The organism is Photobacterium sanguinicancri (assembly GCF_002265265.1).
GTDB classification, from domain to species: domain Bacteria; phylum Pseudomonadota; class Gammaproteobacteria; order Enterobacterales; family Vibrionaceae; genus Photobacterium; species Photobacterium sanguinicancri.
Genome location: NZ_NOIF01000001.1, coordinates 1 through 57,671 on the forward strand (window position 1 = coordinate 1; position 57,671 = coordinate 57,671).

The following is a 57,671-nucleotide window of genomic DNA, read 5'->3' on the forward strand; positions in this document are numbered from 1 at the left end:
TTAATAGTAAAGCTGAACATTATGAATGACTTGATGATATTGAAACAATATCTTCTTGATGACTAAAAGCTTTAGCCGTAATCCAGTAAGTTGAGCATGCTAATACCGATGAATAAAGAGGAGCTTCAACCCAGCCAAAATCAAAATACAAGAAGAATATGAGCCCTGTAAGAAAACCTACAACTATTGATGACAGTGCTGCGTAGATATTCGCCGGAATGAAATGCGCTAATAGAGTTGGGGCAACAAGGGCGGCCATTAGGGTACCTGATCCTAAAATAGCCAGCATAGATAGCATAAAAGGTGGTGCATAAATCATGGCGAAAAAGCCTGTAGCACCGAGTAACCACACAGAAGAACGGTTGAGTATGAGTAAGGCTTTATCTGATAAGCGGCAATTAGGCCAAATGGCTTGGCGTAAATCATGTGAAACCGAACCTGCGATGGCATGCAGGACAGAGTTTGCTGTAGATTTCATAGCAAACAAAATAAAGAGTGTGACAACGGCTGAAACTGATGGTGAAAGGAATTGAGCAAGAAAAACAGGCATTGCTTGATCAGGGTTTTCAAGACCAGGCACTTTTAAGCGAGTGTATAAACCTGCGAGTGGTACAAGGCTGAGTAAACACGCAATCGGTGTCATGTAAGCGGCGACATGGTGTAGCTTAGTGGTCTTGGCGAGTGCCATAAAACGAACTGACATATAAGGTAGAGTGGCGCTGTAGATAAAGGCGTAAGGTAAAACCATAAATACGTGCCAAGGGGTTGAGCCGTAAGGCCCTGAGTTGTCGGGCGCTAACAGGTGCGGGTCTATGGCATTTAACCCTGTGATCAATTCACTGGGTGATAAGTCCGCGAAAATAGTCACCACAATAATCAAAGCCGATACACACATCCCTATCACCATAAAGGCATCGGTAAATGCAACGGCCGCTAATCCACCAATTGAGGTATAAAGAATGATGATACCGACCATAAGCAGTGAAGCACTCTGATCATCAATCCCTAACCATTGGCCAGCCAATAAACCAAGCGCTTTTATCTGACCAACTAAAAATACCATTAAGAGTAAAATTGTAATAACAGCCGCAAAAGCCTGTGTGAAGCGTTTTGCAGATTCAGGTCCTTGATGACTACGTGCAATATATTCTGGAATGGTTAGGCTGCCCACAGATTGTGCTTTCTGGTGAAGAAAGCGTGCGCAGAACAGTACAGCAAACACCATGGCTGGCGCGAAAAAAAAGTTACCGAGTAATTCGATTGCACCATATTTGTAGGCAACACCGGGCGAGCCCATAAAGCCCCACCCAGAAAATCCTGTTGCGACAATGGTGGCCGCACCAATGAAAGGGCCTAGGCAGTTGGCGGCTAGTAAAAAGCCGCCCTCACCTTTACGCGTTTTCATGATGCGGTTACTAAACAGTGCGAGTCCAACCATGATGATCACCGTCACCAAGAGCAGTACCCAATTCAATGAGGTGATCATAGTCGTTATCCTTAACCGTTAACTGATGCGTTTTTCATGGAAGCACGTTTTTTTGCCATGCTTATGACGATTTCGCCCATACCACCACCGATGACTAAGATGCCACCGACTGTTTGCAACATGGTGAGTGACTCACCAAACATGGCGATACCAATACCTGCGCCCACGACGGTTTCAAGGTAAGAGACACAGGCTAGTTCAGCGGCTTTCAAGTGCTTGGCTGCAATGGTGAGTAGCGTAAGGGCACCAAAGCCAATGAAGAAGCCCATTGCGAGTAGCCATACCCAAGAAGAGGCATCCATTTCTGCCAGTGATGGCGGATTAACCATGAAGCAAATTGCGATAGCAAGTGCGCCAGAGGTAAAGTTGAAGAAAGAGCGAGAATCAGAACTTACATCGGTGCGGTAGCGGCTAAAGAATAGGTATAAACCGTAACCAAAACCAGACGCTAACCCGAGCATATCGCCAATGAAGGTCTCTTTAGAGAAAGACAAAGACATGGTTAAACCGCTGGTTGCATCGTAACTGATGATCCCTATGATAAATAAACACCCAATGAAGACGGCGGTCAGTAAGCCGCCAGTGAGCGCCGATATTTTTTCTTTGAGGAACACAGCCGCTAGGATGGTGGAAAAGACTGGACCTGTGTAGATGAGGAAAACTGCGTTAGCGAGTGTAGTGTATTGGGTTGATGATACATACGCCGCTAAACATAGCCCCAAGCATGCGCCACTTAAAACAACAGTGGGTGAAAGTTTGGTGGCTTTAATCAGGTGTATTTTGCCTTGATGGTACATGAGGGCAAAAATACAGATTGCTCCAACTGTCATTCGCGTAAAAGCGATAACATCGCCGCTGGTGTTGATATTCCTTGCAAAAAGTCCCACACAGCCCATGAGTGCCGCTGAGACGATCATGGTTGTGTAGCCCAATGTTTTGGTGTTCATGACTTGCTCCTTTGATTAATATCATTAGGCTGGTCGCAAAGCATTCCACCACCGGTGATCTGGTAATAGCCATAAATACCAGCTACCACCACACATAGTACAAGATTTGCCACTATAAACGCATCGACTGACCAATATCCTGTTAGCATTTTCGTTCCCTATTTCAAGGTCTTATAGCAACACCCACCTGTATACGGGTTTACGTGTTGTGATTGCATTTAATACTGATTGATAGGAGGGGGGATAACTAGCCGAAACCTGCCGTTAACTTGCTAATTGCTGCTCGACAGAATAAAAGTGTGAACAAGCAGAGATACGAATTGAGATATGCCTATATGCAATTGTTTTACAGTGGTGATGGTAGTCATTATGTAGGAACCATGTTGATGGGGTGTGTCATAAAGGAGTGATAGGGGATCTTTTGCGTAGACTTACATTGCAATAAATGGCATTTATAACAATAACTGTTCTCATTACTATTCGTGAATAAAATTCCCTCGAAGGATATTCACTTTGCTCAACATAACTAAAACAATACTTACTATCGCCGTTGGCTCGCTGTTTTCTGCTTCAACTTTCGCTGCTGATTACCCTATAACCGTTACCGATGTTGCAGGTAGAACCGTCACTTTTGAGCATCAGCCTGAACATATCGCGCTATCCTCTGCTCGTGTCTTCCCGTTATTAGAAATTATTTACCAGCAAGATGCAGCGAAGCATCTTGTCGCAGCACGTGATGACATGCGCATGTCTGCCCCGAGCATGTATGCAAACTATCTTGAGCAGTATCCATCACTGGATACTGTGCCTGTTATTGGCAAAATTAAATCAGGGGAGTTTGATACCGAGCGCTTCATTAATCTGAAACCCAAACCGGACCTTTTTATCGTTGATGTTTCTAATATCAAGCTGGCACAAGAGAAAGGCTTACTAGAAAAACTCGAGCACGCTGGTATCAAAACCCTCGCGATTGATTTTCGTGAAAACCCACTAGAAAATACGGTTAAATCGGTTGAAGTAGTTGCGAATGCGGTTAATCGTGCAGAAAAAGGTCACGATTTTGCCAATTATTACAACCAGCATGTTGCCGCAATAAAGCACACATTGACTCAACACCCTGAAGCAACAACCAAGCGTGTTTTCATCGAACGTGCTGCGGGTTATGAAGCATCGTGTTGCCGTACATTTGCCACAGGCAACATGGGCGCATACATTCCTTTCTTAAAAGCTACCAACATTGCGATCAAGCCGTTGAAAGGCGCGAATACTGGGCAAATGTCACCAGAAACCGTGATTACGGCACAGCCTGATGTCTATATCATGCAGACAACAGGCTGGATCAATAAAGATGGTCAACCTACACATGGGATTCCACTGGGTTATCAGCCAAATGAAAAAGCGATTCAGAAAGCGACACAAGGTTTAATGGATCGCAGTTGGTTGAAAGCGTTAACGGCCTATCAAAATAACAATGTGTATTCTATTTACATGCCGTTTTATAACTCGCCATACAACCTGGTTGCCATGGAGTATTTTGCTAAATGGCTGCACCCTGACGTTTTCACGGCATTAGATCCAGAAAAAACATTTGAAGAGATGAACCTAAAGTTTGGTGACCGCCACGTTAGTGGTCTGTTTGGTCAAAATAACGCAGAGGCAATGACGAAGTGAATGCCTTGCAACTTGAGTTAAATGCTCACCTTGCGCGCAATAATAAAAAGAAGGTTGCGTTAGCAGCCTTTTTTATTCTGAGCATAGTGTGCGTGATTGCTGATGTATTCATTGGCTCACAGGGACTGGCCTTCACCGAAGTCATTCAAGCTATTTTCGATCCAAGTCATAGTGCGATAGCCAGCAAAATCATTGTTTGGGATATTCGAATGCCAATGTCGCTGATGGCACCGTTTGTCGGTGGTGCGCTCGCCTTGGCTGGTGCCCAAATGCAGACCACATTGAATAACCCTTTAGCTGACCCCTATACTTTCGGTGTCTCTGCAGCTGCTGGGTTTGGTGCATCTTTAGTGATCACCAATGTTGTGGCGATTCCTTTTATCCCCGAGCAATACCAAATCGCTGTCATGGCATTTGTGATGTGCCTTCTGACAACCTTGCTTATCGCTGGCATATCCTCAGCGAAAAGAGTCTCGATTGAAGGCGTGATGCTATTTGGTGTTGCCGTCATGTTTGCTTACGATAGCCTGTTGACCATGATGCAGTACATTGCCAGTGAGACACAGTTGCAAACCTTAGTCTTTTGGCAAATGGGCTCGTTAGACCGTGGTAGCTGGGAGAAAATAGGCATATTGGCAATTGTGCTACCGATTGTCTTGGTCATCATGATGAAAGATGCATGGCGTTTATCGAGCCTAAAAATAGGTACTGAACGTGCAGAAGCCATGGGAATTAATGTTAAGGCGCTACGGATGAAAACCTTATTCTTAGTGTCTGTGATCACGTCGCTCTCTGTGTCTTTCGTCGGTGCGGTTGGTTTTGTTGGTTTAGTGGCACCGCATATTGCACGGATGGTATTGGGCGAAGATCAGCGCTTCTTCTTACCGGCATCTTTTCTGGTCGGTGCGGTTTTGTTGGAACTGGCCTCTATTGCCAGTAAATCGATCATGCCGGGGATTATTTTGCCACTGACAGTTGTGATGTCGATTGTGGGTATTCCTTTCTTCATCTTTCTGATTATCAAGAAGGGAGGGCGTTTCGGATGAGCCTAACGATCAGCCAAGTATCAGTGTCCTTTGGTAGACAAAGTGTCTTAAATAACCTCACTATCCCGACGATATTAGATGGTGAAATGGTGGCATTAATTGGTAAAAATGGGGCAGGGAAATCGACCCTATTACGTCAAATGACCACCTTGCTACGTCAGCAGTTACCGCATCAGTCTCAGCAAATTCAGTATTGTGATCGGCCTTTAACCTTGGATGATATTGGCTACTTACCGCAGGATCATCGTATCAGTGCCAGTATTACTGTGATTGAGCTATTGATCACCACGCTCAATCTTGACTCGACGTCGTTAATGGCGAAAAAAGACAGTGCACGAAAGGGATTAATTCTTTTAGAAGAGATGGGGATCCTGCATTTAGCGAATAAAAACTGTGTTGATTTATCGGGTGGTGAAAGCCAAATGGTGGGACTGGCACAAGCGATCATAAATCGGCCTAAAGTCTTGTTGCTTGACGAACCGACATCGGCGCTGGATATGCAAAACCAGTTACGCTTGCTTAACTATGTCCAGCACTATGCTAAAACCAGCAATGCCTGCGTATTAATGGTGATCCACGATTTGAACCTCGCAATTCAATATGCCGATAAAATTGCGGCCTTGCATCGGGGCGAGTTGTTCGCGTTTGATAACCCAAGTAACGCTATTACCTCGCAATTGATTTGGGATCTTTTTGATGTTGATTCCCACATCATCACGGTGGATCAGCGACCCGTGGTTGTCATGAAGAGCCATTAATCTAGCTTATCCTCAAATGCCATATGCAAAGCCCAGCCAACGCTGGGCTTTATTACTTGTAGTTATGTTGTTCGCGATGACTGAGATTTAGAAAACAAAATTCAGCATTAGCGTATAGGCTTGTACATCTTTATCTTCTTGTAAGGCTATTGGTGGAATCACAAATTGCCCATCTTTGCCTTGGTCGTAGCGATCTTGCGGTAAGTAGACACCTTGCCATTCCGCATTCAGTGATATTTGTGGTGTGACATCGTAACGCACCCCAGCCGTTACACTTTTAGAGTATCGACGGTCATGGCTTTGGCCGTATGTTATATAAGGCGTAAAGGCGTCATAAGAATAACCTGCAGACACATACCAGTTAGTTTGTAATTTATCGTGTTCGACCTCAGCCATGAATAGCCACTGATCGAGAGAATATTCCCCACCCAAAGTAAAGATATTCATCTTCTCAGAAGCTGCACCGTTTTGTTCAAACTTGGTGTGCATATATGCCGAGTGAATACGGTAATTAAAGCCTGTGAGCTCAGCTGATAGCCCTGCCATATAATCCGTTTCAAATATAAGCTCGAACGTGCCTAGTTTGGTCTTATTTTCACGACCAAAGCCATAAAATGGCATTACCGACGCGGTTAGTTCATCGGAGATTGATGTTTCCCAGCGTAAAGAGAAACCATCGTAGAAGGTAAATCCAAGAATACTGTCATACACCTCCTGCGGTGGACGTGCCCACGTATAGGCTTGGCCGACATAGTAATACTCAGAGGCTAAAAATAGCGGCAAGCGTAACCGACCACCGTTGAAGGTGAGGTCATTTATCTCATAGCTTAAATAGGCCCACTCAATTTCAGGGTCTGACCATTTATCTTGTGGGCGCTTTACAACTTGTAAAGATGCATTGAGTGCTTCCGTTATTGTGTAATCTGCTTGGATACCAAAAATGGTGTCGCAGTCGTAACAAGTATCGTCCGTAATTTCACGGTGAATAAACAAAGGCGTTGTGTTATTTGACTTGGCAATGGAAGTTGAACCGAAGCCACTAATTGAAAAGTCATCGGTAATATCTATAGCAGCAAATAAAGGTAAGGGTATGGCTGCTGCGACAAGAAGGGTATATTTTATGTTCATGCTTACTCTCCTTGTAAGACAGTGATCAGAATGTTGGCATTCTCAGGGACAGCCGTAATTGGCGCGTAGGCAATCCCATTAGGGTTTTGATTGAGCCACTCAAGAATGTCCTTAATATCATCGTTATTGAGTTCTGCTGGTGGTTTCCCTTTGCCAGAGAAAGACAGTGATGCCCAGTATCCATTCATTTGTGATACTGACTTGCCTAAAAGCATGTCGTAAAACTCTTCTCTATGTATGGAGTTCTCTGGTAGATCAACCAGAACGATTTTGATGCTGCCGTTTAGTTTTTTTGTTCTGCCTTTATATAGCATTCTTGCCTTGCTTTTACTGAGCTGAGGAATGTCTTTGTTCATTGAAAAAACAGCAAACTCGACATCTTCGCTTGTCTTATTATTGGCAAATGCAGAAAGGGATAACCCAATGGAAAAGCTAGCAATTACGAGCTTCATCACAATAGGTTTTAGGTTGAGTCCGTTATTCATTAATTATTTACCATTCATCCTGAATTAGTCCTAATATTGATAATAGTTGACGCTTGTGTAACTACAAATAGACATTTTAAAAAGGTGTTCAGGTTCACGTTCAAGGAGAAGATATGAGCCTTTTGAATCGGGTTTCGATTAAATCGAGATTGCTCGTTTTAGTCATTTTACCACTTGGTTTTATGACGATTTTTGCAGGATTAGAGATTCAAAGTCTCTATAAAAACGTTAATACGTTAAACATGCTTAATACGCGTGTCATGTTATTGAGTGAGGCTTCTTCCTTTTTGTCTGAAGCACATTTGGCAAAAATAAGTATGCAAAATGAGACATTGAGCCCAAATGACAATTCTATGTCGAACATCCTTAATGAAAAGGTCCAAAAAATACGCTTACTCATTCCAGATGCATTTACAGCACCAGAAGCAAAAAAAGCCAATGTGTTAATGGATGATTTAGCTGATGCTGTTTCGGAGTTTTCTGAGACGCAACAAGATGATTTACTCGATTGGTCGGCATGGATTGATGAGACCCTTAATGGCGTATTCACCAGTTTAGAAAAGTCACCACTGACAATTAATAATAAAAAAGTGGAACAAAACCTTGGTGTTTTATACCAGCTCAACTGGTTATCTTTGTGGTCTCAACAAGAAAATTGGTTTATCCGCCAGTTGCTGCTAATGCCTGATATAGCCGAAGATATTAAACCTGAGCTCGTTAGTGTTATTCAAAATCAGCAACTTTATATTGATCGTTTTATCTCTATTAATGCCGACCCACAGCAAATCGAATTGCTTAAAAAAACATTTTCAGATCCTGCTTTTGCTAATAGCTATATTTTACGGGAAGGCTTACTCGGTGGCGGCGTCTCTCAAGATGCGATTAGTGTCGGGCTGAAAGCTTTGGATGAACGCTATAACTTGATTCAATTCGTTGTTGGCGAAGTGAGTCAGCAGTTAGTGTCTGAAATTCATACAACGATAGCCAGTGCTAAAGTGAAAACGGGTATTTTTACCAGCGCGATTTTACTGACTCTGCTTGTACTAAGTATTCTTGGGGTGAACCTAGCTAAGCGTATTATTCAGTATTTAGGGCGCGTGATTAACACGATGTCGAGAATTGAAGAATCGACTGATGTCATGGTGAAGGTCGAAGAAGATGGGCGTGATGAATTCACTGTTTTTACCAAAAAACTGAATATTCTGATTGATGAGCGATACCATAACCAAGCTAAAATAGTGTTAGCAAAAGAGGAAGCTGAAAATGCCAATGTGGCGAAAAGTGCTTTTCTTGCCAATATGTCGCATGAAATTCGAACGCCGCTCAACGGCATCATTGGTATGTCATCAATACTGTCAGATACCGACCTTAATCCTTCCCAGTCTGAATACCTGCAAATTGTAGAAACCTCTTCACAAACCTTACTGTTGTTGATTAACGACATCTTGGATCTGTCTAAAATCGAATCGGGTAATCTGGTTATCGCACCGACGGAATGTAACGTGCGTGAGGTGGCTTACGATACTATGTCGATTGTGATGGCAAAAGCTTCTGAGCAGAATCTAGCATTGAAAGTCGATATTGCCCCTGACGTTGCGGCATTAACCATGATAGATGAACACCGTTTACGTCAAATACTGATGAACTTAATGTCGAATGCCGTGAAGTTTACCTTATCGGGCTCGGTGACGTTATCGGTCACCCAGCAGATGAAAGACAACGGTCAAGCTGCTATTCGTTTTGCAATTATCGATACAGGCATTGGTATTGCGAAAGACAAGCAGGACCAAGTTTTTGCACCGTTTACGCAAGAAGATGGTTCGATCACTCGTCAGTTTGGCGGTACGGGCTTAGGGCTGGCGATCTGTCGTCAGCTTGTAGAGTTAATGGATGGCGACTTAGCGCTAGATTCTGAAAAAGGAAAAGGTAGTACTTTCTACTTCACTATTGATGTCGATATTGTAAAGGCACAAGCGCCGAAAGTAGCGAGTTTACAAAATGTGAAGACACTGTTAGTGACAAACGAAGTCGGTTACGCTGACGCATTGAAAAAGCAGTGTATAGAGCATGGCTTTTCCGTGGATGTTGAAACGGTCATGAGCAATGTAGATCGTTCTTCAAATTACTATGATTTGATCCTGTTCTGTCAGGGTTCTCTGATCCGCACTATAGATACCATAGCTGAAATTAAAGCGGTGAAATCACCTGCCGCAGTCGTAGTATGTACCAGCCATAGCGACGAGCAGTATGATTTTGGTACTCACATTGATGGTGTGATTAGTGCGCCATTGTTTGGTCGCCGTTTAGTGAAAGCGACCAGTCAAGCATTGAAAAGAGTGCAAGAGCATCATAAGAAAATTCAAGCTTCACTTGGCGTTGTTCTTGATGAGGCCGTTAGCGTGAAAGATGTGGTGCTGGTGGTTGAAGATAACCTTGTTAATCAGAAAGTCGCATCACTCTTCTTGAAAAAGGCGGGCTACGATTTTGAGTTAGCAAATAATGGTCAAGAGGCCGTCGATGCGATAACGCAAGGTAAGCAGTTTAAGGCCATTTTGATGGACTGCATGATGCCAGTAATGGATGGTTTCTCCGCAACAGAAGCCATTCGTGCTTGGGAAGGGCAAAACGAAAAATCTCGTTTGCCAATTATTGCGTTAACTGCGAGTGTACTCGACCAAGATATTGATAAGTGTTTTGAAGCGGGCATGGATGATTATGTGGCTAAGCCATTCAAGAAAGAAGTCTTGTTAGATAAGCTCGATAAGCTTAACGAAGTAGCCTAGTTTGAAGCCACCGCAGAGACTATAACTCTGCGGTGTTTTTGTTTGTAAGTTGTGAGCACATGCTTGTAGTTGCCGTATCTCGGGTGTGAAGTGTGGCTCAGTTAGTTAATCCCCTCAAGGCTTATCGCTGCTTTACTTGAAAGCTGCGATGGGCCTTTGTATATGGCCTACTATTGTTGCGGTGAATTGACACTCTTATTGTCTTATGTCGGTTGTCTTTCTTTACTGCTGATTAACCGAGAAGCTTGATGGATATTCACTTCGAATAAATTAATCAAACGCGGTATGGAATAGTTACGAGGCATTTTTGTTGGATTCGTGACTTATCACCATTAAAGGTTGTGCTAGGGCTCTGTTCATTTTCAATGACTAACTCTAGTCCATTTATAATGGTTCGTTTCTATTAGATAACTGTGAAAATGAAAGCATCGCTTTACACCGTTATGTGTAAAGCGGTGTTTGTATTTATCCCTGCATTTTATATGCACTGTTATAAAGACAGTTACTGATATACCTCTTAGCTATTGGTTAACAAGCAAAATACCGTTACAGTGCTTTTAATTAGTCACTCGCAGGAGCATAAGAGTGGAATACGGTGTGTTGTTGGTGTTTATTCCAACTTTCTTTTTTGTGTCGATAACCCCGGGTATGTGCATGACGTTGGCTTTAGGGCTGGGGATGAGCATTGGTTTTCGTCGAACGCTGTGGATGATGCTAGGTGAAGTGGTGGGTGTGGCATTAGTCGCAATCAGTGCGGTATTGGGCATAGCTGCAATTATGATCAAAATGCCTTGGCTGTTCGTGGTGTTCAAAACCATAGGTGCGATGTATCTGGCTTATCTTGGCCTGCAAATGTGGCAGTCTAAGGGCAAGATGGCACTGAGTGATGACAAGTTGCAGACATCTCAAGCATCGAATTTAGGCTTAGTCGCACAGGGGTTCATTACCGCGATTGCTAATCCGAAAGGGTGGGCATTTATGATCTCATTACTACCTCCTTTCATTCAGTCAGATCTGGATTTTGCTCCACAGCTTGCGTTGTTGGTGAGCATTATTATGATTTCTGAGTTTGTTTGTATGTCGATTTATGCCAGTGGTGGCAAGGCATTACGCCGATTGTTGATGAATCAACAAAACGTGAAAACCATGAATCGAATAGCGGGTAGCATGATGTTTGGTGTCGCGATTTGGTTACTGATGAGCTAAGCTCATGAAAAAATTAATAAATAAATATAAAGATCACAAGGAGAGTTGCTATGTTCAGTCATGTGATGGTAGGTACCAATGATATGGAGAAGTCGAAAGCATTCTATGATGCGACTTTTGCCGAGTTGGGTTACGCACCAGGGATGATGGATGAGAAAGGTCGTTGTTTCTATGTCACTAAGACCGGTGTTTTTTCAATAACGAAGCCGATTAATGGCGAGTCGGCGACTCACGGCAACGGCAGCACTATTGGCTTTTCAGTGGAAAATGCCGATATGGCTAATGCGTGGCATGCGGCAGGTATCGCTAACGGTGGCGTGACATGTGAAGAGCCCCCTGGCGAGCGTGAAGGCAGTCTGATGAAGCTGTACATTGCCTACTTACGCGATCCTGCGGGTAACAAGATTTGTGCGGTTCATCGTATGTAATGTATCTGTCATCCATAATATGGCAAAGTAACCTTATTGCGTATGAGCAAAGCTAAAAATGAAAAGACCGCTGAACTTGCGGTCTTTTTTGTTACAGTGATTTAGTTAGGTATTAAAGAAATTAGCTCTTAATGGTTTGGATTACCTTGTCTGGGAAACCAAAGTATTTTTGTGAACCATCATTATCGAGTAGCAAGCAGTTACTCGATGCTGCGATGTAAGACTTGTCGTTGGTCGTGAATATGACGGTCGCCTGCGCTAACTTTTCCGTAAACAGTTTATTAATGTATTTTACGTACTCTTTTTCGCAACCGACAAACGGTTCATCGATGATGATCACCCCTTGATCACAACAACCCAGCCCCAGTGCTATCCGCAATAACTGTTGCACACCATTGGGTAGCTGCTCAACATATTCTGAGGTCATGTTGGTCTCAAGCCCTTGCGGTAACCAAGGGTGTAAATCGAAGAAATCGATAATTTCTTCCATCTGATGCCGCGCGATCACTCCATCATGAATAATGAAGTTAGATTCCAGCGTACCTTCAAAGATATGCAGTTTAAAAGGAATATAGTTAATTGCTTTACGATAGCGAAAGTTATTGAATTGCTTGATGTTATATCCATCAATTAACACATTTCCTTGATAACGTTCTTCAAGCCCAGCCAAGATACTCAGTAAGGTTGTTTTCCCTGAACCAGACATGCCAGATATCGATATTTTGTCGCCAGCAGGAATGGATAAAGCAAGGTTAGTGAGCCCTGTCGGTGAACCTTGATAGCGATGCGTCAGGCCGCTAACCGTAATATTGCCTTTAAATTGACGAATCGGTGGGCTATTTTCAAGCTGAGTACGATCATCATTTAATGACATTAACGCATTGATTTGGGCGCTGGCAGCTTTAATCGTTTTGAATTTAGTAATGGCATTGTATATCCCCATAATTGGCCCAAGGGCTTTCCACACCAAAATAATGATTGCCAGCATCGCACCGGCGTCGGTTTTACCTGCCATCACACCGAGTACCGCGGTCACAATACTGGCGGTGCCTATGGCTTGAATGAGTCCTTGTCCCATAGATTGAATTCTACCATTGGTGATCGATACACCTTTGGCATCTTCAAGGCTCTGATTGTGTGCCGCATGAAAGCGAGAGCGGATCACCCGCAATAACGGTAAGCCTTGAATGGTACTGATACTACGCAGTAGCTCATTCCATTGGTAAGACACCATCGCATTCGCGCGCGAGCTTTTTGATGTGGCTTGGTTGTAGATATAGCGTGAGTACACACAAAATAGCAGCATGAGTACGATCCCCGCGAGTACTGTTAGCGCCGCAGATCCTGAGATAATCGTGATAGCTAAAATGAAGATAATCACAAAAGGCAAATCAAAGTAGCTAAGGGTTGATTCCGCGGTGACTAGCTTACGGAGTTGGTCGATATCTTTTAATCGAGCAAGCTGGGAAGAGACTCCGGCCGAAGAGGTCATAGAGTAGGGCAGCCAAAGCAACTTGCTGATGACATGTTTTGAGATGTGAGTGGCCAGATCTTTACCTGATGTCGCCAATATATTCATCCGAAGTCGTTTAAAACCATACTCGGAAGCGGCTAAGAAAATCGCAAGAGCAGCAAGCCAAAATAACGTGGTTTCAGAGCCAGATGTAAGCGCGAAACTGTATACGCCCATAATGAAAAAAGGCTGCATTGCACCAAGAATATTGATGATCAAGCTAAGGAGCATCAAGCTTTTCATTTCATTGTTATAGCGATAGAAAGCGTACTTAATCCAATTAGATTTATCTTGTGACTCTGGTGGCGGTTCGCGAAAAATCTTTGAATATTCGGAAATTTCGCACACGGCGCAGGTATCGTCTGTAAGAGTATGTTCAATTAAGACGTTGTTACGATAATCGAACAGCTTAGCTAATCCATTTTCGATGCCAAGGAAGATAGTACAGACGTTATTGAACTCGACAAAAGCGGGCACGGAAATACGGCTCAATTCTGTCATCGATGTAAGCTGGCGTGTTTTACACTCGTAATCCAGCCGCGTTAAAGTACTCGAAAAACTGTCTATGTCTTTGGCTTGGGGCACAAAGGCATCGGTTAGAATATCTGGTGTACCTTCCCACTGTAGCGTTATTAAGGTGTAGGCGATCCCTAAAATGGAGGGTGAGTTGTTATAACGTTTTTTAAATTTGGCAGAACCAAAATCGCTCAGCCGTTCTTCGGTATTGCTAAAATCAATCAATACACTCATGCGGCGACCTTCTTATCAAATTTATGTTTAACCAAACGAGTGTCGAGTTGACCGAGCTTGTTGCTGACAATTATACAAATAAAGTTGTTTGATTTTGGGGCGATACAGGCCAGTAACAATCGGCCAAATTTTTCGTCATACACCATGTCGATATCATCGATCATTAAGACTGACTTATTACTTAGTAGTGCTCGCACGATCAGTAGCGCGAATAAAACCTGCCGCGAAAAAGGCAACTGTGATTGGCTAGATATTTGAGTATAAAAGCCATTTTTGAGGCCATTAATTTTGTCTTTAATGGCGAGGTTTTCACACAATGCAAAAGCCGCGTTATTGAGGTGAGATTGAAAACACGTCAGGTTGTCGATGATGGAGCCTTCCACCAGTGAGGTATTCTTATCGACTTTAATAATGTGATTACGCCATGTGGTGTACTCAATACTTTCAAATGCTTGCTGATTAACCTCAATCTGAAAACAATCGTCGTGTGTGTCACGGGTTAAACAGCGCAGCAAGTGACTCTTACCACTGCCGCTGGGCCCTGTTAGCAAATGAATGTATCCAGTTGCCAGTGTTAGCTGATTGGGTACATACGCTGTGTTATTAACTGTGATAGCTGCAATGGGCTGTTTACCCGCAAAAAGCGTATCAGTGTTTGAAGGTGTGAGTGTTTGCTCACGGTTCTGGTTTTGTGCTGAGCAAGACACTTGTGATGAAATTGGTGCTTGTGGTGAAAGGTGGCTTTGAGGGAGAGTGCGCGCAGATTCTAACGCTAACAATTCCGCAATACGCGTAATGTTGAGTTGATTAACACGCCAGCGGCTTAGGGTACGCATGACTTGTTGGTAAGGGGCAAAATAACGGTTGGTCAGCAAGATAACTGCCGCCATTACCCCTTGGCTAATTTCTAGGTTGATAACTGCACGGGCGCACAATACAACCACGATAGCCACGGAGAGCTGCTGAATAAGGTTGAGAGTCAGATTAAAAGACGATTCGAGGCGTTCATACGCAATACTTTGGGTTTCGCGTTCGCTAATCATCTCGACCATCACACTTTCGACACGATACTCCATAGTACGGCTTTTGATATCGAGCGGATTAGAGACAATTTCGATGATTTTTGAATTGGTCAGTCCTTCTATATCTGAACGCTGAGATAAGATCTCGACCCTTCTTTTCGCTAAATAACGTGCAGCAATCAATAAAATGGTCGATGCCAGTATTAAGGCAATCCCTGCCCACATATTGATGAGGAAAATGATCAAGATAGTTATGGCACTGGTACCACCGTTGATCATTGCTTTAATCGATTCACCACCAAAGAATTGTTTAATGTCTGGGATCGTAGCGATCCGCTCTAAGTATTCCCCCATTTCCAAGCGATTAAAACGCTCGATATTGGCGGAACAAATAGCCATGAAAACGCGGTTGGTTAACTGGCTTTCAAAGCGTTTCATTATCACTGATACCAAATGTTCTTCTTGGCGTTTTAATTGGTAGTCCAGGAAAATAGCGGTGAGAATAATCCCAAACAACAGCATAAGCGAATGGGTGGATTGATTCGGTAAAATACGGTCAAAAATGATCAGAATAGAGAACGGCAACACCAGCCCAAGCAGGGTTGTCATTATGGTAGAGAAAACCAAATACAGCTTATCTAGCGGGCTGATTTTTCGTGTAAATAAAGGATTTTTCATGCGTTATTCCTTTATTGAGCCAAGAGGTGAAGAGGAATTGGCGAATCGGTTTTGCTGTCACTCGCAGGAGACATTTGTGCTGCAATCTTGCCTATGGTGTTCATGTTTAAATTGCCAATTAATTCGTTAAGTTGCACTAAGCTGATGATGTAATCGTAACGAGCGTTTTCGTAATCTCTAATGCTACTGAAAAGCTTACTCTCGGCGGATAGCAAGTCAGTTATGGTGCGAGTCCCGAGTTTATGTGCTTTCTGAATACCTTTATATGAGGCGTAATTGGCTTGAATGATGGTTGTGAGGCTGCGTAGCGAAGCTGAGTAATCATTAATGTCGTAAATAAAGGTATCAAATGATTGTTGGCTTTGTTGCTTACTGTCTTGTAGGTCAATTTCAGCGCGTTCGATATTGACCTTATTTTGTTCATAACGGTAATAGTCTTTGCCACCATTAAAAATGGGCACGTCCAAGGTTAGGGTGTAAACCGCTTCTTCAGTGGTGCCGTTATTGGGAAACACATTGGCTGACGCATCGTTGGTGTTGTCGTAGGTATAACCCACGCTGCCTTTTAATGACGGTGCAAAGGTTGCCCCTGTTTCCTTTAATGACTGGCGATTTCTTTTTACCTCTTGTTGGGCAATCAGTAAGTTGTAGCCCGAGGTGTACATGATCTCGTTAAGCTGACGTTGGCGAGTGAGCGATATTTCATTGAATTGAATCGTCGACTGTAAATCGTGGTCAGGGTTTAGCGGTTGTTGAACAATATTTTCAAGCTTAGTTAAGATGACACGCTGTTCTTTTTTTAAGCTGCGCAGGGTATTTGCATTTTTTTCTTTTTGCGCCATGACTTCATATTTTTCGGTTCCTGCTACATTGCCTAGCTCGACATTACGGGTAATAAACGTGAGCCGAGCAGCTGAAGAATCAAATTCAGCTTGGGTGGCACGGATTTGCGCATTGTTCTTCAGATACTCAAAGTAGGTGGTTGAGGCATCACGAATAATGGATTGACGGGTTTGTTCTGTACGTAGTGTTTCGGTATCCACACTCACCTGAGTACTGGCTTGCGAATAAAGATCACCAAGGTCAAAAATGGTTTGCGATAGCGTCACATTGACGCCGTGATTATTGTAGCGGTTATTGGCATCGCTGCCTGTTTCTTGGTGGGTCGAACTATCGTTCCATCGTGTATTGGCAGACAAGCCGAGCGACGGTAAAAACTTCCCTCGGTTAATGTCGAGGTTATATTCAGATGATTTAAGGCGTGTTTCAGCACTGCTTAGTGACAGGTTCTGTTTTAATGCTGTATCTACGACTTCAAGCAAATTGGCGGCTTGTACGTACGAAGATAGTCCTCCTCCGAATAATGAGAGGCTAACAATGGCGCAGGAAACGGCTGTTGAGACGCTAACAGATTTTCTTAATGGCCATGTATTTTTTAATAACTTTGATGATTTCATCATTTTTGTACGGCTTACTGATGACATAGTCCATCCCTGCTTCAATACATGACTTGTGTTCACTCGCACTGGTAAGTGCTGTTGCGCCAATGATGGTGGCGGGTTGCTGAATGTCCATTTCATCTTCCCGTTGGCGTATCAATTTGGTGGCTTCAATACCGCCCATGCCAGGCATGATGCAATCCATAAAGACAATGTCTGCACCTTGCTCTTTCATGTACTCAACAGCTTGAGCTCCATCACTGACGGTATGAGCGTCATACCCTTGCTTGCTTAATAGTTTCTTCAATAAGAACTGCTGAACACGGTCATCTTCAACAATCAGGAAGGCGTTTCGAGTTTGCACATCCGCTTCTTCAGCGGCTTGCATGGCTTCGGTTAAATTAGGGATAAGCTCGTATGGGATCAGTGGTGTGTAGAACACGCGATCAACATATTCGTGGGTGTCTTGAACCGTACTGGATTCGGAAGCCGCTAAGAAGAGTTTGGTTTTCGCGGCTTTTTTCAGGCGAGAATGCAGGGTTTTACAGAAAGACTTAAGTTGAATGCCCTTGAGTGTATCGGTAATGATGATGGCATCGTATTCACCAATAGTGGGTAATGATTTAAAAATATCATTAGCGGCCCGTACGACAGTCACGCTTGCCCCATATTGATCGAGCATACGCGACATAATATCGATTTGTAGCGGTGAGTCGGTACAAACCATGACACGTTTATTTTCAAGTAAGCGATCTACACGATAGAAACTTTTTGGCGTGATATCGATACCGATATGCAGCTTTTGAAAAGGCGACAAAGGAGAGCTATCGCTATCGGCGGTTGATGATAGTACTGGCGATGGCGCTTGAAACCACGAGGACTTAAAGTGATTAACCTTTGTTAGAATAGCTTTTGACCACTCATCGTTAATGCCACTTTTTCCATCAACGGCTTCCCACTGTGCTTCCTGAATTTCAGTTAGACCAACAGCATTGGTCGGCAAAAAGATAATTTCAAATACCAAGCGCGTTTGTTCGACTTCTTCTGCGGCCTCGGTGCGAATGTTCAATAGGAGGTATTTATCGCTTTGCGCTGAAATAGCATTAGAAAGCTGAAGGAAAAGTACCCAGAACAAGCTGGTGGCATTGCCCTCGATGACTTCGGGTAAATTATCGTGCAAACGGCACTCAAAGGTACGTTGAGAGTGTTGCGTTTTAGCCGTGAGGTGGACAATTAATTCAGACATAAATGGCAAGAAATTTACGTTGCCCGTTTGTGCTTGATTACCACCTGAAATAAGGCGGTTATAGTTATCGGCTAAATCCGACAGTGTATTGGTGGCGAGGGTAATATCGCGTGCCATTACTGCGCCATTTTCACCTGCATCTTGGGCGATTAAACGCACACCACCTTGAATGGTATTGGTCATACCGCGAATTTCATAACCGATTAAGGCATAAAGTTGGCGGTATAAATCGGCATTACGCTTTTGAAATTCTACGTCTTGGTACATAGAGGCCAAGTTGGCAAAAATACGCCGTTCTGTCGGTGTGGTATCCAGGTTATTGAGTTTTGCTTGAATGCCTTGGGCATCGATATTTTCCAGCTGAGTCGCAAGTTGGCTAATATCGTACTGAGATTGCGTTGTGTGATGCCCTGAATATTGAGGACGCTGTTGGCGTATAAGAAAGAGTAAACCTAGCGCCGTGATAATGGATAGCGCAAAGATGAACAGTGCTTGATGAAATAACTGCTGCTGTTGGGATAGATAGCCAGATTCTACAATAGTGATTAAGTTTTGGTGTGCCAGTTGTAGGGTGGTGTAGCTTGTTAGCAACGATCGTTGTAACTGTGTGGTATCGCCAACGGCTGTAAAGCGATCTAGGGTGACCGCTAATTGCGGATACACAACATCACCGACAAGGCTGATCTTTGACTTTTCAGCAGCGGCTAAGTGGGTAAAGGTTGTAATCTGCTGCTGTAATGCCGAGATTAAATCTGCCATTGGTGCTTGTGTTGGAGAGCATGCTTGTTCTTTACATGCTAAAGATGCGTGCAGTAATAACTCGGTTTTGTTGATTAAGCTTGCTGATTCAATCAGTAGTGGGGATTGTGTTATTGCGCTATGTTTTGCGTCACTATTATTGATCCAGCGCCAGCCAATAAAGGCTTGCGATATGACAAAGCCAACCAATAAAGCGATAGAAAAACGCGTGATGTTTTTTTTTGCTATTTTCACTTGGTATTACCTCTCATCAAATGCGTCTTCCATCGCGCTCATTACAGGTTTTAGCGCATAATCAATGACGTAGCGTGAACCTGTTTTGATATCGGCTGTAAATTCCATATACGGTGACAAGGTGTATGTAGCGCCTGATTTTTCAAGGAAGTTTTGCTGAATCGAAATTTTGGCAATATAGAATTCGTTTTCTTCTTCTTTGTACGAAGATCGGCTAATGGAGTCGATTGTGCCGGTAACAAAGCCATACTTCGCAAAATTATACGTATCAAACTTTAGCTTCACCTCTTGACCTATTTCGACAAAACCCATGTCTTTTTTCGGTATTTTGGCTTCACCATGTAAGCTGTTTCGGATAGGGGCAATGTCGGCAATACTTTCGTTAGGCGGGATCACCGCGGATTTAAAGTTGAAATGCACTTTATCGACTACGCCATCGACGGGCGAATAAACCGTTAGACGATCCACTTTATCGGCATGCTGAGGCAGTTGCGCTTGTTTGAGTGAGCGATCTTTTTCAAGCTGATTAATTTGCGTTTGGTAGCCCGCATTACGGTTTGCGATAGTATCGTTCAGTTGTTTTTCTAATCTTGTTGACTGAAATTGCTCGCTCATTACCGCTTCACTGAGGTTTTCTATCTCACGGATCATGTTGGTTTCTTGTACTTGCATGTTCAATACATCGACATACGAGGCCATTTCTTCTTTATATAGCGTTTCTTTGATGGATAGCTGTTTGCGAATTAAACCCAGTTGTTTACGTGAGCTGTTAATACGCTTTTTCATGGAGCCAATTAAGCGTTGCTTGTGCTTGATATCCAGCGCGATGAGTTCTTGATTTGAGGTGTTTTTTTGGAACTCTTTTTGCCACGATTCTGTTTGTTGAGTAACGAGTTGTGGGTAAACGGAAAAGCGAGAATAATCCGGTTTGGTTTGATTGATCAGCCCTTGGTAGCGGGCGATTTCCATTTCTAATCCGATGATATCAATGGTTGCCGATTGAAATTGTGTTGCACGATCAACGGATTTTAAGCGTGCAATAGGCTGCCCTGCATACACATAATCACCTGCTTGGACGAGTAGGGTATCTAAAATACCGCCTTCTAAATGTTGAACACGTTCGATATCAGAATCGAGTAGCATCTCACCACGCGATGAAACCACAATGTCAATTTGTGCACGTGAAGCTAAGGCAATCAGCAATAACAGAGCAATGAACAAGAAGAGCAATGATTTATGCACTGTTGTCATTGCGCTTTGAATATAAATTGAATGATCAGTTTCAACACCGTCGTTTTGCTTCGATTCAATCAATGCTTTCTTTATGTGGTTCTCGATGCCCATCGCAATAGCTCCTTAATTACGCTGAGTGGTATTGGGGCAGTTAAGAGCCAATATCGTTAATTCGTCAGGGCGTGGGTGGCTATTTGCTGGTTTACTTTGACCATTTCATTTAGGACAGCATTGATTAGCTCTGCACTGGGTTTTTCTCCGCGCTTGCACAGGCGTTCAATGGTTTCAAATTGTTCACTGGCGCTTTCTTCACATAATGTCAGTAACACACCTTTTAGTGAGTGCACGGTATGAAACAGACCGTCAATATCGCTGCTGGCGTATTTATCCTTAATCACTTGAATGTCATTACCGTGTTCTTCGTTGTACAGCTCAATGATCATCGACATCATGTCGTCATCGCCATCCATTGCGTCGCTAAAAGCTTCAAAATTAATCATTGCGTTGTTCCTTTCCTTTTCTTTTACTCAAGCTATTGAGAGATAACAGGGTTTCCTCTACTCATAATGTATGGTCTAGCTTTGGCTATATTTCAAGGCAAGTTCTGTGGTTGCATTATCATTTATTGATCAATATCTCATCTCTGTGAGTGTTGTTTTTTTGACAGTAAGTGTGCGTAACTTCTAGCTTTTGTTATTTATTTGGCTTTTGGTGTTTAGATATTTGCTAAAGCAATAAGGGTGTTCTTAATTTTATAAAGAGAAACTTACTTTGTATGCGAACACTGACATGAGCACGGAGGCCAGTGATGGCAAAGAACAAGCATCAAGACAAGCATGACGCGAAAGACAACACACTCAATGATGCGGTTGAACACAATGCGACGCCAGATGAAAGCAGCGATGAACACCGTGCTCAGGACAGGCAAAATCAGCAAAGTACCATGGCGTCTACAACGGCAACGGGGGCGGAATCAGCCGATCAAAATACCCAAGCAAACATGGCTTCTGATGATGGAGCTGGTGCCGCTAAACAGAGTGGTCGAAGTGGACAGCGTCGCGCACAAGAGAGCCAGTCAAAAGATGAAGACCCAAGCGGGCCGCGCAGTGGTGACAATCAAGGTGAAACGCCAGCGTTAGATAATGGCCGAGATGGTGAAGAGATTGGTGGTGGCGGTGGAGTGGGAGCGCAGGCTGTTGGAGGTGGTAGTTCACGTGGTGAACGTGCGAAGAGTGATGAATCATCAGCAGAACAAAATCAAGCCTCGCAACAAGGTGCAGATCAACAGTCGGGGGCGGGAGGTGGCGTAAGTCCTGCCGCTGCAGAATCGAAGGCCGAAGATTTTGATACGGCAACCACCAGTGAAACCTTCCAAGTTGATGTTGCCAATGCACAAACCAAAGAGCTTGCCGTTGAAGACGATTTTGATACTGAAACCGTCTCGCAAACCTTCGAAATTCAAGTTGAGAATGTGAATGATGCGGCGGTGGTGACTGATACCCTCATTGACGGTACAGAAGACACTAGCATTACCTTCACCCAAGAAATGTTGCTTGAAAATGCCACTGACATTGATAGTGATCAGCTGACTGCGGTGAATCTGAGTATTGATCCCGCGTTTGGTGACGTCGTTGATAATAAAGATGGCACATTTACTTTCACACCAGCCGATGATTACAACGGTGAGGTGCCATTTACCCTCGATGTGGATGACAACGATGGCGCAGTGACCCCAGCTGCTGGCAAGGTCGATCTTGCCGCCGTCAATGATGCCGCCACAGTGTCAGAGACTGTGATTGAGGGTGAAGAAGATAATACGGTTCACTTCACGCAAGCGATGCTGCTGCAAAATGCATCGGATGTCGATAGTACAAATCTGACTGCACTAAATCTCCAGATTGATGAGCAATACGGTAGCTTAGTTGATAATAAAGATGGCACCTTTACCTTTACGCCAACTGAAGATTACAACGGTGATGTACCTTTCACTTTTGATGTTGACGATAACGACGGTGCTGTTACCTCGGCAACGGGCAACGTTAACCTTGCTGCGGTTAATGACGCACCAGTATTGGCTGAAACTTCGTATGTAGTGAATGAAGATGGCTCGATTAAAATTACCGAAGCCTCTTTGATCGATAATGCCACAGATGTTGATGGCGATGCGTTATCTGTCGTTAAGATCACCACAGATGAAAACGGCCACATAGAGCAAAACGTCGACGGTGATTGGATCTATACGCCTAACCCAGATTATAGCGGTGATGCCAACCTCACCATAGTGATTAACGATGGCACCGTTGATGCTGAGTTTACGGCACCAGTGACCATCACCCCTGATGCCGATGAACCTTCGTTAACGGTGTCGTTAACCGATATGACGTTAGTGGAGTATGGGCAAGGGCATGATAGTGCACTAACAGGCTGGCATACCGACAACGCCAACAATGCGATCGAAATCCACCAAGATTATGTCTACGGTGTGGGGGATAACCGTGGCGGCGTGATTGAGTTGGAAGCCAATCGTGGTGATGAATCGAATTTATATACGACACTCGATGTTAAAGCGGGTGACGTTGTCACGTTAGAGTTCGATATGTCTGCTCGCTTGCATTATGAAGGAACAGACTCTCAGGTCGATGTGTACTTTGAAGGGCAGCTTGTTGATACCTTGATTGAAGATGATGCGGGTTGGCATCACCATAGTTATCAATTTACCGCGACAGAAGATAACCCTCGATTAGAATTTGATTCGCCAGACGACAATAGTTTGGGGGGCTTGTTGGATGCGATCAGCATAGAAAAAGTGATCAGCGAAGATCAAGCTGTGCCGATTAACCTCGATGCTTCACTAACCGATACTGACGGCTCTGAATCTTTACAATCATTGGTGATCGACGGCTTGCCTGATGGCGCAACGCTAACTGACGGTGTGAATACCTTTACGGCTAGTGAAGATGGTGATAGCACCGATGTGGCTGGGTGGGATGTAAGCCAACTGATATTCCAAGGTGCAGAACACTTTAATGGCGATGTTGCATTAACTATTTCTGCTACCTCTGTCGAAAGCAGTACCTTGCAAACGGATTCGCCTGAAACGGCAACTACCACGACGACGCTTGATTTTCATGTTACAGCGGTGAACGATCCCGTTGTTATTGATGAAAATAGCCCACTGCAATTCAATACCCTCGAAGACAGTGAAATTATCATCACTGAAGCAGCATTACTGGCCAATGCGAGTGATGCTGATGGTGATAACCTAATGGTGACTAACCTTCAGGTTGATAATGCCAGCTTCAAAACGGTGATAGACAGCGAAACAGGTGATAAATCTTTCGTTGTTACGCCAAATACTGATGTGAATGGTGATTTGTCGATCAGCTTTAATGTCAGTGATGACAACGGCAGCGTGGTGTCATCGGATGCGAGTTTGGTCGTTGCCGCGGTGAACGATGCTGCCAAGGTAGATGACCAAGCCTTCACCATGAATGAAGATGGCTCGTTAACCTTTACAGATAAGGATTTGTTAGCAGGAGCGACAGACGTTGATGGTGATGATCTAACGGTTGAGTCGGTGAATTATAACGGCGCTGATGGTGTCTTTACTGATCATGGCAACGGCAGCTATACCTTTGCCCCTAACGAGAACTTTAACGGTGAGGTGGATTTAAGCTTTGCTGTGAATGACGGCACCATTTCTACGCCTGCCAATATCGATATTACCGTCGATGCGGTTAATGATATCCCTGTGGCAGGGATGACGACTTATTCGGTTGATGAAGACGGTATTTTAACCTTCAATGACAAACAACTACTAGCCAACAGCAGTGATGTCGAAGGTGGGGTCAGTATCGCTGACGTGAGTTATAGCGGCGAAGATGGCATCCTGACAAATCATGGCGATGGCAGTTATTCGTTTGCACCCAATGCCAATTTTGATGGTGACGTTGCGATTGATGTGACCGTCAAAGATGAAGAAGGGGCAACGGCGACAACAACGGCGAATGTTGATGTACTGGCGATAAACGACAGCCCCGTAGTCAGCAGCAATGTTGCTTATAGTGTGAATGAAGATGGTTCTATCACTTTAAGCCAAGCGCAGCTTTTAATGCATACCACAGATATTGATAGCAGCGAAACCTTAGTGGCAGAGAACCTACAGCTAGAGGCCTTTGGTCAGGTCACTGCGAACGAAGATGGATCATTTACGATCGTACCAGCGGAGAACTTTAATGGCGATTTAGATCTAACCTTTGACGTAACCGATGGTGAATACACGGTTTCGACAGGCTTAGATCTAACAGTCAACCCAGTCAATGATCCTGTGGTGGCGAAAGATGATGATCGCCTAGATGGCTCAGACCCTATGATCCGCCTAGATGCAGCCCCTGAGCATGGCTCGGTACAGTATCAAACTGAAGAGGGTGATTGGGCTGATATGGTTGTTGGCATTGAATATCCAGCCGGTACCCAAGTGCAGTTCACGCCCAATACCGAAGAAATCCAAGCTGATACCCGCGATATTCGTATTGGTAGCTTTGATAGCAATACCGATACCAACGTTTTTGATGGCAAAGCCAAAGTAGAAGATTGGGGGACTGTCGATGGTGATACCGCTGTTTATCAAGAAGATGGTGTGACTGTTACCACTCAAGTGAATACAGGTGAATTAGCCGCATGGAATGGTGCGGGTAGCCATGTGGGTGCTGGAATCGGTAATGAAAGCCGCCAAGGGTTAGATACTAATGAATTGCTGACAGTGACGGTCGAAGGGGAAGATGTAAACCAAATTACTTTCCAATTAGATGGTCTTGGTGGCTATTTTGATGAAACCAGTCGTCATGCAACCGAAGTGATGATTAAAGCCTATGATTCTGATGGCAATATCATAGATGCACAAGGGGGCTATCGCGAGTCGGGTGAATACCAAGATGAATACGTATTTACCACAGATGTGCCAGTGCATCACTTTACGCTAGGGACAACAGGCAGTAATGGCACCTATGTGGTGCAGAATATGACGGTGTCTCGTACTATGTCTGAAGAGATTCAGATGACGACGATCCAACCCGATGGCAGTGAAGTGACACATGCCATGAATTTGGATCTGAATTACAGTACCGCAGATCAAACGCTGGATGTGACCGATCAGCTTGTTGAAGTCAAAGAAGGCATTCATTCACGCGCCATTGAAGTTGAAGAAGATGGCCAGTTGGTGATCGATCCCGCTGATCTCTTACTGAATGATACTGATGTAGATGGTGATACCTTAACAATCGTAGGGGTTGAAGCGACAGATGATACTCACGGTAAGGTACATCTTGATGAAGATGGTAATGTCGTCTTTACACCAGAACCTGATTACAACGGTCCAGCCTCGTTCACCTATACCGTCTCTGATGGTAATGGCTCGACAGATACAGCGACAGTGTCTGTTGACGTCACTCCGGTTGAAGACGAACCTGTTGCACCTAACTTGAGCTTCAATGTCGATGAAGATCAAGTGCTAGTGATAGACCCTGCTTATATCCTCAAACAAGCCAGCGATGCTGACGGTGACAAACTGACGTTAGAAGATCTGTCATTAAAACAGCCGCCTAATGGTCAATTACAGCTTCAGCAAGATGGGATGTACCACCTTATTACGCCGCCTGATTTTAATGGTTTAATTGAGCTAAATTACACCGTTTCTGATGGCGATGATAAAACCGAAGGCGCAATGAAGGTGGATGTGCTGCCTGTTAATGATGCGCCATTTAGCAGCGGTAACGCTCACCTAACGACCCATGAAGATGGTGCTTTTACCTTTAATGCTAACGATATGCTGGATCTGTTTGGTGATATTGACGGCGATGATCTGGTGATCTCGCGCATTATTACAGCCGAAGGGGAAGACGGTGGGAAGGTTGATGAAAATGAAGATGGCAGTTGGACCTTTACCCCAGCAGAGGATTATTCAGGCACAGCTGAGCTGCAAGTTGAAGTAAAAGACCCTGATGGTTTAACCACCATGTTAGAGATGCCTGTTTATGTGCGTCCTGTCGCTGACGGCGCGGTGATCACGACGGATCATCAAGGCCCACTTGTTTTTGACGAAGATTCCTCGGGTTTACTTGGCTTAAATGTTGAGATGATCGACGCGTCGGAACAACTGAGCCACTTAGTCATAACTGGCTTCCCTGTCGGGTTTGAAGTGTCTGATGGCGTGAATACCATAGTGATTACAGAAGAAAACCAAGTGCTTGATGTCACAACATGGAGCATGGACGACTTATCACTTACTCCGCCTCAAGACTTTACAGGCAGCTTCTTTATCACAGTATCAGCGACAACGGCCGATTATGGTGAAGAGTCCTCCAGCCAGGTCTCGCAACCAACCGAGTCGTATGCTGATTTTGATGCCACAGCAGGTGACACCTTGGTGCTATCCATGGCTGATTTACTGGCTATGGCTGAGGGTATAGAAGCGGGTAAAGGAGATGAGGTTGAGGGCGTTCATTTAATTGATCGCAGCCAGGGCGAGCTGGTGGATAACAATGATGGTACTTGGTCATTTACACCTGCTGAAGGCTTTACGGGGGATGTCGATTTTGCCTATCAGGTGATAAATGATGGCAATACGATTGATGTGCAAAGCACTATCGCTGTAGCGGAGCAAAAAGAGGCTGAACCAAACAAAGATGAGGGAGGAAAAGGGCAAGATAATGAATCACCACGGGTAGATAGTATCGCCACAACAGAGCTTGATGTAGGCAATACCTTAACCTTTGATGACCGAGATCTATTGGCGCAACTGTCTGATGCTGATGGCGATACGTTGAGCATAGAGTCTGTGCAGCTAATCTCAGGGCAAGGCATATTAGAAACAAAGGGTGAGGGAGAGTACCGTTTCTCGCCAGCTGAGGGGTTTAACGGTGAAGCGCAAATTGCCTTTATCGCCTCTGATGGACAAGAAAGCATTCGCAGCCACTTTAATGTAAATGTCGCTGAACCTGAATCGTCATTGATGCTCAATGAACATGGAGCGCTTGAGTTAACACCAAGTGATATTTTGATCTCGCTGGGACTTGATGACAGCCTTGATGTAGCAGCTGTGGATTACCATGGCGAAGCTGGCACCTTAATCGAGGACGGTGAGGGTGGCTGGATGTTCTGGACGGATGAAGAGTTTGATGGGAACCTTGAACTTGATGTCACCACCTCCGATGGCGAAAGCAAAACGCAGCACGACTTAACCCTGACGGTGGATGAGTATCGCGATCCTGATGCTGCCCCTGAAGTATCGTTGTCTACCGAGCCCGAAGCAAAAGATGTCGATACGCAAACGCGGACCGCTGAGGGCGACCAAGCTGAAGGGGGCGCAGAAGATAGCCAGTCAGAAGACGCCGATCTCAATGCTGCACCAGGTGGTACGGTACGTGTCGATATCCCTGATGAGGTTGCTGATAATCCCGATGTTGATCAGGTTGAAATTAGCAACTTGCCAGAAGGGGCCACCATATCAAACGGCATTATGAATGATGATGGTTCTTATACCGTGAGCGGCGATTTATCGCGTCCTGTAACCATGACACTTTCCGATGAGCATGAAGGGACAACGACAATCAACTTTGAAGGCCAGACGGATATTGGCGAGCCTGTTGATGGGGCGACGGGCGAGCTAGTTATCGATGTTGATGATGCGCATGCCATGCAGTCTGGTCAGAGAGCACAAGATAACCCACAAGGGATGCAGGACGAGGATAGCCAAGGCGGTGATTGGACGCAGGGTGACAACAGAGATGGCGGCATAGATCTGATGGATGATAGTTCATCGTATGACAATGATGACCACTCGGCTCAGCAAGATGACCATAGTTTGGTCGACGATAATGTATAGAGACTTTCTTTAAATAAACAAATAAACGAAAAGCGCGCAGAAATTATTCTGCGCGCTTTTTATTGTGCGCCGAGCATGGTGTTGATCTAGGAGGTGAAAGTCCTCTACGGGCTCAGTCGAGCGAGAACCGTTAGCCTATAGCTTTAATTCACGACTATATTTGGACATAAAAAAGACCCCCAATAATTGGTTGTCCAACTATTGGGGGTCATTTCAAAATGCTGGGCTTTTTCGTATGTGCTGGGTTTAGAGGTGATTTGCACCAAGTCCACAATACCTAAAGCGTTCAGCTATATTCAAAAACGCTGAAACTACAGCGTTTTTTTCGTCTAAATTTTGTGATTAGAGATAGATGTGAAGCCTAGGTAAGGCTTTACTAGAGCGAAGCGAAAGCACGTACGGTTAACCATAAAACAACGGACTCAATGGGGTGGTGATTTCATGGTGATATGAAAGTTCAAAGTGCGGCTAAGCCATAAGACAATTAAAGGATATTTAACATCGAAAATTATTGGGTGTAAGTATCAAACCATGATCTATGGACGATATCGGTGGAATATGTGTGCTTCTTGACTACCAGCCCATTAAAGTGGGTAGATAGTGTTTCGTAACTTGCTTTTGCTTTTAAATGAGTTACGACCGCGATGATTTTGGAATCTTGATAATAAAACAACATGTAAGGGATTTGAACCTCAGCGATATTATGGAAGTGGTTATTTTGTAAAACAACCATTTAGTAGTCGCTTACTGTGTGGTAATCTTTGCGCAAACTTTCAAATGAAAGCTGTCATCATTCTCATTAAGGGCTAGGTGGCAATAGTTGTTATATTTTGGAGTTAACGGATGACAACATTAAGACTGATAGGGCTATTTTCATTTTTCCTTTTGACCGCTTGTGGTGGTGGAAGTGATTCTTCAGATAGTTCTTCAGATTCACGCCCTGTAATTACTTATTCAAATTATACGATTACCGCAATCGATGGGTATTTACAGAACGCAACAGTTTGGTTAGATACCCAAAACAGTGGAAAATTCGTTTCATCAAATCCTACAGCAAAAACTGATGATAAAGGCAATGCGATACTCAGTATTTCTAATACGATAGTCGCTAGAGATTACGCTGTTTTTGTTGAAGCAAAACAATCGGTCACATTCGATAAAGGTCTTGATAGGCTGATAACTAACAGCTTCACCCTCGCGGCCCCTGCAGGGGAACAAATCGCCACCCCTTTTTCGACTTTGGTTTATCTTAAGATGAAATCAGGACTAACTCAAAACGCAGCTATCGCCGAAGTATCCAATCAGTTACAGGTATCGGGCAGTAGGCTCTTAACTGATTTTATCGCAGCGAAAGATGAGCGTATGACATTAATTGCTGCTGATTTAGTTCGCCTCGATGTATTTCCTACCTCTGCACAACAACTGAGCAATGTAGCTTTAGATCCAACAAAATTGAATGAGGACATAACCAAATATGTCGATATTCAAAAGGATATAAATAGTTTTAAAGGTGTCGCGCGAAATTCTGATGGCACACTTGAGTTAGATACAGATATTGATGGTGTCGCTGATAGTGACGATAGCGATATCGACGGTGATGAAATTCCTAATGATAAGGATGCTTACCCTTATGAATTTGATCGTCTTACGGCCAAGAGTCCCGGCGAACTGCTGTTATCTCAAGCTATAGATGAAGTTTTATTAGCCGAACAATGGCATTACTATAAGTTGGAAACACCTGACGACATTTTGCTGAATGTAAGCTTGTCACAACTCACTGGCGACTTAGATCTATACGTTAAGCAAGATGCGCTTCCAACCAAGTTTGATTACGACTGTCGCTCTAATAAAAGCTATCAAAGTGCGGAAAAGTGTCTGCAAAGGCTTAAACAAGGTCAAACCCATTATATTGCTGTTGCCGCGCAAGAAGATTCTAACTACCGCTTACAAGCAGTGTTAGATGAAATTGTTGTCAGTAAAGTAAGCCTGTTGCTACACGGGCTCGCATCTAATACCGAGACTTGGGATAAGTTAGTCGATGATGATAGTTTTTATTCAGGCTCATGCCACATACTCAAGAGCCATGACGAGATAGAACCCCAGCCTCAAGTTAACAGCAACGGCGAGTCTTGTTTTAGGCTCAGCTTTGGTGGTTACGATCGCGATACAAACTTAAGATCAAAAGGGCTTGATGGTAAAACCTGTGTTTCTGCATTGGGTTGCAGCGGCGATTTTTCTCGTTTCGAACTCTTAGGCAAAGAAGTTGAAACTGCAATAGAACAGATAGTAGATAAACTCGGGAGCGATACCGAAATTATCCTGCTAGGGCATAGTCGTGGCGGACTTGCCGCAAGAGCCTATTTACAAAATGCAGCTTCAAAACACAAAGATTATGTGAAGGCATTGGTAACCACTGGCACGCCACATCAAGGCTCACCGCTAGGGCGCTTCTATCGCTTTATGGAACTTAACTGCTTACCTCAACGCAGCTATGATAACGATGGTGGCATGTGCGAAGATAACTGGGAAGTCATTAAAATGATGGCAGGAGAAAGATGGTATTTTGGTAAAAACTTAATGGACTTAAGAGCTCCCAGTATTGATTTTTTGTCACCAGAATCGACTGAAATTACTGACTTGAATAATAATATCTTAGCCCTTGAAAATGTGATAACCGCTCAACTTAGTTATCGCGGCACTCAGTTTGGCATTTTAGCTGAAAATATAGGTCTCGGTAGCGACTATGATCTTTACAAATATCAGCAATTTCTAGGTGGCGACCACCCTCACCCTAGTACCTTACGTTATATCGAGAATGGTGCGTCGCGAGAAAGCCTTATTGGTGATGGTATAGTGCCATCATACAGCCAACAGCTAAGCAATTTACTTGCACCTCATGGGCGTAACATAGATTTGTCTTTATCAAAAGACAGCTATAACGTGCTCCATACGGAGCAAACAAGCCAAATTACTGATCTGCATGCTATGTTTGAGTCGGTTCGCAGCTCAATTGGCTGGAGTGAGTAATTAAGATGAAAAAGCAATTAGCCATTGCTTTGACTGGCTGCGCAGTACTCGTCGCAATTTATTTTGCAGCAAGTACTGGTGGCCAAATACAAAGTAACGTTCAAGCTGACCCAGATAATTCGTTAATAACTGAAGTCGCCAACGATAAAACAGCGCCATTAATACAAGCTGACCCAGAGGAAATTGAGTTAAATCCAATAAATCCCTCTCCTAAGAAACATATCAAAGATGAGCAACAATCGGCAGTGAAAAGTTATGTGGTCTGGAATGAAATGAAAGAGCTTCTTGCTAAAGGTGAAGTGAATAATGAGCTTGAAAAGCAATTAATTGAGTCTTTAAGAAAAAAGCCTAATCAGCAGGTTTATGAGGAGTTCAAACAGTTACTCCAAATAGCAGATAGTAATCTTAATTCTAGAAACCAAGAGTATTTATTGAGCTTGCTTGCGGTCATTAACACTGAAGAGTCTGCTGGTTTGCTTCTTACTACTCTTGAAAACACAAAGATCACTGATTCCAATGCGATTTACGTAGCAAGGAAGTCACTACAAAAAATTTCGCAATCAGCAAAACATATTAACCAGTTAGAGGCGAGCTTTATGACGATGTCCAGTGACAACCTATTCTTGCCGAATATAGCGAATGGAATCGCTAAAAATGCAGCAGAGCAAAATTTTGACTTTTTAGTCGCGCAAGTTGATGCCGCTAACGAGAAGTCTCCGATAGCGATAGCGAGTATGACCAATATTACTAATGAACGATTGGTACCGCAGCTACAACAGTTAATCAATACCAGAGCTACCGAAAGTGAGTTATCGATTGCCTCTTTGAATACTCTTGCAAATATGGGGCAATACGAAGCTGCAGTCGCATTAATACAATGGAGTGCCCAACAGCCCGCGAGCTCAAAAGCATTCGTTGGCGAACTATTTTCTACTGCGAGGCAAAGAAGCCCGTCGGCATTTAGAGCAATAGAGAAGCAATTGAACAGGCAGCAATTTACCAGCTCAGAAATAAAGTCGGTTATCGAAGAAGTCTATTTACAAAGAAATTGATCCTGAAAAATACTTTGTGAATCTGTTTTACTTGGAACTGCTCAAATAATTCGCTTGTGTCTGTTCCTTACTATTGGCATATCTTGTCGCTGATAGTGTATTCAGGCGTGAGCACATCGCGCCTTATTTTCTATTTTAGCTCAAGGACCTGAGCAGCTGGGAATAATACCCTCCCACTACCGTATTGGAGTGAATTTTCTGGGTAGCTCTTGCATTTTGCTAACGAAGTTTTCCGATATTTTTCCTAATCCAAAAGCTTGCGTTAGAGATATTTTATCTAACGTGGTATTGCCCCAAAACGTGTTTACACAGGTCATGGTGGAAAGCTTGCTCTGAACAAACGTTATATTGGCTCGCTATAGATTGAGTTTCTTCGCAACCTGAGTTGCCACGGCGAGGATTTCAGACTCTTGCTGGGAAGAAATAGATGACATGTTGTAAAACAAAATACAGTCTTGGGGCTTCTTGTAGTTCCACTTCTCGAATATCGCCGCTTGTGAAGTGGTGGCTCATCTTGCCGGGTGAACGCTGTTGGTATGCCTCTTTAATCAAGCGTATTGTTTGCTTGATGGAATAATTTCTTTTCTGGCCTCTTTGGGCTTGATATTAAACTCTTTACTAAATGCTGCGCTAAAGTGACTGACATTACTGTAGCCTAAGATCATAGCTGTTTCAGTAACGTTATTATCTTTTAACAATTGCATTGCTTTATTCATTCGCTCTTTTTGGAAGTGGGCATAAATACTATCGCCGTACAGGTGCTTAAAACCTTTTTTAAGTTTACATTGATTTAAGCCAACGACATTCGAAATATTAGCAATAGTGGGGGCGATACTGAGATCTTTAAGTAGATAATTACGAGCGGACTCTAGCTGATATTTTTCTCGGGTAGAAATACCTTGGCTATTCTGTTTTGCCTTGAAAGCGTCAAGCTGCCAGTGAATAAACTCTAATACTGCTGAGTGTAATAGTAGTTTACAGGTTGGTCTTTCAACTAGTGAAGCAATATGGCTGGCTGTGGATTTCAGCTTTATACTGTTACAAGAGGGTTTTATAAAAAAATTCACATCGTTTAAATCAATGTTTAGAAAATGGTTTTCAACCAGAGTTCCAAGTAGCGCTGGTGTGATCATAATATCAAGGTTACAAAATGAAGGTGAATTTATTAAATGAAATGGCTCTCCGCAAGAAAAGCCCATTATCGCATCACCTTCATTTAACTCTATCAATGTATCTCGTATTCTGGCTTTGAAGCAGCCTTTTAGCAAATAATTTAGGTGTATATATTTATCATCACTTGGAAATGATGCATTAAGGCAATTGCAGTTAGAATGACAAATAGATACAGCTAATCCTGGCTGGATAATAATGTTCTTCTCCTCACTTTGATATTGCTGTGACATTTGGTCTAGAGGTAATACTGTAAAATCATTAGAACACATAACTAAACGCTATCCTTAGTTTATAACTTTCCCATCTATAAAAGAGCGTTACATATGACAATTCTGATACTATCAAAAACAACAATATCATGTAAATGATATTTATTCTCGTTTGTGGTTGGGATGTGAGGCAAGTAGAGATAATCGAAAATATGAGTGAATAGGGGAACAAATGGACTGAATTTAATCAGTCCATAGTGAGAGCGAAGAAGCGAAATAACTTAGGGCGTGTTGTTAGCAGGTTACTTCGTGTTCTGGTTGATTGTCTATAACATCACTGTTTCTTTTTACCTTGGCATTTGCTTGGGTCTTAGATGTTACAATTATGGTCGCCTCGCCATTGTCGCCTTGCTGCCAGTTAATGTTGATCTGGGTGTGGCTGAACAGATGCATTAATGCTTCATGTTCTATTTCTCTGATAAGGTTAGCTAGTTCTGGACAGCCGCGTTCTGCAAACATTTTGGCATATGCGCAATCAGTGATCCGACAGGTTAGCTGGTCAGGTTTCTGATCGTCTATAGTAAAGTGCATCACTTCTAGTGCAGCATAGTGGCGCATAAATGTCAGCCAGTAGTCCAATGCCGCTTGGTTGGGATCGGCAAACGCGCTAAACAGCTGTGGTTCAGGCCATAGATTGCGCATTTCCATCTTTCCTGTTGCCAGGAACATTTGTCGGTAAAGAGGGGTGGCAGCATCCTGGCCTAGCACATCTCTTGCGCAGGAATAACCGGATGTAAACATACTGATATCTTGGGTAACCCGTTTCCAGATCTGACGTAACGATGCAGAATGCCGGTTTTGGTAGGCATTGAACTGTTTGTTGTGCCATCGCCAGCGCATCAGAGTTCGAATGACAAATCGGGAAAATGCCAGCGGGCTTTGTTGTGTTCGCAATGCTTTCCAAATGCCTGATTCAAGTAAGAACTGTTTCTGTAGCGCGATCATTCTTGGGTGCTGCTTTTCTCGGGTGTACCAGTTGGCACCATAGTTACTCAGACGATGAACTTGCCCGCATACAGGCTCTACCCAACCAAAATGAATCCCATCCTGATGGAGGGCGGCTAAATCGGCAGGGCGGCATGTAATTCCCCGGCTGGCGAGGGTATTTTCTAGGTATTTTCGTACATTACTATCAAGCTGGTCAGTGGCAAAGACGCCATGATGGGTATTAAATTGTCCGGCAAGCCAGGCATCGGTTGCGGAACAGGCCATTAGGGCGGTCAGATCGTATGATGATATCACCCCGTGGATCAGTAAACCTTGCTCTGGTGAGTTGTCAGGATAAACGCATAGGATTGTATCGGGGTCGGCTTTGCCTTTGGTCTTGATATTCTGGCCGCTTTGGTAGAACTTTCTGGCTATAAACTGTTGACCCTTTTGTCCCAGCGACATGGCTGTCATTAGACGGGCCAATCCTTGGTTCAAGTATTGTATATGGTACCGGGCATCTAAGTATTGGACATTCTCTTTGAGCGGGTGGTCAGGCTGCGATAAACCTGCACATTCGACCGCTGAATAGGGGAGTAGTGCTTGAGGCTTGGGTTGTTCGGGAAATTGGAAATGGGATTTATCATCTTTCCAGGGGGTCGGGATCTCGGCCCGCTGACCATCGAGGATCTGTGTTACGGTGTTTTTGAAATTTGACAACATGGCATACGGACTGGTTTCACCGCCACCGTAGGTCGCTCCCATGTACGCTCGGATAGCATAGCGTCCACTGGACGATGCATTTCGTTCGGCAAGTTTGGCCAGCATCAGGCCGGACAGGCCTGGGGTGAATCCCATGCCGGTCAGAATCGTGTTCTGCTGTTGACGTGCTAGGTCGTGAAGCTTGTAGATTTCATCGGCCGCAGACAGGCTGTCATTAATATCGATGCAGTCAATCCCAGCTTTTAGACAGCACTGGTGTGCGAGTGCTCCAATTTTATCCATTGGGCCGAGGGCAATGATTGCTAGATCAAAGTGTACAAGTGTTTCAATGGTGTCTTGTCTATTATAGATATCAAGTCGGATCGGTGTGACTTGCAATGATGGATACACTGTATCTTGGCTTAGTGTGCGTGAGGCACTGGCGATTTCCAGCTTAGGATAGGTGGTACAGAGGTGGAAAATAATTCGGCGTCCGGTTTCGCCAGTCCCGCCCAGAACGATAACTTTCTTTGTGTGTTCGGTCATGATGCTGAAGCCTCCTGTGGGCTTGGTTGGTGGAATGTCGTGGCTGGATAAGTGATGACGCCGGACTGTGCTAATTCGGTCATAAAGTCAGAATGCTTGATGGCTTCGTGCAGCATAAATACTCCCGGACCATTGTGACGGCCGTTGATGACGGCTTTGGCTGTGATACCAATGATGGTGCCTGTTGCCTGGTAAGTATCAGAAAGCAGCAGTTCGCTGGATGTGGTATCGCCGCTCTTGTCATGCACATCAACCTTTATGCCGTAGGTAGGCTGGAGTTTTTGCATATCTTTTTGTGAGGCTTTGACCAGCCAGCGTGCGCCGCGGGCAATGCCTTTTTCGGTTCTGTATAGGCCAAATATCTTGGCAATGGCACAGATCAGTGCTGCGCGCGGACCAATGTTGGCGCCATAGACGTTGACATTACTGATATTGTTCTGGCGGGCAAGGCGTATGATTTCTTCTGAGTAAATCAGCATCGTTGAAGCGGTGCCGATAGGTGCTGGGAAACGAACTTTTTTGCTCGCTTTGAAAAAAGATTGGCGCTTGAGCTGATTATTTTCCAAGTAGCAAAAGCCATGATCCTTACCGAAATCACCCAAGCTGCTGATGATGTCCCAGGCTGAATTGTACGACCAGTTATCTCGGCCGACATAATAAATATCGATCCCGGTGATGGTATGGTCGCTGGGCAGTGTATTGATCAGGTGCTGGGGGTAGAGACCTGACAGGCCAGGCAATAAACCGACATTGATGATCAGTGGTACGTGGGTTGGTTGGGTGAACTCATCGGCTTCAAGACTGCTTAAAAGAGGATCATAACCACCGGCATCAATTAGCGGTGTTTCGACCTTCTTGCAGGTTTGGGCAACAGTATTGCCAATAAGGCCTGACGGACCGACACAGGAAATGACCAGATCATGCTGTCGACACGCCTCTTGTAAAGCTTCTACATTCTTGATATCCAGCTTAAGGGCGGTAATCTGTGATGATTCCGAAGTGCTTAACGGGATAGGTAATCGTTTGGGATGGCGCGATGCGAGGGTAAGTGTTACGTCGGTAAGTGAAAGCAGGTATTGTGCTGCTGCCATACCAACGCGGCCAAATCCGCCCAGTATCAAAATTTTAGGATTAGGTATGTTTGTGCTCATTGTCGTCCATTTAAATCGGTTTACAAATTAGCCGGTAATGTCCAAACCTATTCAGTACCAATAAAAAGAACCTGCACCTGACAGGTTCTTATTTTGATTGCTTAGTAGTAAGCGTTGAACGTCAGACCAAAGCTTTGTGGATCGCCAGCTTCGACGGTATGGCCGGAGCCAAAGTCGAACTCTACGGTGGAGTAGTATTCATCAAGCGCATTCTTCGCCCAGAGGTAGACCTCCCAGTTCGGGCTTTCAACTCCCAGCTTAACGTTGACTAGTTGGTATGGGTCTTGTTTGAGGGTGTTTAGACTGTTGAAGTAGTACTCGCCAATATGAATCACATCCAAACGGCTGAACAATGATAGTTGTTCGGTCAGTGGACGTATGTTCTGCAGGGCGAAGTTGGCTGTTAGCTCAGGGGTATTTACCATCTTGTTGCCACTGCAGCTTTGCTGGTTGGTCATAGCGCAGTTCTCGTAGTCTTTGTACTCGGCATTGGTATAGCTACCGCCAAGTTCCATCAACCAGCCAGGAGCCGGAGTGTAGCGGGTTTCAAACTCAATACCCTGACTTAGGCCTCGGCCTGCGTTATCTGTCGTGATTGTATTGGTGCTCTGAACCAGTTGTTGAACCTGCTGATTTTTGATGTCTATGTAGAACAGAGCCGTACTGAGTTCAAGCGAGTTGTCGAGGAATGATGCCTTGTAGCCCAGCTCGTAGTTGGTGCTGGTTTCTGAATCGTATGTTGGATCGTTCTGGTTTGGATACAGGTGGTCAAAACCACCAGCACGATAGCCTTGGCTGATAGTTCCGTAAATCAAGGAACTGTTATCTGGAGTGTAAGAAACGCCCACTTTTGGCAGCCATTCGTTAAAGTTCTTGTCACCTTCGATGCTGACATTCGGGCTACTTTGGTTGTTTGCTTGGATATCGGCTTTGCGTTGTTCCATATCAACCCGCAGACCTGCCGTTAAGGCCAAACGCTCAGTCAGACTATAGTCAACCTGACCGAAGGCTGCGTAACCTGAGTTTTCCTTTTTCACGTTGGTATAGTCGGTGTATGGCCCTCCCCAGCCAATAGCCGTGTAATCGAGCATGTTAGTGCCCTTGGTTTTGTACTCGGCATAGTAGCCGTAAAGGCCTGCCAGCCACTGTAGATCGCTCTCGGTGTTAGAAGCCCAGCGAAGTTCTTGTGAGATCTGTTTCTGCTTCTCTTCGGCAATGTTGTGGTAGATATAGTCGGTTCGGCTACTGGCATCTTGGTCGGCAGAGTTGTAGCTGTCCCAATCGCGCCATCCGGTGATGGAGGTGAAATCAAAATGGCTGAATTCGTTTTTCATAACGAGTGTAATGCCGTAGGCATCGCGATTATCTTCGCCGTCATAGTTGTGGTCGACTTTGTCGGGGTTGTTTTTGATAAAGGCTGCACTCCCCAGGGCATACGAATCGCCCCGCAATCGCTGGAAGTCGAAGATGAGGTCAGACTCAAAGGTATAAGTCGGTTCCCAATGGAGTTTTGCGCGTGCAACAATGTCTTCACGGGCACCGTAGTCTTTACCGTTATGGATGTTGGTCAGGTCGCCATTGTTGTTGGTAAAGGCAAGGCTCAGTCCACCGTATAGCTCGTCTTCGATCAGGGGGGTATTTACACCGATGCTGATCTTACGGCGTTCGAGGGTATCGGCGGTGACGGACAGACGGGCGTCAGTGAAATTGTCTGGCTTTGGGGTGATTATGTTGATGATACCTGCCAGGGAGTTACCGCCGTACAGGGTTCCCTGAGGGCCACGCAGTACTTCGATACGCTCTACGTCAGTCAGATCCAGGTCGAACATACCGTTGTTGGTATAGTTGACCCCATCGACATAAAAGCCCACTGTAGGCTCGGTGAATAAGCCTGGACCGATACCCCGAATAAAGATGTTGTTTTCTCGTGAACCGCCCCATGTGAAAATATGAAGGTTAGGTACGTGCTGGCTGAGTTCTGTAATGGATCTGATCTCGGCATCTTTCAAATCCGAGTCGGTAATTGCGGAAACACTAGAGCTAACATCCATGATGTCAGCATTACGTTTTTCAGCAGTTACCGTGATCACCTCTAGCTCTGTAGATTGACTTTCCGTCTTTGCGTTGTCATTGGCCAGTACATTAGGGGTTGTGCTGATAGCAGTACAGAGAAGCCCTGTTTTCACTAGTAGCGTGAGTTTGTTGATGTTGTGTATGGGGGTTGGCTTATTTAAGACTGATAGACCCTGACTCCGTGATAGTGCGGCTTGCATACCTCTCTTACTCCTTGAAATAGCAATTTGTGTTGTGATTGATAATCATTCGCGCAATTGTCTTGATTGAGAGGATTTGCTGCTACCCGAAAGAGATATTTCAAACCCGAAACGGATAGATTTGTTACCAAAAGAAACGCCACCGGGAGGTGGCGCTTATTAGGGGGATCAAAAAGCGGTTTTTATTCAGGTATTGAGTGCGCTGATCTTCTTAAATGATCGAAGCTCTGCTAGCAATTGCTGACCTTGATCTGCGCTAACATCAAACTGTGATTTCAAGTAGCCAGACTCAAGTACCAGAACTTGCTGGCTTACTTTGGTAATAAATTCAGGATCATGGCTAATCACAATAACAGTTCTGTTGGAACGACAGGCTGTTAGGATGAGTTCGGAAAGTGCGGTCATATTTCTCCAATCCAACCCGCTGGTAGGCTCATCCAGTAGCAGTAATTCGCGTTCACTGGCTAAGGCTGTTAATAACGCTAAACGTTGCTGTTGGCCTCGAGACATTGCTAGCGGATGTTTATCGGCTAATGCTTCTAGCCCAACCTGATGTAACCATTCCCTCGCTCCCTGCTCGGAAGGCTCTGGCATACTTAGCTGAATTTCTTCTAACACTGAATCGGCTATCAATTGCTGATGAACGTGTTGGGATACAAAAAAACTATGACGCTGAAGTGCTCGCCAACGCCATTGTGTTTGATTGTCGTTAAGCACCCCTTTGTCACGATACTGTCCTGCAAGCACCTTCATTAAACTGGATTTACCTGCCCCGTTTGCACCGATAATGGTTGTCACTTGCCCCTTAGGGAAAGAGATAGACGGCATATCAAGCCACATCTGTCCATTTCTACCTAATTGAATGGGCGATAACTGATAACTATCTGCAAACTCGCTTGTCGGTGGGGGCGAGCAGCAAAGATCGGTAAAGTGCGCGGATCGTAACCCCTGCTGTTTTAAGGTGTGACTTGAACAAGAAAAGAATTGCTCTCCGGTCATCGTGTCCCGGATCTGACCATCGGCAATATGAACCACGCGGTCAACCAAGCCATTCAGGTAATATAAGCGATGCTCGGCGATGAGAACCGTCTTACCTTGTGTACTCCATCGCTTAATAGTTGCGCGCAACATGGCGATGCCCTCGGCATCTAAATTGGCAGAGGGTTCATCCAGAACATAAACATCAGGGTTCAGCATGCTGGCCGATGCACATGCCAGCTTCTGCTGCTGGCCACTAGAGAGCTCAAAGATAGATTGGGGTAATTGATCTTGTAATGAAAATTGCTCGGTAATATCTGCAATGCGCTGGTTGATTGATGCCACTGGATAACCTTGATTTTCGAGTGAAAAGGCCAGTTCGTCCTCTACTGTTGTGGCAAAGAACTGGCTCGATGGATTTTGAAATACGCTACCAACTTGCCTTGCCATTAATGCTAAATTGAAATGTTCGAGATCTTTCCCTTGTACTTGAATGCTTCCCTCTACATCGGCATCGAAGTAGTGTGGAATTAAACCATTTGCTAGTCGCAGCAACGTACTTTTGCCACAACCTGATGCACCGCAAAACAGAACGACTTCACCTTTGGCTACTTGTAAGTCAATGTTTTTAAGGCTCCAGCTTGAAGTATCATGATGCTCGTAGCGGACACTGACATTGCGCAAATTTAGCAACTCGGTGTTTGAAGTAACTGAATTCATAAACCTATCCGAACAATAAAGAGATGAACAACAAACAAAGAGGTAAGGCGACGATTGTCAATACAAGGTAGTCGTGCCAAGAAAATGTGAGTAATTGACGTTCGCTGCGCGTTACTGAGGTAGATAACCCGCGGCTTAACGCAGCTGCTGATAATTCTTCACCGATGCGAGTGGTGTTGATTAGAAGCGGCAATAGCCGTAAGCGGACGATATGTTTGAAACGCAAGCCGCGCATTGCCAAGCTTTTTTCAATGGCAATGGCTTCGGAGAAAAAGGTCGGAAAGAAACGAAATACAACAGCGAGAGGAATCGTCATTTGTTGCGGCAGACCAAGCTTACGACAAGCAGCTAAGAATTCGCTCACTGTTGTTGTAGAGACGAGATATAAACCCGAAAATATAGCGGGAAGAATTCGCGTAAACACTCCGACTAATACCAGCAGCATAGAGTTAGTTAAACCATCGGTTACGGGCACTAATACATAGGCAATGTATAGACAGGCACCGTATATTGCACCATAACATCCAGCTAAATAGATACGTCCTTCTAATCCTAGTAGCAACAATGGCATCACTGCTAAAAGATAGGTAGATGAACGAACCCAGATATTGTTGCCTGCCACTCCACTAACCACAAACAAGCTGATGCTTAGTAACAATAAAATCTTGGTACGTGGATCTAGCGTAAATCGCCCTAGCTGCGTATTGCTATCCATAAGCATTAAACAATACCTGCGCGTTTAAACTGATTTGCACAAGCACGCTTACCAATAATGCTACCAATCGCACCACACAAAAGGCATGCTACAAATAAAAATGGCAGTGACCACATTGGTAATAAGGCTTCTAACTGTTGTGCGTAAGAATCACTATAGCCTTGTTTCAACATGGCAAAGTATTCTGCGCGACCAACAAAGAAGGGGATAAAGTTTCCAATTACCCAACCGCTAAACAGGGTGTATCCACATAAGCTTAATTTTGGGCTTTTGTATTGACCACTTGCAAGAATGAGATCTGCGATTAAGCCAAATAACAAGCCAGTGAGGCAAGCCCAATACCCCATGCCTGCGATAAACATTAATACCCCATTGATGGAACCTAATAACGTCACCATTCCGAATTTATCTACCCGCGTTAGGAACAGCATAAACGGAATGCCACCTAATAAAGCGGGAATGACAGCAAGCAAAGGAATAAATACGGGGATAAAGCCTAAAAAACCAATGGTGATCATGATGAAGAAATACAGAACCGAGTAGATTCCGACATTGATAAGATCTTTAGCCGTAAGGCGAGATTGTTGATTCATTTTTTACTCCACATTCTTACCAAGAATTAGTTAGATAAAGGTGCTTAATCAGAAGTACGTCTGATAGGGGGTCGCAGATCCGCTGCTGGTGATGTCTTCGCTGGTGGAATGTTAAGGTCTTTTGACTGGCTGTTAAGGTCCACCCGCACCTGTTCAAGATGAAATTTCAGCAATTATCTAAGCAGAGAACAAATGGTACTACCCGCATCAGGCGAAAAAGCCCCGAGGTGGTTATTGAGAGGTATTCCCATCGGGGCAGTAGGGTGGATGACGATTAAGGCACTGATAACCAGACGGGTTGCTGATGCTGCTTAAGGTAGCCGAGCATTACTGCAATCATCGCTGGGTATTGCTGGTTGAGATAGAAATGATCACCTGGATAGCGTACAAAGCCCATATCCCGAGCAGTGATCTGAGACCAGGTTCTGGCATCGTCTTCGCTGAGTTCACGATCCTGCTCACCAACCATTATGGTGACCGGGGGATGGATATGATGTATCTCTAGCGATGTGGCGCCATAGGTTTCGATTAACCGGTAATCTCCCCTAAGGCTTGGCAGGATGAGCTCGGTCAGCTCTGGCATTTGTGTGAGGTAGACCAAATCGGCATTCAGGCGAATAATTTCCTCTAGCAAGGCTTGATCTGAAGCACGGTGTAGCGAAGTAACATTGATGTGTCCCGGCCCTTCGCTGGCAGATAGAACAAGGTGGCAGGGCAGGCGCTGGTTATTGTTTTGTAAGCTGGCACATAGTTCGTAGGCTACTGCAGCTCCCATGCTGTGGCCAAACAAAATGTAGGGCATTTTCAGCAGGTGTGGCTGGGCACACAGGCTTTTGCTGAGGGCATCGATCAAGGACGGCATATCTTGCAGACATGTTTCGTTCACCCGCTCTTCTCGGCCGGGATATTGAATGGCGATCAGTTCTGTATCTGCAGGTATTGCTTCGGCCCACTTGCGAAATTGGCTGGCAGCCCCACCAGCATGGGGCAGGCAGAAAATTCGCTGACGAACCTGCGGACCGGTTTTGATGGTCTTGAACCATTTGGCATGCAGGGCATTGACTGGGGGGCTCGATTGCATTTGCATGGAATGTAACATGGTTATACCTCGGTCTTAGGGGTTACTGTTGACTGTTTAGCGGCCTGACGAATGGCTTTGCTAAAGTGGTCTACTATGGGGGTAAAGTAGTCAGGAGTGACTTCAAATGGAACTTCTCCGATAGCGGCCAGGGCGGCTTCCAGGTTGTCGATGCGGTATTGGTGATGGCCACCCTGATCCATGCCGTGCTTGAAATAACGGTTGATAAAGCCCCGGCCAAAGCTGTCGGCCAGTTTCTGGTTCCACTGTTTAAACCCTAGTTTTTCGAATTGGCTACCAAGGCTATTTAGCCATTGATAGATTTGATCGCCGGTATGGCTGTAACGTGAGACCACATGGTAGTTCTTGCCTTCGCTGGTAATCTCCGGCTTGCTCAGTTGTGCAATATAGCGTGCAACCACATTTACCGGTGTAGTGCTGATCAGGATTTGCGAGTCCGGATAGGCATTGATGCTCAGACAGGTCCGGAAGAACTTTACAAAGGCATCGTCATTGATAAATGGTGCAGCTTGGGTGTTGTCCCAGGTAATGGCCCCAGAACGGAAGATGTTGACAGGGATCTGGCGTTGGCGAGCCATGTAGAACAGCTGCTCGGCCATATATTTCGTGTGCTCGTAGGTCAGCTCAGGTTTGTGCCAAGGTTCAAACGAGTTGGTGTCTTCCGGCACAGGCGGCTCATCTTTGTGGTACGGTAAACGGTAATGCACCCCAATTGTTGACATGTAATGGATAGGCTTGATCTTGTGGGTTGACGCTAGCTCAATTACATTAGCCGAACCTTTGACGTTGATTGGGTATAGCGAAGATAAGGGGGCAATCAGGCTGATCAGGGCTGCGATATGCAGTACTTTATCAATATTCTGTGTCAGCCATTGGTAGCGCTTAGGTGCAATACCGAACTGGTCAGTAGTCAGGTCGCCGGGAATAATCTTGATCCGAGTACGATCAAGTTGGAGTGATAAGCCTTTTTCATCGGCCAGTTGCTGAAGGCGGAAATAGCCGTTTTCTTCATCGCGGCAGCGGATTAGGCAGTATAAGGTGTCATTGGTCTGCTCAAGAACCGACTTGAGGATATAGATGCCCAGATATCCGGTTGCACCGGTCATAAAGACCTTGGCTGGAGCGCTCTCGGTGTGTTGTGGCAGATAAGGGGTGGCGTGATCGCGGTGTCTGGTTACTTGTTTAAACAACGCATCAGTGTCGATGGCTTGCCTGAAGCGCTCTTCTTCATCTTCACCTTTCTGCAGGGCCTCCACCATATCTTTAAACATCGGGTTGTTAAAGATGAGATCGATATTGACCGCAAAGCGTTCCTCCGTCAGGCGGTTAAGTAGGCTTACAGCTGACAGGCTGGATCCTCCAATCATGAAGAAGTCATCATTTCGCGATAATCTTTCAATATCGGTCAGTTCACACCAGATTTCGGCTAGTTTCTGCTCTATCCAGTTGTCTTTAGGCGGTTCAAAAGCTGTGTTATCGATGATTTGACTGGCAAACATTTTCTTGAGAGTCTTGCGATCAACTTTGTTGTTGGCGGTGAGCGGAATGGCTTCCATTACTTTGCAGGTAGAGGGGATCATGTAAACCGGTAGCACCTGTTGTAGATCCGATTGGATGATATGTGTCAGCTCGTTATCGGAACCAGCCTGCGTTACGGTGCAATCTGCAGAGGCACTGTTATCAGCCAGTACCAGAGCGGTTACCAGTTCTACAGGGTTGGTTCGGGTCAATGCGACCGCTTGCTTGATATATGGTAATTCGTTAAGTGCTGCTTCAACTTCACCTAGTTCAATACGGTGGCCGCGGATTTTTACTTGATTATCTTCGCGGCCAAGGATTTCGATCACCCCATCCGGACGGTAACGACAGATATCCCCGGTACGGTACAGGCGTTCACCTGTGCGGGGGTGGGTGATAAAGCGCTGTGCGGTGCGGGCGGGGTCATTGGCAAAACCTAAAGCCACGCCCGGCCCGCCCACGAGCATTTCGCCTGGTGTCCAGTCTGGACAATCCTCGAAACGGCTATTTTGGATATATAGATTGTGATTTCGCAGTGGTGTGCCGTAAGGAATATTGGTGGCATGAGGGGGGACCTCCTTGATCGGATTATAGATACAAGTCACGGAGATTTCGGTTGGCCCGCCCAAGCTGTTGAGTGATAGTTCCGGTAGGTGCTGGTGGATCACTGACGGTAATGTTACTGGGATCCAGTCGCCGGAGATAAAGGCAATACGCAGGCTACTCAAGTCGCATTCGGTATGGTTCTCGTGCCAGGCCATCAGCATCTGCATATGGGCCGGAACTGAATTCCACACCGTTACGTTATGCTGCTCGATTGCGGTTGCCCAACTTCCCGGATCGGTACGCCATTGGCTATCCGGAAGTACTAGGGTTGCCCCCGCAGTAAAGGTGCAGAAGATATCTAGTACTGATAAGTCAAAACTGTAATTGACTAGCGCTAGGGTTCGATCCTCTGCGCTGAAGGCAAATTGGTCATTGAACCCTGCAATGGTGTTGGCTACCCCTTGATGGCTCAGCATGACCCCTTTGGGTTTTCCTGTGGTGCCTGAGGTATACAGTATGTATGCAAGTTGATTGGTTGTGTCGGCTTCCATCCCCTTGATAATCATTGCATGCATGGCCGTGTTTACCTGCTGAGTATCGGGTAACGTGGTTGAATCGGTTAGCTCTGGATCCATGGCTAGGGCTTCGACCCCTTGGGGCCACGGGTGCTGGTGCTGTTCGGTTGAACAGATCACCCATTTTGCACCGGAATCCTCAAGAATCGAACGGCAGCGTTGAGCTGGCTGGGTGATATCGATCGGTACATAGGCTCCCTTTGCCAGCAGAACCCCCATAACTGCGGCAATTTGCAATGGACTCTTGTCTAGGAACAGTGCTACCGGTTCGCCCGGCTGGCAGTCGACAGCATGAAGTTTATTTGCGATAGCCAGTGCCCATCGAGCCAGTTCCCGGTAACTCCATGACTGGTTGCCGCAGAGCAGGGCTGTTTGTGTCGGGGCAGACAGAACTTGTTGGCAAAACGCCTGGTGGAGGTAGCCTTGTGGCAGAGGGGTATTTTTTTCATTGTTGAGACTATCGCGCTGCGCCAAGGTTTGTGCTGGCAGAGTGACCACATCTGTTTGTTGCCAGTATTCCGGTTGGCTTGACAGGTTTTCTAGTAGCGTGCGGAAAGAGGCAAAAGCCTGTTCGATGACCTGCGGCATAAAAACACCCAGACGGATATCCCAGTCAATATGCAGCTCGCCGTTGCGCTCGGTAGCCTGGCAATCCAGCCAGACCTGCGGTGTCTGGGTTATACCGTAATTGAGCTTAGCGTGGTGCATAAAGGCATTTTCCGGCAGCGTGTTTCCGGTGACCCCGATGGTACTGGTAAAGACAACCGGGATAAGCACGTTGCCCTGTTTCTGACGGGTCATTTCACGCAATACTTCAATGCCGGTGAAATCACTGTGCGCCATATCTTGCCAAAGTTGTTGTTGCAGGGCCTGAGTGCGGTCGATAAATCGTTCACCTCGATCATCGTTAACTTCCAGTACATTTACAGCAATGAAGTCGCCGACTACACGCGGAATGTCCGGATGATCGCTGAGTCGGTTGAGCAAGGTTAGGTTGATACAAAAATCGGCATTGCGCGACCAGCGGCGCAGCACCTCAGCAAAGGCGTTGAGCACTACGCTGGATGGGGTGATTTTATGTTCGGTTGCCTGCTGACAGAAATGATCCCATTGTGATGTGTCTAGCGACAAGCTCAGGCGCTGGAAAGTCGGATCACCTGGGGTGGTGGGCGGCGCGGAAGGCAATGTTGCTGTGATCGGAAGCTCCGGAGCCCCCGGTATCGTGGTGATGCGATTTATCCAATAGTCTTTATGCTTCTGGTAACGCGCTTGTTCGTCGCCGCTCTTATTGGCGTTCCGGTGCAGTTTGGCCTGGAGGATGTCTCGGAAGGTAACTGCTAGCGGCGGGTAATCTTTGTTCGGATGATCGTAAAGATCTCCAAGCTCAGCCAGCAGGATTTGGATACTGGCAAAGTCAGCAATCAACAGATCTGTTGAATGGTGCAATATTGCCTTGTCATTGTGCAGGGTCAAGCGCAGCTCGTACAGCGGCCAGCATTCAGAGTCGTAACAACGAAAGGCCATTTCGTCACGTGAGCGCTTAACGGCCAGATCGAAGTTCTCCCGGCTTTGTCCGGCAAGATCCTTGATGGCTACCGGCGGTAGGGTTACATTTTTCAATACCCGTTGTTGACCATCGGTACTGATGACTGCACGCAACATGTCATGGCGCCGGATCAGCTTGTGCCAGGCGGCTTCTAGTCGAGCATGATCCAGTCGTGGCAGTTCCAGTTCGATATAGCTGTGGCAGCCAACGCCACCCAGCTCATAGTTACTGCGACGACCGACGATATAGGCTACCTGAAGATCGGTTAACGGGAATGGTTCATAGCGGTTTTCCGGATCTGCCGGGATACGCGTTTGATCTTTGGAGGCTGACAGGTGGTCGATAAAGGCCTGCTTTCTGGCCCCGATGGCTTGGCGCATGTCGTCGGTCAGGGCGCCAACCGGCGCCTTGAAACGAAGCTGTTGCGCGTCAACCCAAAGGTAAATTCCTTTTGCCTGCAGATCGGTAATCATCGTGCTGACGTTCATTGTCATGTAACTCATAGTGAGCCTTCCTCGAAAATATTTTCTGATGTCTGTGTGTGTTCGGATGACAGTGCTAACCATTGCTCGCGGATCTGCTGGCCTAATGCGGCAATATTGGGTGCGGTGAACAGGGTAACCAATGAGATGCTGTCCGGGCTGACACGTTGTTGCTGAAGTTGCTGGACAATCTGAGTTGCACTAAGGCTATCCCCGCCAATTGTAAAGAAATCATCGTGACGGGAAATATGCTCAAGACGAAGCACCTCACACCAGATTGCGGCAATGTCCTGCTCTAGCCCGTCGGCGGGTGGCTCAAAGCCAGCCTGCGGGATGTGTTCGACAAGCATTTGTGTTATCTGCTTGCGATCTATCTTGCCGTTGCTACTTAATGGGATATCCGTTACAGCGACCAAGTTGCTCGGTACCATGTAGTCGGGTAGGAGCTGATGCAGTTCAGCCAGGATGGCGTTTGTGTCTATCATCACCCCCTGTGCCATGACTATGGCTGCGGCTAGAGTGGCCGGTTGATTAGTTGGGCGGAGGGCGACAGCGACAGCTTTAATGACTGAAGGAAGTGTCATAAGGGCAGTTTCTATCTCACCAAGCTCAATGCGGTGGCCTCTGACTTTAACCTGATGATCTAATCGGCCTAGGAATTCGAGGGTGCCATCTGGCCAGTAGCGACCCAGATCCCCGGTTCGGTACCAGCGTAGCGGTGTTGTGCCGTCACCGTATGTCTCGGTGCTTGCCATAACAAAGTGCGCCTCGGTTAGGGCTTGATCACCGCAGTACCCTCGGGCGACTCCGGCTCCACCAATCCACAGTTCACCGGCCACCCAGTCAGGGCAGTCCCGGCCATGGGCATCAACGACCCGATAGCATTGGTTGGTCAGCGGATAGCCGTAAGGTACGGAATGCCAGTCGGCAGGAAGTAGGTGGCCCGGTTTGAACTGATCGAAAGTGTTTGACCAGATAGCTGCTTCTGTTGCTCCGCCCATGGCGCTCAGCCTGACCTCTGGGCCGCTGAGGGCAAATAGGCGGCCGGGCAGATCTAGCCCGATCCAGTCACCGGAGAGCATCACTTGTTCAAACGGTAATGCAGGGTGCTGGCTGTCACGGGGAGAGTGTTCGGCCACTACCATCAGCATATCGATCAGCACTGGTACGGTATTCCACACTGTAATGTTATGGCGTTCAACCAATTTCAGCCAGGTGGCAGCATCACGGCGTTGCGTTTCGTTAATCAGTACCATGGCACCGCCGGTGCTAAGCAGGCCGAAGATGTCATACACAGACAGGTCGAAGTCGAGAGCAGATACCGCCAGTACTCGGCTGTCAGCATGGACACCATAACGGGTATTGATATCGTCAATAGTATTGGCTGTTGCCTGGTGGGCCATTTCGACACCTTTAGGCTCACCTGTGGAGCCTGAAGTGAAGATGATGTAGGCACTTTGTGCCGGGGAGACTGTGACCGGCTCAGCTAATGACTCTGCCAGCAGTGCGGTGTCAATGGAGATAGCGTAGATTTCACCGGTAGGGATTAGGTGATTGTGCCCTGCATCGGTCAGTACTCTTCGTATTCCTGCTCGTTGGTGGATTTTTGCTTGGCGTACCGCTGGCTGGTGGATTCCAATCGGGACATAACATCCACCGGCGGCAAGAATCCCGAACACCGCAGAAATTTGGTGGCAGCCTTTAGGCAAGGTGATCCCTACCGGTTCACCGTCTTGCAGTCCATCGCGTCTTAGCGCACTGGCGATACGCAAGGCTTGGTTAGCCAGTTCGCCATAGGTCAGCTGTTTGTCATTTTCAATCAGTGCAATACGTTGAGGGTGGCGGCGAGCAATGTCAAACATGTCATGGTGTAGCAACCGTGGAGAAAGTGCCTCGGGGGTCGGGGCGTTAACCTGCTGTCGAACTTGCTGTTGGGTATCGGGTAACAGTGAGGCAAAAGGTGACTGCCATTGGGTAGTCATTTGGCTGACTACCTTGATGAACTGATTGAACATGTCATCCAACATTCCGGTCGGAAATAGTTCATCAACACTGTCCCAGGAGATCAGCAACTCCCCTTGCGATTCATACATCTGGTGATCAAGCCATACTTGCGGGGTCTCAGACAGACCGCCACCTGTCAGTTGCGGGAAATGAACCATGGCGTCGTCGCCCAGCAGATTGTCCGAGATCCCTAAGGTGCTGGTAAAGACAACAGGTAGTGCTGCTGCAGTCATATCCATGGTCTTCGCCCGCTCGCGCTGGACCCAGATTGATGACAGTTCACGGTGTTCAAGGGCGTCGGCAACCTCCTGCTGGAGCTGGCGCGCCACATCGAGCTGGGTCATCGAGCTGCTAGGTGTGTAGCAGACCGGAGCCAGTGAGGTAAAGTCCCCAACAACCTTGTTGATGTCCGCATGAACTGGCTTGCGGTCGAACAGAGTCAGGTTGACGGTAAGTGCCGCTCCGCCGCTCCATTGGCTCAGTACATCGGCATAGGCGGCTAGGATCAATACCGATGGTGTGATCCCTTGTTGCTGGGCTGATTGGCGCAATAGCTGCCACTGCTGGGTATTAAGCTTGGCTTCCCGACGGCAGAACAGTGGTTTGTTTAAGGTACGTGGATCTTTGGCCAGCGGTAATGCCGGGGTTAGTGGTAAGCTGTTAAGTTTGTTCTTCCAGTAGGCTTGGGCCTTTTCCAGCGCTGCTGGTTGAGGCTGGATTTGGTTGATGTAATCGCGGAACGAAATGGCTATTTCAGGCAATGGGGCCCGTGGGTCATGGTAGCGGATTGCCAGTTCTTTGAGTAGCAACTTGATGCTGAAACCATCAAGGGTTTGGTAATTAAATATCAGACCGAGGCGGTTACGCTGTTTGCCATAGCGGACAATACGGATAGCAAACAGAGTCTGTTCTGCAGCTTGGGTTACGTTTTGCCACCACTGGTTAATTTGCGCCTTGGCTTCTGACTGGCTCGCGTAACACTCGGGGGCGAGCTCAATGCGGTATGGCGTAACCTGCGGTTGGACAGTTTGGTTCTGGCCGTGTTCATCGACAACTACGCGAAGCATATCATGGCGTTCAACCAGTCCGTTCCAGGCCTGCTCAAGGCGGGCAATATCCACCATATCACCATCGAGCTCGACTAGGTAGTGGGTGCCGCAGTTAAGCGGCAGGCCTGGTGACTGCCCCATCCAGTAGGCCTGCTGAACCTCAGTTAACGGGAATGGCTCAAAGCGGTTATCAGGCTCGGCTATTAGGGTTGGCAAGGCTTCATTGGTGTCACTTAGTCTGAGCTCTGCAGCAAACTCGGCCAATATCGGCTTGGCAAACAACAAGCGAAGTGGTTGCTCGGTATCCAACCCGGCTTGACGTAATGCGGCGACAGCCTGTGTGGCGAGGAGGCTGTCCCCACCCAGAGTGAAAAAGTGGCTTTCACGACCGATGCTCTCGATTTGGAGGAGCTGTTGCCAGATAGCTGCTACTGTCTGCTCCGTGGTTGTTTGTAAGGGAGTCAGTACCGTGCTTTGTTCGGCCAGATGTTTTGTCAGTACGTCCGTGATCTGTTTGCGGTCGACTTTGCCGTTGTGACTTAACGGAATCTCATCAACAGCAATGAGCAAAGTTGGGATCATGTAATCGGGAACCCGTTGCTGCAGGCCTGTTTTGATTTCTTGTTCATTGAGGCATAGATCCTGCTCGGCGACGACGGCAGCGGCCAGCACAGCAGGCTGCCCGGCTGGGCGTAAGGTGATAGCCACGGCTCGGCTTATGGCTGGCTGGTTGAGCAGGGCAGTTTCCACCTCACCCAATTCAATCCGGTGACCGCGGATTTTTACCTGATGGTCCAGGCGGCCGAGGAACTCCAGATTACCATCTGGCCAGTAACGTCCCATATCCCCCGTGCGGTACCAGCGCTGCTTGCCTGTTGTCCCCGAATGGGTAGTGCAGTCAGTTTGGACAAAGCGTTGAGCTGATAACACGGGATCTCCTCGGTAACCTTCTGCTAGACCGATTCCACCGATCCATAGTTCACCCGGTACCCAGTCTGGGCAGTCTTGTCCTTGACTGTCGACAACCCGGTAGCGCTGATTTGCCAGCGGTTTACCGTAAGGAATCGAGGTCCATTGAGTTGGTAAATCCTGTTCTGGCGAGAATTGGTCAAAAGTATTGGACCAGATCGCAGCCTCCGTAGCCCCGCCCATTGCGGCCAGCTTGACATCTGGTGCATTGAGGGCAAATAAGCGGCTAGGGATGTCCAGTCCGATCCAGTCACCGGATAACAACACCTGTTCAAAAGGAAGCATTTGTTTGTGATCTTGGATGGCTTTGCTCTGGGCTTCGATCAGCAGCATATCGAGCAGTACAGGAACAGTATTCCATACCGTTACCTGGTGGCGTTGGATCAGTGCTAGCCATATTTCGGCATCGCGGCGCTGGTATTCGTCTATTAGCACTATGGCGCCGCCACAACTGAGCAGCCCGAAAATGTCATAGACTGACAGGTCAAAATCAAGGGCTGAAATAGCCAAACCACGGCTGTCAGCATGAACTTCGTAGCGGGTATTAATATCATCAATGGTATTGGCGGCCGCCTGGTGAGCCATTTCCACGCCTTTGGGTTCACCCGTTGAGCCAGAGGTGAAGATAATATAAGCGCTTTGCTCCGGTGAGACTGCAACCGGTTCGGAGAGGGGATCCAGATTGTTGGAATGGTGGAGATTCAGGCAGGTGACCCCCTCTGCGGCAAAGCTTGAGTGAAGGTTGTGGTCGGTCAATACTATGCGGATTTCGGCAGTTCGATGAATGCGTGACTGGCGAGCTTCTGGCTGGTGGATGCCGATGGGAACGTAACAACCGCCAGCCGCAAGAACGCCAAAGACGGCGGCAATTTGCGCAGGACCTTTAGGTAGGGTAATAGCTACTGGTTCATTGGCTTTCAAACCATGTTGTTGCAAGAGCGCGGCAATTTGCAGAGCTTGGGTAGCTAGCTTGCCATAACTGATCGTCTGTTCACCGGCTATTAGTGCGATACGCTCTGGTGTTGCCCGGGCAATGTCAAACATTGATTGATGCAATAGGCGAGGTGGGATTGTCTGTTGGGTGTCATTGGCATCACTGCGTGCAGTCAGCTGTGCCTGTGGCAATGGTAAGGCCAGAGGTTGTTGCCAGTCTTGTGTTATTAATTGATCGAGCAAGTCCTGATAGGCATCGAACATGTCATCGATCATACCTACCGGGAACAGGCCTTCGACGGTGTCCCAAGATAAGGTCAGTTCGCCGTTGTACTCATACAACTGATGGTCAAGCCATACCTGGGGAGTTTCGGATAGTCCACCAGCAGCAAATTCAGGGAAACCAGTAGGTACTTGCTCGAACAGGCCGTTGCCCAATCCTAAAGTGCTGGTAAATACGATGGGGAGTGATGCGGCAGTCATGCTCACTTCACGCGTCCTCTCACGTTGGATCCAGATCGATGAAATGGCTTTGTGTTCAAGAGCCTGAGCGATTTCTAGCTGGGTTGCCTGGGCCTGTTCCAGCAGGCTGTGGCCTCGTTCCTGATAGAAACCTATCGGAGCCAATGAGGTGAAGTCACCCAGTACTTGGTTGATATCCGGATGGACGTCTTTACGATCAAACAAAGTCAGATTGAGGGTGTGATCACGGCCACTGTTCCAGGCTCGGATGATCTGGCTATAGGCAACTAGCAGCATTACGGAAGGGGTGATCTGGTGACTGCGTGCCTTGTCTTTGAGTAATTGCCACTTGCTACGGCTCAAGCGGGCATGGCGGCGTCTGACCGTCATATCGGTCAGTGTATCTGGTTCGTGTGCCAATGGTAGCGAGGCCGCCATTGGCAGGCTTTGTAATTTTTCTGTCCAGTATTTTTCAGCTCTAGCAAGCTCGTCACTGTGCGGTACGATCTGGTTGACGTAATCGCGGAACGAGAGATCAGGGGCTGGCGGAAGTTGATTCGGCGTGCTGTAGGCCGTGGCCAGTTGTTCAAGCACCAGCTTGATGCTGAAGCCATCCAGCGTCAGGTAATCAAAGATAATCCCGATCCTCTGGCGTGGCTTGCCTTGGCGATCGTGATAGTGAACAGCAAAGAGACGATGAGCCGGGCCTGCATCCGTAGTGATACCGGCAGCCTGATTTTGGTGGTTTTCAGACAGGGCCTGCCAGTATTGCTTGAGTTGCTGGCGGGCGGCAGTCAGGCCATCAGTATGTTCGCTGACATCGATGCGGCACTGTTTGATTGGCTGTGGTGCGACAGCTGGCAGGATTTGCTGCATGCCATCAGGGGTGACAATGGCTCGTAACATTTCATGGCGCTTAACCAGAGCATGCCATGCTTGAGCCAGACGGTCGAGATCCACATTTTCTCCGTCCAGTTCGACCAGATAATGAGTACCGCAGTTAAGCGGCAACCCTGGGGATTGCCCCATCCAATATGCTTGCTGTATTTCCGTGAACGGGAAGGGCTGATGGCGGTTGGTCAGATCAGGTTGAATCTGTGGTGTTGGTTCAACAGTTTCGCCTTTGTGCAAAATGGCTGCAAACTCTGCCAGTATAGGATTGGCGAACAGTTGACGCAGAGGATGCTCGGTATCAAATCCCTGCTGGCGTAACGCTGAAATGACCTGGGTTGCCAGCAGGCTGTCACCGCCTAGGGTAAAGAAGTTGCTTTCACGGCCAAGTTGCTCTGCAGGCAACAACTGTTGCCACACTTTGGCAACTGCGATCTCATTAGTTGTCTGTAGGAGCGTCAAGGTTGCACCCTGCTGATTCAAGTACTCGGAAAGCAGGGCAATGATCTGTTTACGATCGATTTTTCCGTTGTTGCTTAGTGGAATAGTTTCAACCTCAACCAATAAGGTAGGCACCATGTAATCGGGTACTAATTGCTGCAGGCCAGTGGTGATCGCTTTAGTGTCAATGTGATGGCCTGGCTCAGCGACTAATGTGGCAGCCAGTGTTGCAGGCTGATCATCACTGCGCAGGGTGGCAACAACGGCCCGGCAGATCGCTGGCTGGCTGAGCAGCGCAGTTTCAATTTCGCCTAGCTCAATACGGTGCCCTCGTACTTTGACCTGGTGGTCGAGGCGGCCAAGAAACTCAATTTGGCCGTTTGGCCAGTAACATCCCATATCGCCAGTGCGGTACCAGCGCAACTTGTCCTGAACGTTATCTAGAGTGTCGGTTTTAGCGATGACAAACCGTTGTTCGGTCAGGGTTTCATCCCCTCGGTAGCCTTCAGCCAACCCGCGACCACCGATCCACAACTCACCCGGAACCCAGTCCGGACAGTCTTGTCCTTGCGCGTTGACTACCCGGTAGTATTGGTTTGCCAGCGGTGTCCCGTAAGGAATGGATGACCAGGATGCCGGAAGGGTTTGGTCAGGGGGGAACTGGTCAAATGTGTTGGACCATATAGCCGCTTCTGTTGCACCACCCATGGCTGCCAACCTGATGTTGGGGGAGGTGAGGGCATGTAGGCGAGGTGGCAGATCGAGTCCGATCCAGTCACCAGATAACATGACCTGCTCAAATGGCAGGACTGGATGTTCTTCGCTGTGTGGATGGTCCTGTGCGATAACCATTAGCATATCCAACAGGACAGGAACGGTATTCCAGATGGTGATCTTGTGTTGTTCGATAAGGGAGAGCCAGGCAGTGGCATCACGACGTTGTTCTTCGTCGATCAGTACCATCGCACCACCGACACTGAGCACACCGAAGATATCGTAGACAGACAGATCGAAGTCCAGTGCTGATACGGCCAGTACCCGGCTGTCGGCATGCACGCTGTAGCGGGCATTGATGTCATCAATGGTGTTGGATGTGGCTTGGTGTGCCATCTCTACCCCTTTGGGCTCACCGGTCGAGCCTGAAGTGAAAATAATATATGCACTTTGCGCCGGTGAGACGACTACGGGCTCAGACAAGGGAGGCAGGGCATCGGCTTTGCTGATATCCAGACAAGTGACTGTTTGGGTGGCAACATTGGCCTGATGTTCAGTATCACTTAGTACTAGGCTAACCCCTGCCGTGCGGTGAATTTTCGCCTGTCGTGCGTCGGGCTGGTGGATACCGATAGGGACGTAGCAGCCACCGGCGGCCAAAATCCCCATGACAGCGCATATCTGGCTACATCCTTTCGGTAGGGTGACAGCGACAGGTTCACCTGCTGACAGACCGTGCTGCTGAAGCAGGCGAGCAATTTGCAGCGCCCGGAGGGCCAGCTCGCCATAGTTCATCTGTTGCTGGCTGTCGATCAGGGCGATCCGGAGCGGATTCCGGTGTGCAATCGCAAACATTTCTTGGTGCAGCAAACGAGGGGTAATGTCTTGTTTCGTCTGGTTGGTCAGACGACGCTGAGTCAACTGATCAGCCGGTAACGCAACTGGGTTTGTTTGGTGCCAGTTCTGCTCATTTTTGGCCAGTGCTTCAAGCAGATCGGTATAGGCTCGGAACATATTGTCGATAAGCTGAGGCGGGAACAGGGTATCAATCGCATCCCAAGCTAGCAATAGCCCGTCTTCGCCTTCATAAAGCTGGTGATCCAGCCAGACTTGCGGGGTTTGGGAAATCATATAATGGAGTGTTCCCAGTGTGTGCTGACACTGCTCGGTCAGCAGCGGGGTGCCAAGGTTACAGGCAAAAACCACCGGTGCAGAGACACCTTGTTCACGCCCCTGACGTGCTAGTTCGCGCTGGATGCTGACTGCCGAATAGCGCGCATGAGCAAGATCGCGATGTAGCTGGCGCTGGAGTTGCTCTGTCTGGGACAGGAAGGATTGTGGAGTGCGGTAGTTACACTCAAGTAGCATTAGGTTGGTAAAGTCGGCCACTACATCTTCGATGCCTATATGATCAGTTTGGCGGTCAAATAATGGCACGTTAAGAACAAATTCTGGTTCGGCGCTCCAGCGAGCCAGTACCTGGCCATAGGCACTAGCAAGTACCATCGCCGGGGTGAGTGAAAACTTGGCGGCAATGGCTTTGATCTTCTGCCATTTTTCTAGACTGAGTTGGTGGCTACGGCGGCTGAAAACCGGACGGGTGACAGACTTGGGGTCGCAAG

At 46.4% G+C, this 57,671-nt stretch carries 29 protein-coding genes and 2 pseudogenes (1 of these 31 running past the window's edge); 9 read left to right on the forward strand and 22 right to left on the reverse strand.

Annotated elements, in window-relative coordinates:
• Positions 1-19: 19 nt before the first annotated feature.
• Together ASV53_RS00005 and ASV53_RS00010 are read right to left on the reverse strand one after the other, a co-directional pair.
• On the reverse strand, positions 20-1,486 hold the full coding sequence (locus ASV53_RS00005) for a sodium:solute symporter family protein (RefSeq protein ID WP_062692305.1): 1,467 nt from the start codon (positions 1,484-1,486) through the stop codon (positions 20-22).
• Positions 1,487-1,497: 11 nt separating this feature from the next.
• Positions 1,498-2,433, reverse strand: a complete 936-nt coding sequence (locus ASV53_RS00010) for a DMT family transporter (RefSeq protein WP_062692307.1) — start codon at positions 2,431-2,433, stop codon at positions 1,498-1,500.
• 522 nt (positions 2,434-2,955) lie between these two features.
• On the opposite strand from ASV53_RS00010, the gene ASV53_RS00015 reads away from it, so the two are divergent.
• From ASV53_RS00015 to ASV53_RS00025, 3 genes are read left to right on the forward strand one after another with little or no spacing between them, the layout of a single operon-like run.
• On the forward strand, positions 2,956-4,104 hold the full coding sequence (locus ASV53_RS00015) for an ABC transporter substrate-binding protein (protein WP_094955700.1): 1,149 nt from the start codon (positions 2,956-2,958) through the stop codon (positions 4,102-4,104).
• Positions 4,101-5,150 (forward strand): FecCD family ABC transporter permease, encoded by a 1,050-nt coding sequence (locus tag ASV53_RS00020; RefSeq protein WP_094955635.1) that lies wholly within the window; start codon positions 4,101-4,103, stop codon positions 5,148-5,150. Before ASV53_RS00015 ends, ASV53_RS00020 begins: the two co-directional genes overlap by 4 nt.
• On the forward strand, positions 5,147-5,908 hold the full coding sequence (locus ASV53_RS00025; protein ID WP_094955636.1) for an ABC transporter ATP-binding protein: 762 nt from the start codon (positions 5,147-5,149) through the stop codon (positions 5,906-5,908). Before ASV53_RS00020 ends, ASV53_RS00025 begins: the two co-directional genes overlap by 4 nt.
• Positions 5,909-5,995: 87 nt before the next feature.
• Here the strand turns inward: ASV53_RS00025 and ASV53_RS00030 are convergent, their stop codons facing one another.
• Both ASV53_RS00030 and ASV53_RS00035 read right to left on the reverse strand, forming a co-directional pair.
• Complete coding sequence (locus ASV53_RS00030) at positions 5,996-7,036, reverse strand: porin (RefSeq protein WP_062692311.1); 1,041 nt, start codon at positions 7,034-7,036, stop codon at positions 5,996-5,998.
• Positions 7,037-7,038: 2 nt separating this feature from the next.
• A complete protein-coding gene (locus ASV53_RS00035) occupies positions 7,039-7,521 on the reverse strand; it encodes a hypothetical protein (protein WP_094955637.1) in 483 nt (160 codons plus the stop codon).
• A 113-nt stretch (positions 7,522-7,634) separates the two neighbouring features.
• Between ASV53_RS00035 and ASV53_RS00040 the strand changes: the two genes are divergently transcribed.
• From ASV53_RS00040 to ASV53_RS00050, 3 genes are all read left to right on the forward strand, one after another.
• On the forward strand, positions 7,635-10,304 hold the full coding sequence (locus tag ASV53_RS00040; RefSeq protein WP_094955638.1) for a hybrid sensor histidine kinase/response regulator: 2,670 nt from the start codon (positions 7,635-7,637) through the stop codon (positions 10,302-10,304).
• A gap of 585 nt (positions 10,305-10,889) precedes the next feature.
• Positions 10,890-11,510, forward strand: coding sequence for a LysE family translocator (locus tag ASV53_RS00045; protein WP_062692320.1), 621 nt, complete (start codon positions 10,890-10,892; stop codon positions 11,508-11,510).
• A 50-nt stretch (positions 11,511-11,560) separates the two neighbouring features.
• Positions 11,561-11,938: a VOC family protein gene (locus tag ASV53_RS00050; protein ID WP_062692322.1), complete on the forward strand. Its 378-nt coding sequence runs from the start codon at positions 11,561-11,563 to the stop codon at positions 11,936-11,938.
• 121 nt (positions 11,939-12,059) lie between these two features.
• Here ASV53_RS00050 and ASV53_RS00055 read toward each other — a convergent pair whose 3' ends face one another.
• The 6 genes from ASV53_RS00055 to ASV53_RS00080 are packed head-to-tail and all read right to left on the reverse strand — an operon-like array spanning position 12,060 to position 21,312.
• Positions 12,060-14,201 carry an ATP-binding cassette domain-containing protein gene (locus ASV53_RS00055; RefSeq protein ID WP_094955639.1) on the reverse strand — a complete coding sequence of 714 codons (2,142 nt, stop codon included), beginning with the start codon at positions 14,199-14,201 and terminating at the stop codon, positions 12,060-12,062.
• Positions 14,198-15,901, reverse strand: a complete 1,704-nt coding sequence (locus ASV53_RS00060; protein WP_094955640.1) for an ATP-binding cassette domain-containing protein — start codon at positions 15,899-15,901, stop codon at positions 14,198-14,200. The genes ASV53_RS00055 and ASV53_RS00060 overlap by 4 nt, the downstream gene beginning before the upstream one ends.
• Before the next feature lie 11 nt (positions 15,902-15,912).
• Positions 15,913-17,385, reverse strand: a complete 1,473-nt coding sequence (locus tag ASV53_RS00065) for a TolC family protein (RefSeq protein WP_094955641.1) — start codon at positions 17,383-17,385, stop codon at positions 15,913-15,915.
• Positions 17,306-19,579 carry an ATP-binding response regulator gene (locus ASV53_RS00070; RefSeq protein ID WP_094955642.1) on the reverse strand — a complete coding sequence of 758 codons (2,274 nt, stop codon included), beginning with the start codon at positions 19,577-19,579 and terminating at the stop codon, positions 17,306-17,308. Before ASV53_RS00070 ends, ASV53_RS00065 begins: the two co-directional genes overlap by 80 nt.
• A 6-nt stretch (positions 19,580-19,585) precedes the next feature.
• Positions 19,586-20,923, reverse strand: a complete 1,338-nt coding sequence (locus tag ASV53_RS00075; protein WP_062692328.1) for an HlyD family type I secretion periplasmic adaptor subunit — start codon at positions 20,921-20,923, stop codon at positions 19,586-19,588.
• Between the two features lie 56 nt (positions 20,924-20,979).
• Entirely contained in the window at positions 20,980-21,312 is a 333-nt protein-coding gene (locus ASV53_RS00080) for an Hpt domain-containing protein (RefSeq protein WP_062692329.1), read from the reverse strand.
• Between the two features lie 308 nt (positions 21,313-21,620).
• Here ASV53_RS00080 and ASV53_RS00085 point away from each other — a divergent pair, with 308 nt between their 5' ends.
• The 3 genes from ASV53_RS00085 to ASV53_RS00100 all read left to right on the forward strand — a co-directional run bounded on the left by ASV53_RS00085 (position 21,621) and on the right by ASV53_RS00100 (position 32,773).
• Complete coding sequence (locus ASV53_RS00085; protein WP_094955643.1) at positions 21,621-28,694, forward strand: tandem-95 repeat protein; 7,074 nt, start codon at positions 21,621-21,623, stop codon at positions 28,692-28,694.
• Between the two features lie 843 nt (positions 28,695-29,537).
• Positions 29,538-31,721, forward strand: a complete 2,184-nt coding sequence (locus tag ASV53_RS00095) for an alpha/beta fold hydrolase (protein ID WP_094955645.1) — start codon at positions 29,538-29,540, stop codon at positions 31,719-31,721.
• Positions 31,722-31,726: 5 nt separating this feature from the next.
• Positions 31,727-32,773, forward strand: coding sequence for a hypothetical protein (locus tag ASV53_RS00100; RefSeq protein ID WP_094955646.1), 1,047 nt, complete (start codon positions 31,727-31,729; stop codon positions 32,771-32,773).
• A gap of 548 nt (positions 32,774-33,321) precedes the next feature.
• Here the strand turns inward: ASV53_RS00100 and ASV53_RS00105 are convergent.
• From ASV53_RS00105 to ASV53_RS00150, 12 genes and pseudogenes are all read right to left on the reverse strand, one after another.
• Entirely contained in the window at positions 33,322-34,215 is an 894-nt protein-coding gene (locus ASV53_RS00105) for a helix-turn-helix domain-containing protein (protein ID WP_094955647.1), read from the reverse strand.
• A gap of 234 nt (positions 34,216-34,449) precedes the next feature.
• Positions 34,450-36,390, reverse strand: a complete 1,941-nt coding sequence (locus ASV53_RS00110; protein ID WP_094955648.1) for a hypothetical protein — start codon at positions 36,388-36,390, stop codon at positions 34,450-34,452.
• The gene (locus ASV53_RS00115) at positions 36,387-37,541 is read right to left on the reverse strand and encodes a saccharopine dehydrogenase NADP-binding domain-containing protein (protein ID WP_094955649.1); all 1,155 of its coding nucleotides are present in this window, start codon (positions 37,539-37,541) and stop codon (positions 36,387-36,389) included. The genes ASV53_RS00110 and ASV53_RS00115 overlap by 4 nt, the downstream gene beginning before the upstream one ends.
• A gap of 101 nt (positions 37,542-37,642) precedes the next feature.
• Positions 37,643-39,814, reverse strand: a complete 2,172-nt coding sequence (locus ASV53_RS00120; protein WP_094955650.1) for a TonB-dependent receptor — start codon at positions 39,812-39,814, stop codon at positions 37,643-37,645.
• A 186-nt stretch (positions 39,815-40,000) separates the two neighbouring features.
• The gene (locus ASV53_RS00125; protein WP_094955651.1) at positions 40,001-41,512 is read right to left on the reverse strand and encodes an ABC transporter ATP-binding protein; all 1,512 of its coding nucleotides are present in this window, start codon (positions 41,510-41,512) and stop codon (positions 40,001-40,003) included.
• A 4-nt stretch (positions 41,513-41,516) separates the two neighbouring features.
• Entirely contained in the window at positions 41,517-42,233 is a 717-nt protein-coding gene (locus ASV53_RS00130) for an energy-coupling factor transporter transmembrane component T (protein WP_094955652.1), read from the reverse strand.
• Complete coding sequence (locus ASV53_RS00135) at positions 42,233-42,820, reverse strand: MptD family putative ECF transporter S component (RefSeq protein ID WP_094955653.1); 588 nt, start codon at positions 42,818-42,820, stop codon at positions 42,233-42,235. Before ASV53_RS00135 ends, ASV53_RS00130 begins: the two co-directional genes overlap by 1 nt.
• Positions 42,821-43,094: 274 nt before the next feature.
• Positions 43,095-43,919 carry a thioesterase II family protein gene (locus ASV53_RS00140; RefSeq protein WP_094955654.1) on the reverse strand — a complete coding sequence of 275 codons (825 nt, stop codon included), beginning with the start codon at positions 43,917-43,919 and terminating at the stop codon, positions 43,095-43,097.
• A 2-nt stretch (positions 43,920-43,921) separates the two neighbouring features.
• Positions 43,922-45,499 (reverse strand): SDR family oxidoreductase, encoded by a 1,578-nt coding sequence (locus tag ASV53_RS26450; RefSeq protein ID WP_439126474.1) that lies wholly within the window; start codon positions 45,497-45,499, stop codon positions 43,922-43,924.
• A gap of 162 nt (positions 45,500-45,661) precedes the next feature.
• Positions 45,662-47,056: pseudogene (locus tag ASV53_RS26455) on the reverse strand (amino acid adenylation domain-containing protein); the annotation flags it as partial.
• A gap of 24 nt (positions 47,057-47,080) precedes the next feature.
• A pseudogene (locus ASV53_RS26460) lies at positions 47,081-48,670 on the reverse strand (condensation domain-containing protein); the annotation flags it as partial.
• Positions 48,604-57,671: the 3' portion of a non-ribosomal peptide synthetase gene (locus tag ASV53_RS00150; protein ID WP_094955656.1), read on the reverse strand. 976 nt of this gene lie beyond the right edge of the window; the window shows 9,068 of its 10,044 coding nt (coding positions 977-10,044); its start codon lies off the right edge, out of view; the stop codon is at positions 48,604-48,606. The pseudogene ASV53_RS26460 and the gene ASV53_RS00150, both read right to left, overlap by 67 nt.

What these genes read in the sequence shown, in the direction of transcription:
- ASV53_RS00055 (WP_094955639.1), bottom strand. Translation starts at nt 14,201, where the DNA reads ATGAGTGTATTGATTGATTTTAGCAATACCGAAGAACGGCTGAGCGAT.
- ASV53_RS00005 (WP_062692305.1), bottom strand. Translation starts at nt 1,486, where the DNA reads ATGATCACCTCATTGAATTGGGTACTGCTCTTGGTGACGGTGATCATC.
- ASV53_RS00030 (WP_062692311.1), bottom strand. Translation starts at nt 7,036, where the DNA reads ATGAACATAAAATATACCCTTCTTGTCGCAGCAGCCATACCCTTACCT.
- ASV53_RS00120 (WP_094955650.1), bottom strand. Translation starts at nt 39,814, where the DNA reads ATGCAAGCCGCACTATCACGGAGTCAGGGTCTATCAGTCTTAAATAAG.
- ASV53_RS00100 (WP_094955646.1), top strand. Translation starts at nt 31,727, where the DNA reads ATGAAAAAGCAATTAGCCATTGCTTTGACTGGCTGCGCAGTACTCGTC.
- ASV53_RS00115 (WP_094955649.1), bottom strand. Translation starts at nt 37,541, where the DNA reads ATGAGCACAAACATACCTAATCCTAAAATTTTGATACTGGGCGGATTT.
- ASV53_RS00025 (WP_094955636.1), top strand. Translation starts at nt 5,147, where the DNA reads ATGAGCCTAACGATCAGCCAAGTATCAGTGTCCTTTGGTAGACAAAGT.
- ASV53_RS00105 (WP_094955647.1), bottom strand. Translation starts at nt 34,215, where the DNA reads ATGTGTTCTAATGATTTTACAGTATTACCTCTAGACCAAATGTCACAG.
- ASV53_RS00050 (WP_062692322.1), top strand. Translation starts at nt 11,561, where the DNA reads ATGTTCAGTCATGTGATGGTAGGTACCAATGATATGGAGAAGTCGAAA.
- ASV53_RS00060 (WP_094955640.1), bottom strand. Translation starts at nt 15,901, where the DNA reads ATGAAAAATCCTTTATTTACACGAAAAATCAGCCCGCTAGATAAGCTG.
- ASV53_RS00130 (WP_094955652.1), bottom strand. Translation starts at nt 42,233, where the DNA reads ATGCTTATGGATAGCAATACGCAGCTAGGGCGATTTACGCTAGATCCA.
- ASV53_RS00135 (WP_094955653.1), bottom strand. Translation starts at nt 42,820, where the DNA reads ATGAATCAACAATCTCGCCTTACGGCTAAAGATCTTATCAATGTCGGA.
- ASV53_RS00080 (WP_062692329.1), bottom strand. Translation starts at nt 21,312, where the DNA reads ATGATTAATTTTGAAGCTTTTAGCGACGCAATGGATGGCGATGACGAC.
- ASV53_RS00035 (WP_094955637.1), bottom strand. Translation starts at nt 7,521, where the DNA reads ATGAATAACGGACTCAACCTAAAACCTATTGTGATGAAGCTCGTAATT.
- ASV53_RS00010 (WP_062692307.1), bottom strand. Translation starts at nt 2,433, where the DNA reads ATGAACACCAAAACATTGGGCTACACAACCATGATCGTCTCAGCGGCA.
- ASV53_RS00140 (WP_094955654.1), bottom strand. Translation starts at nt 43,919, where the DNA reads ATGTTACATTCCATGCAAATGCAATCGAGCCCCCCAGTCAATGCCCTG.
- ASV53_RS00110 (WP_094955648.1), bottom strand. Translation starts at nt 36,390, where the DNA reads ATGACCGAACACACAAAGAAAGTTATCGTTCTGGGCGGGACTGGCGAA.
- ASV53_RS26450 (WP_439126474.1), bottom strand. Translation starts at nt 45,499, where the DNA reads ATGATCCCCTCTACCTGCAAAGTAATGGAAGCCATTCCGCTCACCGCC.
- ASV53_RS00095 (WP_094955645.1), top strand. Translation starts at nt 29,538, where the DNA reads ATGACAACATTAAGACTGATAGGGCTATTTTCATTTTTCCTTTTGACC.
- ASV53_RS00075 (WP_062692328.1), bottom strand. Translation starts at nt 20,923, where the DNA reads ATGGGCATCGAGAACCACATAAAGAAAGCATTGATTGAATCGAAGCAA.
- ASV53_RS00085 (WP_094955643.1), top strand. Translation starts at nt 21,621, where the DNA reads ATGGCAAAGAACAAGCATCAAGACAAGCATGACGCGAAAGACAACACA.
- ASV53_RS00065 (WP_094955641.1), bottom strand. Translation starts at nt 17,385, where the DNA reads ATGTCATCAGTAAGCCGTACAAAAATGATGAAATCATCAAAGTTATTA.
- ASV53_RS00125 (WP_094955651.1), bottom strand. Translation starts at nt 41,512, where the DNA reads ATGAATTCAGTTACTTCAAACACCGAGTTGCTAAATTTGCGCAATGTC.
- ASV53_RS00040 (WP_094955638.1), top strand. Translation starts at nt 7,635, where the DNA reads ATGAGCCTTTTGAATCGGGTTTCGATTAAATCGAGATTGCTCGTTTTA.